Raw genomic sequence first — 57,123 nt, 5'->3', positions numbered from 1 at the left:
ACACGGTGTCGCGGACTGACGCGGAGTCGGACCGAGGCGCTGCCGGCCAAGTCCGGTTGCGCTTGGATAAATCTTCTTCCCTCCAAGGGCGTTCGGCGGAACGATGTAACCCCGTCCCTACATACCGTACGCGCACGAGCGGTGCCCCTGTGTGCCGCTTCATCCCCTCCCGTACGCAACCGCATCGGAGCGCCATGTCGTCCCCGCCGCCGCCGTCATCGTCGCGCTGCTCGCAGTGCGGTGCCGAATCCCCCGCCGAGGCACGCTTCTGCATGTCGTGCGGCGCCCCGGCGGCACCGGCGGCCCCGCCCCCTCCCGCGGCGCCGCCGACCCATGCACCCACCCAGGTCTCGCAGCCGGCACAGCCCACGCCGCCGCCCACGCAGCCTCCACAGCCCGCGTACGCGCCGCCTCCGCCGCCCGGCCAACTCACCGGGCCCGCCCGGCCCAGCCCGGTCGGCATGTTCCTGGCACGCACCGTCAAGGGCGACTGGCTCGGCGCGCTGCGTGTCGCCGGGTGGCCGCTGGCACTGGTGTTCGTCGCGGCCTGCGCCATCGGCATCTGGTCCAACGACGAGATCGACGACCTGGACATCGGCTGGGGCACCCGGATGCGGGTCGCGCTGGCCGCGCTGCTCCAGGGGGTCGGCGGCGGATTCGGCGTCTCGGCCGACGCCGGCACCCTCACCCAGGGCTCGCGTGTCGCCGGAGACGCGGAGCTCTCCGGGATGCCGCTGCTGGTGACCGCCGTCTGGATCGGCGCTCTCGTCGTCGCGGCCCGCCGCGAGCGGCGCCGGCTGGCAACGGCGCCGCCCTCGGCCGGCTTCGAGGCGGCGCTGCGGATCGGCGCAGTGTGCGGACTCGGGGGGCTCGCGCTGGGGCTGTACGCCTCTCCCTCGTACGAGGGGTTGGAGTTGGAGTCCGCGCCCGGACTCACCCTGCTGTGGAGCTTCCTGCTCTCCACGTTCGTCGCCGCGGTGGTGCTGGGCCGGGGAGCGACCGACGCCTGGTTGGCCGCGCGCCCCGGCCCCCGCGTGGTGGTGGGTGCGCTGCGGACGGCGGGGCTCGCGCTGGTGTGCGTGAGCGCGCTGGCCGCCGTCGTGATGTTCATCGTCCTGGTCTCCCAGGACGGCGCCGACACCGGCTCCGTGTGGGCACTGGTGGCGCTGCTGCCCAACGTCGGTGCCTTCGGCCTCGCCCTGGCCTGGGGCGCGCCGACCGACATCAAGTGGAACGTCAGCGAGTTGAGCTCGGGGCGCGAGTCGTTCGGCTACGGGGAGTTGAGCGACCTCGCCGACGGCTGGGCTGTGGTGGGCGCGCTGGCCGGGGGGCTGGCGTGCGCGCTGCTGCTGGGCACGTTGGTGGCCCGGCGCAGTGCCGACCGCCGCGAACAGCTGCTCGCGGCCGGGTTGTTCGTCCTCGGCCTGCTGGTGATCGCCGGTCTGGCCGGAGCGGGCTACACGGCCGACTTCCGCGAGTCGACCGCTGCCGTGCACGACGGAAGCAGCGGTCTCGGCAGCGACTACGACGGCAACTACGGTGAGGATTACGGCGACTTCGGGTCCGGCGACCGCCTCTACGCGAACGGAGAAGTCGCGATCGGCATCGCCGAGCTGCTGCTGTTCGCGCTGCTGTGGTCGTACGGCGGCACGCTGCTGGTTCCGTTCGTGCGGGCCCAGTTCGGCAAGGGCGGCCCGGGCGGGACGGGCCCGGGCGCGTACGGCGCCGGAGCGTACGGCGCCGGGGCGTACGGCGCCGGGACTTACGGAGCGGGGACGTACGGCGGCTACGGTGCCGGGAGTTATGGACCGGGCAGCTACGCCCCAACCGCCACGGGGGCACCGGCCGCGCCCGCCGGGCCGCCGCCCGCCCCGGCGCCGGCACCCGGTCAGGGGGACGAGCCGGGGGCCGCGTACCCGGCCACCGAGACCGGGGACGGCCCCGAAGTCCTTGGCCCGGGTGGGGGCGGCGGTCCCGTGCCGCCGCCGCAGCGCAGGCGGGGACTGATGTGGGCGGGGCTCGTCCTGGCCGTGTTCCTGGTGGGCGGCATCGCGGCCGGGGGTGCCTTCTACCTGGCGGGTGACGATGGCAAGAGTGACAGCAAGTCGGCCGCCGGGAAGCCCACGAAGGGAACCACCAAGGACTCCTCCAAGAAGCAGCAGCCCGCCGACGAGGAGCAGCAGGGGCCGAAGCCCGCACCGTCCGACAGCTTTGGTGCTCCTGTCCCCGACGACGACACCGGAACCGGCGAGGACGTCGGCGCGGGCGGCTCACCGGGCAGCCCGCAGACCACCGAGCTGCCCGAGGGCTTCGAGCGGATGGACGACCCCAAGGGGTTCTCCGTCGGCGTCATGGAGGGCTGGCAGCGCCGTACGAAGGGCACCCAGGTCGACTACGAGGCGCCCACCGGGGGCGACTACCTGCGGATCGGCATCATCGAGAACGCCGGCCAGTCCTCGTACGAGAACTTCCGCACCCTGGAGAACGGCGCGCGCAAGCGGGACGGGTACCGGCGGCTCGAACTGACGAAGAACACCTTCCGGGGGCGGCCCGGCGCCCGCTGGGAGTTCGTCTACACCTCGGACGACTCGGGCCGCACCATCCACGCCATCGACCAGGCGTATGTCAGCGAGGACGGCACCGAGTACAGCATCTATGTGGAGAACCGCTACGACGAGTGGGACCCGGACCGCGAACAGGTCTTCAGTACCGCGCTGAGCACCTGGGACGAGGACGGGAACTGACGGAGCCGAGGGCGTGAACCGTGCGGCCCCCGAGGGCGGGGGCCGCACAACGACGGGGTCCGCGCGCCCGCATAGACTGGCGCGGTCAGCCGAATCAGCCAGCACGCGGGAGTCCCAGTGGCCGATCCCCAGTCGAAGGCAACAGCTTCCGAGCGGACCGCCGATGTGATCGTCGTCGGTGCCGGGCCCGCGGGCTCCACGACCGCGTACCACCTGGCGCGCAGCGGTCTGGACGTGCTGCTGCTGGAGAAGACGGCGTTCCCGCGCGAGAAGGTGTGCGGCGACGGCCTCACCCCGCGCGCCACCAAGCAGCTCGTGGCGATGGGGATCGACATCTCCGAAGAGGCGGGCTGGCTGCGCAACAAGGGCCTGCGCATCATCGGCGGCGGGCACCGCCTCCAGCTCCCCTGGCCGGAGCTGGCCAGCTACCCGGACTACGGCCTGGTCCGCAAGCGCGACGACTTCGACGAGCAGCTCGCCCGCCAGGCGCAGAAGGCAGGCGCACGGCTGCACGAGCGCTGCAACGTCACCGAACCGGTCCTGGACGAGCGGACCGGCCGTGTCACCGGGGTGCACGCCAAGCTGGGCGAGGAGAAGACCCCGGTCACGTTCCATGCCCCGGTCGTCGTCGCGGCCGACGGCAACTCGACCCGGCTGTCGCTGAAGATGGGCCTGCACCGCCGCGAGGACCGGCCGATGGGCGTCGCGGTCCGTACGTACTTCACCTCGCCGCGGCACGACGACGACTACCTCGAGTCCTGGCTGGAGCTGTGGGACCGGCGGGGCCCCGAGGACCGGCTGCTGCCCGGCTACGGCTGGATCTTCGGCATGGGCGACGGCACCTCCAACGTCGGCCTCGGCGTCCTCAACACCTCCGCGGCCTTCAAGGAGCTCGACTGGCGCGAGGTGCTCAAGGCGTGGTGCGCCTCGATGCCCGAGGAGTGGGGTTACACCCCGGAGAACATGACGGGCCCCATCCGCGGTGCCGCGCTCCCCATGGCCTTCAACCGCCAGCCCCACTACACCAAGGGCCTGCTGCTGGTCGGTGACGCGGGCGGACTGGTGAACCCGTTCAACGGGGAGGGCATCGCCTACGCCATGGAGTCCGGTGCCATCGCCGCCGAGACCATCGTCCAGGCACACGCGCGGGCCACCCCGGCGCAGCGGGAGCTGGCCCTGCGCCGCTACCCGAAGCTCCTCAAGGACACCTACGGCGGTTACTACACGATGGGCCGCGCCTTTGTGAAGCTCATCGGCAACCCCAAGGTCATGAAGCTCGCCACCGAACGCGGCCTCACGCACCCGGTCCTGATGCGCTTCACCCTCAAGATGCTCGCCAACCTCACCGACCCCACCGGCGGCGACGCCATGGACCGCACCATCAACGGCCTCGCCAAGGTGACACCCAAAGCCTGACGGCGGGGCCCGACGCCCGTGACACCAGAAGGGCCCCGCCGGAGGCGGGGCCCTTCCTGTTGTACGGCTCGCGCTCAGAGCACTCGGGCTCAGAGCACCCGGACCGCGCCGGTGGGCTGGTCGTAGCTCAGCGGGCGCTCCACGATGCCGGTGGAGGAGTTCTGGGCGCCGATGAACTTGCCGCCGCCGACGTAGACGGCCACGTGGTAGGCGTTGCCCGCGCTGCCCCAGTAGAGGATGTCGCCCGGCTGGAGGTTGCTCAGGGAGACGGGGGTGCCGGCCGTGGACTGCGGCTGCGAGGTGCGCGGCAGGTTGACGCCGATCTGCTTGAAGGCCGCCTGGGTCAGCCCCGAGCAGTCGTAGGCCGAGGGGCCGGTGGCGCCCAGGACGTAGGACTTGCCGACCTGGGCCCGCAGGAAGCTGAGAAGGGTGGCCACATTGCCGCCCTGCGGCGCGGTGGCCTTGGTGGAGAGGGAGGCGCGGTCGGTGGAGCGGGAGGCGCGCTCCTTCGCCTGCTGAGCCGCCTCACGGGCGGCCGCCGCCTTGCGCTTGGCCTCGGCCTTGCGCTTGGCCTCGGCCTCGGCCTTCTGCTTGTTCTCCTTGGCCTGCTTCTTGGCTTCGGTGGCCGCGTGGTCCTGGGCCTGCTGGAGGCTGTACTGCTGGGCGGACTCGCGCAGGGACTCGGCCGCGAGCGTGGTGGTGTCGGCCGTGGAGAGGGTGGGCATCTCCACTGTCTCGGCCGGTGCGTTCTTGTCGGCCGCCTGGGCCGGCGCCGCCGCCGCGGTGAGGGCAATGGTGCCCATGACGCCGCCCGTCATACCCGCACGCAGCGCCGTATTCATCTTGCTGGAGCGGGGCTTTCGGTGGCTGGGAATCTGAGCTTTCGGGGACATGAAGGAATGCCTAGCAGGCTCCAATCCCTTGTCTCAACAATCGTGCGATGCGCCACAGTCGCCGCGATCACGGCCACTTGAGCCCTACGGGCGTTGCCCGGGGCGGCTTCCCCGACGTGATCATTGCCCAACTACGGGGCCGTGACCACGGAGTTGTCCGCATTGCCGGAATACCTGCTCCGCTTACCACGGAGAAAAGGTGAGCGCAAAGAAGGCAGCGGCTGCCGATAATGGGCGTGGCGCAGCTCACATTTCTCGCGGACCCGCGAACTCAACCCATCTCAACTCTTCGTGCAAAGCGGACGTTGGCCCCCTATCGCCCATCCTGCTCGGTAACGGGCCGGACTCGGCGGGGTCGCGCGGGGGTCTCGGTGCTTGTGCCGGGCTTCACGAGCGCACGATCTCCAGTGGTTCGCGCATAGCAGGTGAAACCGTCCATCGCGAATTTGCCTCTGCACCCCCGTGCTTGGTACAGCGACCCGTCTCCAACGGCTGTGAGCACGGTCGAATGTCACCTCAGGTGACCATTCGGGGGCTTTGCGTATGTAGATTGCCGCCCATCTGATCGGATGATTGGCCATCAGGTGGTGGAGATCACAAACTCGTTGTCGGCCCCCGTGTCGCAGATCACAGAGGGGCGGGCTTAAGATGCCTGCGAACAGGGCTTGTGAACTGCCTCACATAGGAGCGATCTTCGTGGGGGTGCGCAGCGGCCCAGCGGTCTGCCGGCAGTCAGAGTCGACGCCTGGAAGGAGACGGGAGCGGTGAACGTCTACACACCAATCCTCGTACTGGGAGCGATCGCGGCCGCGTTCACGGTCTTCTCCGTGGTCGTGGCCTCGATCGTCGGCCCCAAGCGCTACAACCGGGCAAAGCTGGAGGCGTACGAGTGCGGCATCGAGCCCACGCCGCAGCCGGCCGGAGGCGGCCGATTCCCGGTGAAGTACTACCTGACGGCGATGCTCTTCATCATCTTCGACATCGAAATCGTCTTCCTCTACCCGTGGGCCGTCCATTTCGACTCACTCGGGATGTTCGGGCTCGTCGAAATGCTGGTCTTCGTCGCCCTCATCGGTATCGCGTACGCCTACGACTGGCGGCGCGGCGGCCTGGAATGGGACTAGGGGCAGGATAAGCAATGGGACTTGAAGAGAAACTGCCGAGCGGTTTTCTGCTCACGACTGTTGAGAAGATGGCAGGCGCGGCGCGTAAATCATCCATGTTCCCGGCGACGTTCGGGCTCGCCTGCTGCGCCATCGAGATGATGACGACCGGCGCGGGCCGTTACGACCTCGCTCGGTTCGGCATGGAGGTCTTCCGCGGTTCACCGCGCCAGGCCGACCTGATGATCGTGGCGGGCCGGGTGAGCCAGAAGATGGCGCCGGTGCTGCGGCAGGTGTACGACCAGATGCCGAACCCCAAATGGGTCATCTCCATGGGTGTGTGTGCCTCTTCCGGCGGAATGTTCAACAACTACGCCATTGTGCAGGGCGTCGACCACGTCGTTCCGGTCGATATTTACCTGCCCGGCTGCCCGCCGCGGCCCGAGATGTTGCTGGACGCCATTCTCAAACTGCACGAGAAGATCCTGAATACGAAGCTCGGCGTCAATCAGAAGGAAGCGGCCCGCGAGGCGGAGGAGGCGGCCATGAAGGCCGTGCCGACGATCGAGATGAAGGGGCTGCTGCGATGAGTACATCGAATGGGAACGGTCCCAAGGACTCGCCGCGTCCCAAGGGCCCCAACGAGAACGACCCCACCCAGCGGGGTGAGGAGTCCCTGCCCGTACCGCAGGGGGACCCGGGTGAGGTCATCGACGTCCGGCGCGGCATGTTCGGCGCCCGCAACGGCGGCGACACCTCCGGCTACGGCGGCCTGGTGCGCACCGTACGGCTGCCCGGTGCGACGCCCCGCCCGTACGGCGGACCACGCGGCGGAGCCGCATATGGGCCCTTCGACGAGGTGGCCGACGAGCTCGAAGGCGCGCTGGAGGAGCAGGGCCTCGACCCCGACCAGGTCATCGAGCGCACGGTGGTCGACCGCGGTGAGCTGACCTTCCACATCGCCCGCGAGCAGCTGCCCACCGTGGCCCGCACCCTGCGCGACGACCCCGCGCTCCGCTTCGAGCTGTGCACCGGGGTGAGCGGCGTCCACTACCCGGGCGACAAGGGGCGCGAGCTGCACGCCGTCTACCACCTGCGCTCGATCACCCACAACCGGCTGATCCGCATGGAGGTCAGCGCGCCCGACGCGGACCCGCACGTGCCCTCGATCGTCGACATCTATCCGACGAACGACTGGCACGAGCGCGAGACATACGACTTCTTCGGGCTGATCTTCGACGGTCACCCGGCGCTGACGCGGATCATAATGCCGGACGACTGGCAGGGCTTTCCGCAGCGCAAGGACTATCCGCTCGGCGGTATTCCCGTCGAGTACAAGGGCGCCCAGATTCCCGCTCCTGACCAGCGGAGGTCGTACACCTAAATGTCCTCTACAACCCACGCACCCGCAGGCATTCGGGAGACAACCGAAGGCACCGTCTACGACGTCACCGGAGGGGACTGGGACGAGCTGGCCGCCCACGCCGCCAAGAGCGACGACGAGCGGATCATCGTCAACATGGGTCCCCAGCACCCCTCCACACACGGGGTGCTGAGGCTGATCCTGGAGATCGACGGCGAGACGGTCACCGAGGCCCGCTGCGGCATCGGCTACCTGCACACCGGCATCGAGAAGAACCTCGAGTACCGGACCTGGACCCAGGGCACCACGTTCGTCACCCGCATGGACTATCTGACGCCGTTCTTCAACGAGACGGCGTACTGCCTGGCGGTGGAGCGGATGCTGGGCATCGAGGACGAGGTGCCCGACCGCGCCAACGTCATCCGGGTGCTGCTGATGGAGCTCAACCGGCTCTCCTCGCACCTGGTGGCCATCGCCACCGGCGGTATGGAGCTGGGCGCCACCACGGTGATGATCTTCGGCTTCCGCGACCGCGAACTGATCCTCGACCTCTACGAGCTGATCACCGGGCTGCGGATGAACCACGCCTACATCCGGCCCGGCGGGCTCTCCCAGGACATTCCGCCGGGGACCGTGGACGCGCTGCGCGAGTTCCTCAAGAAGATGCGCAAGAACTTGCCCGAGTACGACGCGCTGGCCACCGGCAACCCCGTCTTCAAGGCCCGGCTGCAGGACATCGGCTACCTCGATCTGGCCGGCTGCATGGCGCTGGGCGCCACAGGGCCGATCCTTCGCTCCGCCGGGCTGCCGCACGACCTGCGCAAGGCCCAGCCCTACTGCGGCTACGAGACCTACGACTTCGAGGTCCCGACCGTGGACACCTGCGACTCCTACGGGCGGTTCCTGGTCCGTCTCGAGGAGATGCGCCAGTCGCTGCGGATCATCGAGCAGTGCGTGGACCGGCTGGAGCCCGGCCCCGTGATGGTCGCCGACAAGAAGATCGCCTGGCCGGCCCAGCTCGCCCTCGGCCCGGACGGGCTCGGTAACTCCCTCGACCACATCAAGAACATCATGGGCACCTCCATGGAGGCGCTGATCCACCACTTCAAGCTGGTGACCGAGGGCTTCCGGGTGCCGCCGGGCGAGACGTACGCGGCCGTCGAGTCGCCCAAGGGCGAGCTGGGCGTGCACGCCGTCAGCGACGGCGGCACCCGCCCCTACCGGGTGCACTTCCGCGACCCCTCCTTCACCAACCTGCAATCCATGGCGGCGATGTGCGAGGGCGGCCAGGTCGCCGACGTCATCGTCGCCGTCGCGTCCATCGACCCCGTGATGGGAGGCGTCGACCGGTGACGAACGTCGAGATGGGCATCCCCGAGATGCCCGCGCCCGACTACCCCGCCGAGGTACGCGAGCGGCTGGAGGCGGACGCGCGCGAGATCATCGCCCGCTACCCGGGCAGCCGGTCGGCGCTGCTGCCGCTGCTGCACCTGGTGCAGTCCGAGGAGGGCCACGTGACCCGCACCGGGCAGCGGTTCTGCGCGGAGATGCTGGAGCTGACCACGGCCGAGGTCAACGCCGTGGCCACCTTCTACTCCATGTACCGCCGCAAGGCTTCGGGCGACTACCAGGTGGGGGTGTGCACCAACACGCTGTGCGCGGTGATGGGTGGCGACGCCATCTACGCCTCGCTGCGCGAACACCTGGGCGTCGGCGACGGGGAGACCACCGAGGACGGCAAGATCACCCTCGAACACGTCGAGTGCAACGCGGCCTGCGACTTCGCACCGGTCGTGATGGTCAACTGGGAGTTCTTCGACAACCAGACCCCCGACAGCGCCCGCGCCCTCGTCGACGACCTGCGCGCGGGCCGCGAGGTCGCCCCCACCCGTGGTGCGCCGCTGTGCACCTTCAAGCAGACCGCGCGGTTGCTGGCGGGCTTCCCCGACGAGCGGCCCGACGCGGTGGACGCGTCCGGCAGCGCAGGTCCCGCCTCGCTGGCCGGGCTGCGACTGGCCAAGGGGGAGTCCACCCCCGGCGTCGTCGCCCCGCGCGGAGCGGCATCCGACGAGGAGGGGAAGTGACGACGGTGACACACGACGGCGGACAGGACGAGACCTCCCCGCACCCGGCGGGAGGCGCCACCGATCCGCAGAAGCTGCTGAGCCCCGTATTGTCCGCGCACTGGGACGAGCCCGACTCCTACACGCTGGCCGGCTACCGGCGGCACGGCGGCTACCGGGCGCTGGGCAAGGCGCTGGCCATGGACCCCGACGACCTGATCGCCTACGTCAAGGACGCGGGCCTGCGCGGCCGGGGCGGCGCCGGCTTCCCCACCGGGATGAAGTGGCAGTTCATCCCGCAGGGCGACGGCAAGCCGCACTATCTCGTCGTCAACGCCGACGAATCGGAGCCCGGCACCTGCAAGGACATCCCCCTCCTCTTCGCCAACCCGCACTCCCTCATCGAGGGCATCGTGATCGCCTGCCATGCGATCCGCTCCAGCCACGCCTTCATCTATCTGCGCGGCGAGGTCGTGCCCGTGCTGCGCCGCCTCCACCTGGCCGTGCGCGAGGCGTACGAGGCGGGCTACCTCGGGCCTGACGCGCTCGGGCCCGGCAAGGGCCTGGAGCTCACCGTGCACGCGGGCGCCGGCGCCTACATCTGCGGCGAGGAGACGGCGCTCCTCGACTCGCTCGAAGGACGCCGCGGCCAGCCCCGGCTGCGGCCGCCCTTCCCGGCCGTCGCCGGTCTGTACGCGTGCCCCACGGTGGTGAACAACGTCGAGTCCATCGCCTCGGTTCCCGCCCTCGTCGACAAGGGCAAGGACTGGTTCCGCTCGCTGGCCCTGGGCAGCGACAAGTCACCCGGCTTCACGCTCTACTCGCTCAGCGGCCACGTGGCACGCCCCGGCCAGTACGAGGCACCGCTGGGCATCACGCTGCGCCAGCTCCTCGACATGAGCGGCGGCATGCGGCCAGGACACCGGCTGAAGTTCTGGACCCCGGGGGGCTCCTCCACTCCGCTGCTCACCGACGAGCACCTGGACGTCCCCCTCGACTACGAAGGGGTCGGCAACGCCGGCTCCATGCTCGGCACCAAGGCTCTCCAGTGCTTCGACGAGACGACCTGTGTGGTGCGGGCCGTCACCCGCTGGACCGAGTTCTACGCGCACGAGTCCTGCGGCAAGTGCACCCCCTGCCGCGAGGGCACCTACTGGCTCGTCCAGCTGATGAGGGACATCGAGGCCGGGAAGGCGACCTCCGCCGACCTGGACAAGATCGCCGACATCGCCGACAACATCAACGGCAAGTCCTTCTGCGCACTCGGTGACGGCGCCGCGTCCCCGATCTTCTCCTCGCTCAAGTACTTCCGCGACGAGTACGAAGCCCATCTCGCGGGCCGCGGCTGTCCCTTCGACCCAGAGAAGTCCACCGCGTGGGCTGATGGACCCAACTCCGCTCACCTGGAGGTGAACGCGTGACCGTCACCACTGCTGGCACCTCCCAAGGAGGAGGGGAGGTTGCCCCGCCGCCCGAGGACCTGGTGTCGCTGACCATCGACGGCACCCAGATCTCCGTCCCCAAGGGCACGCTGGTCATCCGTGCGGCCGAGCAGCTCGGCATCGAGATCCCGCGCTTCTGCGACCACCCGCTGCTCGACCCGGCCGGTGCCTGCCGGCAGTGCATCGTCGAGGTGGAGGGCCAGCGCAAGCCGATGGCGTCCTGCACCATCCAGTGCACCGACGGCATGGTCGTCAAGACCCACCTCACCTCCCAGGTGGCGAGCAAGGCGCAGCGCGGCGTGATGGAGCTGCTGCTCATCAACCACCCGCTGGACTGCCCCGTCTGCGACAAGGGCGGCGAGTGCCCGCTGCAGAACCAGGCCATGTCGCACGGCGACGCCGAGTCCCGGTTCGAGGGCAGGAAGCGCACCTTCGCGAAGCCGGTCGCCGTCTCCACCCAGGTGCTGCTGGACCGGGAACGCTGTGTGCTGTGCGCGCGCTGCACCCGCTTCTCCAACCAGATCGCGGGCGACCCGATGATCGAGCTGCTGGAACGGGGTGCGCTGCAGCAGGTCGGCACCGGCGAGGACCAGCCCTTCCAGTCGTACTTCTCGGGCAACACCATCCAGATCTGCCCGGTCGGCGCGCTCACCTCGGCCGCCTACCGGTTCCGCTCCCGCCCCTTCGACCTGGTCTCCTCACCAGGCGTCTGCGAGCACTGCTCCGGTGGCTGCTCGCTCAGGCACGACCACCGGCGCGGCAAGGTGATGCGGCGGCTGGCCGAGAACGACCCCGAGGTCAACGAGGAGTGGCTGTGCGACAAGGGCCGCTTCGCGTTCCGCTACGCGCAGCGGCCCGACCGGCTGCACACCCCGCTGGTCCGCGGCGAGGACGGCGAGCTCGCCCCCGCGAGCTGGCCCGAGGCGCTGGAAGCCGCCGCGCGTGGCCTGGCCACGGCCCCCGGCCGGGCCGGGGTGCTGACCGGCGGCCGGGTCACCGTCGAGGACGCCTACGCGTACGCCAAGTTCGCACGGGTCGCGCTGCGCACCAACGACATCGACTTCCGTGCCCGGCAGCACTCGGCCGAGGAAGCCGACTTCCTCACCTCCCAGGTGGCGGGCCACGGCCGCGACCTGGACTCCACCGGAGTCACCTACGCGGCGGTGGAGGCCGCGCCCGCCGTACTGCTGGCCGGGCTCGAAGCCGAGGAGGAGGCGCCCGGCGTCTTCCTGCGGCTGCGCAAGGGCTGGCGCAACCACGGGCAGCGCACCTTCTCGTTGGCGAGCCACGCGACGCGCGGCCTGGAGAAGGCGGGCGGCACGCTGCTGCCCGCCGCGCCCGGCACCGAGACCGAGTGGCTGGACGCGCTCGCGGGCGGTGTCGGGCTGGACGAGACCGGTGCCGCGGCGGCCGAGGCGCTGCGCGGCGAGGGCTCGGTGATCCTGGTCGGCGAGCGGCTCGCCACCGTGCCGGGCGCGTTGACCGCTGCCGTACGGACCGCGACCGCGACCGGCGCCTCGCTGGTGTGGGTGCCGCGCCGCGCGGGCGAGCGGGGTGCCGTGGAGGCCGGCTGTCTGCCTGGGCTGCTGCCCGGGGCGCGGCCTGTGGCCAGTGCCGAGGCGCGTGCGGAGGTCGCCCGCGCCTGGGGCGTGGCCGAACTCCCGGCGCTGCCCGGGCGTGACACCTCCCAGATCATCGAGGCCGCCGCCGCGGGCGAGCTCGCCGCGCTGGTCGTCGGCGGGGTCGAGATCGACGACCTGCCGGACCCGGTCCGGGCGCGCGAGGCGCTGGCGGCCGTCGGCTTCCTGGTCAGCCTGGAGCTGAGGCCCGGCGCGGTGACCGAACTGGCCGATGTGGTCTTCCCCGTCTCGGCGGTGGCGGAGAAGTCCGGCACCTTCCTCAACTGGGAGGGCAGACTGCGGACGTTCGAGGCCGCGCTCAAGCCCGACCAGATGACACGCCGCCACGCCCAGCCCGACACCCGGGTGCTGCACATGCTGGCGGACGCGCTCGATGTGCACCTCGGGCTGCCCGACGTCCGTATGGTGCGCGGCGAGATCGACCGGCTGGGCCACGGCCGCGGCGGTTCCGGAACGGCCCCGGCCGTCCCGGCGGCGCGTACCGTGCCGCAGCCGGAGGCGGGCGAGGCGGTGCTGGCCGGGCACCGGCTGCTGCTCGACCTGGGCCGGCTCCAGGAGGGCGACGAGGCACTGGCCGGCACCCGGCACGCCGCGGTGGCGCGGCTGTCCGCCGCCACGGCGGGCGAGGCCGGCGTCAAGGACGGCGATGTGCTGGCCGTCGGCGGCCCCCGGGGCGAGGTGCGGCTGCCGCTCCAGGTGACCGAGATGCCCGACCGCGTCGTCTGGCTGCCTCTCCACTCGGTGGGCTCCGGCGTCCAGGCGGACACCGGCGCACTGCCCGGCGATGTGGTGCGGATCTCTCCCGCGACCGCGGCCGTCCAGGAAGACCCGCAGGAGGTGGGCGCATGAGCTCCGGAACGCTTGGCCTCGCCGCCGAGGACCTGTCGATGTTCGGCACGGACCCCTTCTGGCTGGTCGCGCTGAAGGCGGTCTTCTGCTTCGCGTTCCTGATGGTGACGGTGCTGATCTCCATCGTCTTCGAGCGGAAGATCGTCGGCTGGATGCAGCTGCGCGTCGGGCCCAACAGGCACGGCCCCTGGGGCATGCTCCAGTCGCTCGCCGACGGTGTGAAGCTGATGCTCAAGGAGGACATCACCGTCAAGGGCAGCGACAAGATCGTCTATCTGCTGGCCCCGGTGGTCGGCGCGGTGCCCGCCTTCATGGCGATCGCGGTCATCCCGTTCGGCCCCGCGGACAACGAGATCTCGATCTTCGGGCACCGTACGGCGATGCAGTTGACGGACATGCCCGTGGCCGTCCTCTACATCCTGGCCACGTCCTCCATCGCCGCCTACGGCGTGGTGCTGGCCGGCTGGTCGTCGGGTTCGACCTATCCGCTGCTGGGCGGGGTGCGGGCCACGGCGCAGATCGTCAGCTACGAGATCGCGATGGGCCTCAGCTTCGCCGCGGTCTTCCTCTACTCCGGCTCCATGTCCACCTCGACCATCGTCGGGGAACAGGCAGACGGCTGGTTCGCCTATCTGCTGCCGGTCTCCTTCCTGATCTACCTGGTCTCGATGGTCGGCGAGGCGCACCGGGCGCCCTTCGACATGCCGGAGTCCGAGGGCGATCTGGTCGCGGGCTTCCAGACCGAGTACAGCTCGATCAAGTTCGCGATGTTCATGCTGACCGAGTACATCCACGTGGTGACGGTCTCCGCGCTCGCGGTCACCCTCTTCCTGGGCGGCTGGCGCGCTCCGGCGCCGATCTCCACCTGGTGGGAGGGCGCCAACCACGGCTGGTGGCCGATGCTGTGGTTCGCCGCCAAGCTCGCAGTGATCATCTTCTTCTTCATCTGGATCCGCGGCACGCTGCCGCGTACCCGCTACGACCAGTTCATGAAGCTCGGCTGGAAGGTGCTCATCCCCATCGCGCTGGTGTGGCTGATGCTCGTGGCCACCGTCCGCGCCATGCGCAACGAGGGCTGGGACTACAGCGAGGTCGTCTACTGGGTCGCCGGGACCGCGCTGGTGCTGCTGCTGATCACCTTCGTCGTGGACTTCTTCCGCGGCGGCGAGGAGGAGGAAGAAGTACCGCCCGCGGAGCAGCAGTCGTTCGACCCGATGGCCGGCGGCTTCCCCGTACCGCCGCTGCCAGGGCAGACGCTGCCACCGGTGCCACGTCGGCCCTCGCGTGCCGACCGGGACCGGGAGCCGGTCGGCGCCCAGGCGGGCGGCGCGGCCACCGCTACTGACCCGACCACCGAGAGCAAGGGGGCTGACGGTGCCTGAGAACCCCGTGGCCGGCTTCGGCGTGACCTTCAAGGACATGTTCAAGAAGCGGCTGACCGAGCAGTACCCCGAGTACAAGAAGCCGACGGCCCCCCGCTTCCACGGCCGCCACCAGCTCAACCGCCATCCGGACGGGCTGGAGAAGTGTGTGGGCTGCGAGCTGTGCGCCTGGGCCTGTCCCGCCGACGCCATCTATGTGGAGGGCGCCGACAACACCGACGAGGAGCGCTACTCGCCCGGCGAGCGCTACGGCCGCGTCTACCAGATCAACTATCTGCGCTGCATCCTGTGCGGCCTGTGCGTCGAGGCGTGCCCCACCCGGGCGCTGACCATGACGAACGAGTACGAACTGGCCGACGACAGCCGCGAGTCCCTCATCTACACCAAGGAGGAACTGCTCGCGGGGCTGGAGGAGGGCATGGTCGACTCGCCGCACGCGATCTACCCCGGGATGACGGAGAAGGACTACTACCGGGGCCTGGTCACCGAGGCCGCACCCGGCACGGTGCGGCAGACGCCCACCGACACCGGGGCGCCGCAGAAGTCGGCCGACACCTTCGGCGCCGACGAACCGGCCGCCGCCGGGGACGCCACCTTCGAGGCGGCACCGCACGGCCGGATGACGCACGGCACCGTCACCGCCAGCGGGGAGGGTGAGCGATGAGCGGGCTCCCCGTACCGATGACCGAGCTGGCGGCAACGGCCACCTCCACCGGTGAGGCACTGCAGTTCTGGGTGCTGGGCACCATCGCGGTGCTGGGCGGGCTGGGCACCGTGCTGATGCGGCGAGCCGTGCACAGTGCGCTGTGCCTGGCCGGCACCATGATCATCCTGGCGCTGTTCTACCTCGCCAACGGCGCCTATTTCCTGGGCGTCGTCCAGATCGTCGTCTACACCGGCGCGGTCATGATGCTGTTCCTGTTCGTGCTGATGCTGGTCGGTGTCAGCGCGGCCGACTCCCTCAAGGAGACCCTCAAGGGCCAGCGCTGGCTGGCAGCCGGCTGCGGGCTCGGGCTCGGCATCCTGCTGATCGCCGGGATCGGCCAGGTCTCGGTGGGCAGCTTCAACGGCCTGGCGGCCGCCAATGCGCAGGGCAACGTTCCGGCGCTGGCCTCGCTGCTGTTCACCAAGTACGTGGTCGCCTTCGAGGTGGTCGGCGCGTTGCTGACCGTCGCCGCCGTCGGCGCCACACTGCTGACCCACCGCGAGCGCGTCGAGAAGAACAAGTCGCAGCGCGAGCAGGCCATCGAGCGGGTGCGCGGCGGCAAGCAGCTCCCGCCGCTGCCCGCGCCCGGCGTCTACGCCCGCCACAACGCGGTCGACCGTCCCGCGCTGCTGCCCGACGGCTCGCCCGCCGAGCTCAGCGTCAACCCCACGCTGCGCAGCCGCGGCCAGATCCGCGAGGTCAGCGCCGAACAGCTGGCCCGGCTGGCGGCCGTGGAGCAGCGCACGGCCGAGTACCACGGCCGGTCCGCCTATCCAGGACCCAAGGACCCCGGCGAACGCGCGCTGGAGCGGGCCGCGGCAGACCGTGCGGAAGAGCGTGACGACGACGCCACCGAGCGCGGGACCGAGCGCGAGGAGGAGGCCGCCAAGTGAGCCCGATCAACTACGTCTATCTGGCAGCGCTGCTGTTCACCATCGGCGCCGCCGGGGTGCTGATCCGGCGCAACGCCATCGTGGTGTTCATGTGCATCGAGCTGATGCTGAACGCCGCCAACCTCACGCTGGTCGCCTTCTCCCGGATGCACGGCAACCTCGACGGCCAGATCATGGCGTTCTTCGTCATGGTCGTCGCCGCCGCCGAGGTCGTGGTCGGTCTCGCGATCATCGTCATGCTCTACCGCGCCCGCCACTCGGCCTCGGTCGACGACGCCAGCCTGATGAAGCTGTAAGGGGTACGAACCAGTGGAGTCAATGATCGGACTGCTCGTCGGGGTGCCCCTGCTCGGTGCCGCCGTGCTGCTGTGCGGCGGCCGGCGCCTGGACCGTACGGGGCACTGGCTGGGCACGCTGCTGGCCGCGGTCTCCTTCGCGATCGGCGCGGCGCTGTTCGCCTCCATGCTGGGGGAGGACGCCGAGAGCCGGGCCATGCACAGCAAGCTGTTCTCCTGGGTGCCTGTGGAGGGCTTCCAGGCCGATGTCGCCTTCCAGCTCGACCAGTTGTCGATGACGTTCGTCCTGCTGATCACCGGCGTGGGCACGCTCATCCACCTCTACTCGGTCGGCTACATGGAGCACGACCCGGGCAGGCGGCGCTTCTTCGGCTATCTCAATCTGTTCCTCGCGGCGATGCTGCTGCTCGTCCTCGCCGACAACTACCTGCTTCTGTACGTCGGCTGGGAGGGCGTGGGTCTCGCCTCGTACCTGCTCATCGGCTTCTGGCAGCACAAGCCGACGGCGGCGACCGCGGCGAAGAAGGCGTTCATCGTCAACCGGGTCGGTGACGCGGGCCTGGCCATCGCCATCTTCCTGATGTTCACCACCTTCGGCACCTTCGCCTTCGCGCCCGTCCTCTCCTCGGCGGGCGACGCGAGCGAGGGCCAGCTGACGGCCATCGGGCTGATGCTGCTGCTGGCGGCCTGCGGCAAGTCGGCGCAGGTGCCGCTGCAGTCCTGGCTCGGCGACGCCATGGAGGGCCCGACCCCGGTCTCGGCCCTCATCCACGCGGCGACGATGGTGACAGCGGGCGTCTACCTGATCACCCGTTCCGGCGCCATCTTCAACGGGGCCCCGGACGCTCAGTTGGTCGTGGTGGTCGTCGGCGCAGTCACGCTGCTGTTCGGTGCGATCGTCGGTTGTGCCAAGGACGACATCAAGAAGGCCCTGGCGGGCTCGACCATGTCGCAGATCGGCTACATGATCCTGGCCGCCGGGCTCGGCCCGATCGGCTACGCCTTCGCGATCATGCACCTGGTCACCCACGGCTTCTTCAAGGCCGGGCTGTTCCTCGGTGCCGGCTCGGTGATGCACGGCATGAACGACGAGGTCGACATGCGCCGTTACGGCGGGCTGCGCAAGTACATGCCCGTCACCTTCGTCACGTTCGGACTCGGCTACCTGGCCATCATCGGCTTCCCCGGGCTGTCCGGATTCTTCTCCAAGGACCAGATCATCGAGGCGGCCTTCGCCAAGGGCGGAACCGAGGGCTGGATTCTGGGCGCTGTCACCCTGCTGGGCGCGGCGATCACCGCGTACTACATGACGCGGGTGATGCTGATGACCTTCTTCGGCGAGGAGCGCTGGCGCCAGGCGCCCACCCCCTCACCGGCCGAGCCGGACGTGGAGCCGGCCGCCGAGACGCGGGGCGAGCACGCTGAACCGCATCCGCACGAGTCCCCGAAGGTCATGACGATCCCGATGATCGTGCTGGCCTTCGGTTCCGTCTTCGCGGGCGGCATCTTCAAGGCGGGCGACTCCTTCGTCAACTGGCTGGAGCCGGTGACCGCCTTCGAGCACGGGCACTCCCCGGTCTCGGCCACCACCGTGACGGCCGCGACCGTCGTCTCGCTGGTCATCGGCGTGGGAGCCGCCTGGTTCCAGTACGGGCGCAAGCCGGTGCCCGTGGTCGCACCGCGCGGCAACCTGCTCACCAGGGCGGCCCGCCGCGACCTGCTCCAGGACGACTTCAACCACGTGGTGCTGGTCAGCGGCGGTACGCATCTGACCCGCAGCCTGGTCTACGTCGACCACAAGGTCGTCGACGGCGCCGTCAACGGAACCGCCGCCACCTTCGGTGGTCTGTCCGGGCGGCTGCGGCGGCTCCAGAACGGTTTCGCCCGCTCCTACGCGGTCTCGATGTTCGGCGGCGCGGCAGTGCTGATCGCCGCGACCCTGCTGATGAGGGCGGTCTGAGATATGTCTTTTCCTCTGCTGACGGTCACGGCAGCGCTGCCCGCCGTCGGGGCGGTGGCCACCGCCGCCGTGCCCGCGGCCAAGCGCACCGCCGCCAAGTGGCTGGCGCTGGTCTTCTCGCTGGCCACGCTGGTGCTGGCCGCCGTGGTGCTGGCCCGCTTCGACCCGGACGGCGCCCGCTACCAACTGACCGAGTCACACGCCTGGATCTCCGACTTCGGGGTCCGCTACGAACTGGGCGTCGACGGGATCGGCGCGGCGCTGATGGCGCTGACGGCGCTGCTGATCCCGTTCGTGATCGGCGCCGGCTGGCACGACGCCGATCAGGTCGAGGGCGAGCCCACCCACCGCAGGTGGCGGCCCACCCAGGGGTTCTTCGCGCTGATCCTCGCGGTCGAGGCGATGGTGCTGGTCTCCTTCGCCGCCACCGACGTCTTCCTCTTCTACATCTTCTTCGAGGCCATGCTCATCCCGATGTACTTCCTCATCGGCGGCTTCGGGGACCGGGCGCACGCGGCCGGTGAGGAAGAGGGCGCCAAGCAGCGGTCGTACGCGGCGGTGAAGTTCCTGCTCTACAACCTGGCCGGCGGGCTGATCATGCTGGCCGCCGTCATCGGGCTGTTCGTCGTCAGCTCCGACAGTCTGGGCGAGGGCACCTTCTCGCTGCCCGAGCTGCTCAGGGCCCGCGCCAACGGCGATCTGACGATGTCGACCAGCACCGAGCGGCTGCTGTTCCTCGGCTTCTTCGTCGCCTTCGCCATCAAGGCCCCGCTGTGGCCCCTGCACACCTGGCTGCCCAACGCCATGGGCGAGGCGACCGCGCCGGTCGCTGTGCTCATCACGGCGGTCGTCGACAAGGTCGGCACCTTCGCGATGCTCCGCTTCTGCCTGGGCCTCTTCCCGAACGCCAGCTCCTGGGCCACTCCGGTGGTCATCGGCCTGGCGCTGGTGAGCGTCTTGTACGGCGCGCTGCTGGCCGTGGGCCAGCGGGACATCAAGCGGCTGGTGGCGTACGCCTCGATCTCGCACTTCGGCTTCATCATCCTGGGCGTCTTCGCGATGACCAGCCAGGGCCAGAGCGGCGCCACGCTGTACATGGTCTTCCACGGCATCTCGACAGCGGCGCTGATGCTGGTGGCCGGCTTCCTGATCTCCCGCCGGGGCTCGCGTCTGATCGCGGACTACGGCGGGGTGCAGAAGGTCGCCCCCGTGCTGGCCGGCACCTTCCTGGTGGGCGGCCTGGCGACGCTCTCGCTGCCGGGGCTCGCACCGTTCGTCAGCGAGTTCCTGGTGCTGGTCGGTACGTACAGCCGCTACCCGGTCGCGGGGATCATCGCCACCGCGGGCATCATCCTGGCCGCGCTGTACGTGCTGGTGCTCTACCAGCGCACCATGACGGGCCCGGTGCGCAAGCCGGAGATCGAGGGGATGCCGGATCTGAAGGTGCGGGAGCTGGCCGTGGTGGCGCCGCTGGTGGCGCTGCTGCTCTTCCTCGGCGTCTTCCCCAAGCCGCTCAGCGAGATCGTGAACCCCGCGGTGGAGCACACCCTTTCGGACGTACAGAAGAAGGACCCCAAGCCGCAGCATCCCGTCGCCGACCACAACAAGTGGTTCGACTACAAGCCGGCTGGACACGGCGGAGGTGACCACGAGTGACCGGAGTGACCGGTATGACCCAGGTGGCGTCGGCAGGCGGCACGTCCGACGCTGTCCCCAGCCTGTGGACAATCGCGGCAGCGGGCGACAAGCTCCAGGCCCCCAGCATCGAGTACGGCAAGCTCTCCCCGGTGCTGATCGTCCTGGGCGCGGCCGCGGTCGGCGTCCTCATCGACGCGTTCGCACCGCGCAAGGCCCGCTACAGCGCCCAGCTGTTCGTCGCGCTGGCCGGGCTGGCCGCCGCTTTCGCCGCCGTGATCGGGCTGGCGGCCAGCGGCGCGGGCACCACCAAGGCGCAGATCGCCGGCATGGGAGCGCTCGCCGTCGACGGGCCGACGCTCTTCCTGCAGGGCACCCTGCTGCTGGTGGGCATCGTGGGCGTCTTCACCTTCGCGGAGCGCAGGCTGGAGCCGGCCGGGCGCGGCGGCCGCGTGGACTCCTTCGCCGCGCAGCCCGCAGCGGTGCCGGGCGGCGAGGGCGAGCAGCAGGCCGTCAAGGCGGGCTGGACGACCACCGAGGTCTTCCCGCTGCTGCTGTTCGCGGTCGGCGGCATGCTGCTCTTCCCCGCGGCCAACGACCTGCTGACCCTCTTCATCGCACTGGAGGTCTTCTCCCTCCCGCTGTATCTGCTGTGCGCGCTGGCCCGCCGCAGGCGGCTGCTCTCCCAGGAGGCGGCGGTCAAGTACTTCCTGCTGGGCGCCTTCTCCTCGGCGTTCCTGCTGTTCGGCACCGCGCTGCTGTACGGCTACGCGGGTACGGTCAACTACTCGGCCATCGCCCGGGTGATCTCGGGTGCCGACGCCGTCAGCGACCCGGTGCTGGCCGACACCACGGGCAACGACGCGCTGCTGCTGATCGGCGGCGCGCTGGTGGTGATGGGGCTGCTCTTCAAGGTCGGTGCCGTCCCCTTCCACATGTGGACCCCGGACGTGTACCAGGGCGCGCCAACGCCGGTGACCGGCTTCATGGCGGCGGCGACCAAGGTGGCGGCCTTCGGCGCGCTGCTGCGGCTGCTGTACGTGGTGCTGCCGGGACTGCGCTGGGACTGGCGGCCCGTGATGTGGGGCGTGGCGATCCTGACGATGCTCGGGGGCGCCATCGTGGCCATCACGCAGACGGACATCAAGCGGCTGCTGGCCTACTCCTCCATCGCGCACGCGGGCTTCCTGCTCGCGGGTGTCATCGCCACCTCCGAGGACGGCATCTCCTCCGTCCTGTTCTATCTGGCCGCCTACTCGTTCGTGACGCTGGGCGCCTTCGCGGTGGTCACGCTGGTGCGGGACGCGGGGGGCGAGGCGACGCATCTGTCCAAGTGGGCGGGGCTGGGGCGGCGTTCCCCGCTACTCGCCGCCGTATTCGCTGTCTTCTTGCTGGCGTTCGCGGGTATTCCTCTCACGTCCGGTTTCGCGGGGAAGTTCGCGGTGTTCAAGGCGGCGGCCGAGGGCGGAGCGGGCGCGCTGGTCGTGGTGGGTGTGATCGCCTCGGCCATCGCGGCCTTCTTCTACCTGCGGGTCATCGTCCTGATGTTCTTCAGCGAGCCGCAGGCCGACGGGCCGAGCGTGGCCGTGCCGAGCGTCATGACGACCTCGGCCATCGCGCTGGGCGTGGTGGTCACGGTCGTGCTCGGTGTGGCACCGCAGTACTTCCTGGATCTGGCGGGGCAAGCGGGGGTGTTCGTACGGTGACGAGGAGAGTGACCATGCAACGGCCCCGGCCGGCCCGCCGTTCCGCGTCGTAGGTGTCGGTCGTCATGACTCCGGGACGCCGCCAGAGGCCCCTGACCGGGCCTCTGGCGGCCTCTTGTGAGGTATCGGTGACAACAAGTGCGCTGAAACGGTAGGAATTTCTGGCATGGGTTGTGTGATTCTCCGCCGTGAGAACGGCGGTTACGAGGGGAAGCAGGGCGGGATCTTCACCGAGGGGGTCTCGGCCGAGTCGGTGGGTGCCAAGGGGCTGTGTCTGCACGTCCTGCACATCCCGGCGAACTCCCGTGGAGAGCCCCATCTGCACGCGGGCCACGAATCGGCGATATACGTCGTCAGTGGCGCGCACGAGATCTGGCACGGGGAGGACCTCTCGAACCGCGACACCCTCCATCCGGGCGACATGGTCTACGTACCGGCGAACATGCCGCACATGCCGGTCACCGGCGAGGAGCCCGTCACCGTCGTGGTGGCCCGCACCGACCCCCGCGAACAGGAGTCGGTGCACCTGCTCTCGCCGCGCGATCCCTGAAGAGAGCTCAGTTCGCCGGGTACTCGCGCACCTTGCCGGGTTCCTCGGTGATCTTCTTCAGCTTGTCCGGGAGGCCGGGCACGTCACCCAGTTCGCCGGGGTCCTTGGGCAGCTTCGCCGGGGCCTTGGCGACCTTGGCGTAGGTGTCGGTGGCGCCGCCGTTCCAGGAGACCTCGAGCGACTTGGCCGTCACTTTCTCGACGGTGCCGTTGGTGCGGTCCTCGCCGGCGCCGCCGGGGCACTTGATGACGAGTGACTTCTCGGCGCCGGAGCTCATGACCCGGCCGTTGCACATCTTCTTGTCCCGGAGCAGGGAGACGGCGTCCCCGACGACGGTCAGCGTCAGCTTGCCGCCGTCCGCCTGCGTGGACCACACGCCGGGCAGCTCCGCCTTGCCCGCGGGCTGCTCGCTCGGGGTCGGGGTGGGCTCGGCGGACTTCTCACTGTCCGCCTTGGGCTTGTCGTCCTTGCCGCCGTCGCCGCCGCTGCCGCAGCCGCCCACCAGGAACGTGATCGCCGCCGCCGCGGCCATTGCCCCCGAAATCCGCGCTGACGTGCGCACTTCCCCTCCTCGATCGTCGAACCCTGGCCGTTTGAGCAGGGTCACGACAACCTAGCAGGGGAGTGTGGCGAGCCGGTCCCAGGCAGGTGCCGGGACGGTCAGAAGGGGTCCTTCGCGGTGGGCCAGTCCGAGGGGGAGTCCGGCTTCTTCCGCTCGGGCAGCCCGTCGTACTTGTGCAGCTGTGTGGTCCGGCCGTTGCTCCAGGAGACGGACATGTTCTCGCCGGACGCGCTCTCCACCGTTCCGTGGCTGTAGCTCTTCTTGCCTTCGGTGCAGGTCAGGTCGATGGTCTTGCCGTGCAGGCTGCCTTCGCAGCGACCCGGGATGAACATGTCGACGCTCTTGTCCGAGCTGATCCGGAAGGCGACCGAGTCCCCTTCGGCATCGGGCGCCGTGGCCCAGGAGCCTGTCATCGAGGAGGGGCCAACGGGGCCGCCCCCGCCGGAGCCGCTTCCGTCGGAGCCGCCGCTGTCCTTGCCGGTGGGCGGCCCGTCGCCGCCGGGCTCGTCGTCCAGGTCGGGCCGCTTGTCCCCCGGGTCGGGGACCTCGACGCCGCTCCCGCCGCCGTCCCCGCCGCCGTCACTGCCGCAGCCGCCCACCAGCAGCGCGATTGCCGCTGCTGTGGCGACCGCCCCCGGAATCCGCGCTGACGTGCGCACGTACATCCCCCTCCGTCGCTCTCCCGGCCCCTGCCGTACGGACCAGCAGGGCCACGTCAAGCTAGCAAGGAGGGGGCAGGTCATACGGGGCGTACAGGGGCGAACCGGGCGCAGGTTGGCGCTGGGTGCGAAGTGCCGTCGGGGCTGTCCACAGGCCCGGCCACCGATGTCGGCGGAGCAGCCTAGGGTGGCGGGCATGCTTCAGGAGAGCGCCGAGGGATCCGGCGGGGCGTCCGAGTCGGCGACGCTGCGTGTACTGCGCAGGGTCTTCGGCTACGACGCGTTCCGCGGACAGCAGGAAGCCGCCATCGAACACGTCACGCGCGGCGGCGACGCGGTCGTGCTGATGCCGACCGGCGGCGGAAAGTCGCTGTGCTACCAGATCCCGGCGCTGGTCAGACCGGGTACCGGCGTGGTGATCTCGCCACTCATCGCACTGATGCAGGACCAGGTGGACGCGCTGCGGGCGCTCGGCGTACGCGCGGGGTTCATCAACTCCACCCTCGACTTCGACCAGCGCCGCGTGGCGGAGGCCGAGTTCCTGGCCGGCGAGCTCGATCTGCTCTACATCGCCCCCGAGCGGCTGCGCCTGGAGGCGACGACGGCCCTGCTGGAGCGCGGCAAGGTGTCGGTCTTCGCCATCGACGAGGCGCACTGCGTCGCCCAATGGGGTCACGACTTCCGGCCCGACTACCTGAATCTGTCGATGCTCGGCGAGCGCTGGCCCGAAGTGCCGCGTATCGCGCTGACGGCCACCGCCACCCGCGCGACCCATCGGGAGATCGTCCAGCGGCTCGGCCTGACGGGGGCGCGCGACTTCGTCGCCAGCTTCGACCGGCCCAACATCCAGTACCGCATCGTCCCCAAACGCGACCCGAGGAAACAGCTGCTGCGCTTTCTCAAGGAGGAGCACCAGGGCGACGCCGGCATCGTCTACTGCCTGTCGCGGAACGCGGTCGAGCGCACCGCCGAGTTCCTGTGCGCCAACGGCATCGAAGCGGTGCCCTACCACGCAGGGCTGGACGCCGGTACCCGTGCCGCGCACCAGTCGCGCTTTCTGCGTGAGGAGGGCCTGGTCGTGGTGGCCACCATCGCCTTCGGCATGGGCATCGACAAGCCGGACGTACGCTTCGTCGCCCACCTGGACCTGCCCAAGTCCGTCGAGGGCTACTACCAGGAGACCGGCCGCGCCGGACGGGACGGTCTGCCCTCGACGGCCTGGCTCGCCTACGGCCTCCAGGACGTGGTCCAGCAGCGCAAGCTGATCGAGAACGGCGAGGGCGACCCGGCCTTCCAGCGCCGGGCCCGGATGCACCTGGACGCCATGCTCTCGCTGTGCGAGACCGTCCGCTGCCGGCGCGGCCAGCTGCTCGCCTACTTCGGCCAGGAGCCGGCGGAGGGAGCCGCCGGGACCTCGTGCGGCAACTGCGACACCTGCCTCACCCCGCCTCAGGCGTGGGACGGCACGGTCCCCGCGCAGAAGGTGCTCTCCACCGTCGTGCGGCTCAAGCGGGAGCGCGGCCAGAAGTTCGGCTCGGGCCAGATCGTGGACATCCTGCTGGGCCGCAAGACGGCCAAGGTCATCCAGTTCGACCACGACGCGCTGTCCGTCTTCGGCATCGGCACCGAGCTGGGCGAGGCCGAATGGCGCAGCGTCATTCGCCAGTTGATCGCCCAAGGGCTGCTGGAGATCGAGGGCGAGCACGGCACGCTCGTCCTCACCGACACCAGCGCCACGGTGCTGCGCGGCGAGCGGGAGGTGCCACTGCGCAAGGACCCGGCTCCGGTGAAGGCGCCCCGCCAGACCGCTGCCGCGGGCTCCCGCGGCGCGAAGAGCGCGGCCCCGGTGGACCTGCCGGCGGAGGCCCAGCCGCTCTTCGAGGCGCTGCGGACGTGGCGCACCGAGCAGGCCCGCGAACAGGGTGTGCCGCCGTACTTCGTCTTCCACGATGCGACCCTCCGCGAGATTGCGCTTCAGCGCCCCGCCACCTTGGAAGAGCTGAGCGCCATCCCAGGCGTCGGCGAGAAGAAGCTCTCCAATTACGGGGAGGGAGTGCTGGCCGCTCTCGCGGGGTGAACCCTCGGGAGGGACGCGCCCCGTCAGGGGCGCGGGGAACTGCGCGAGCAACCACAAGCCGGGCAGCAGTCCGCGATGCGCAGCAAGGGGCACCCCCTCCCCGGAGGGCACTTACGCGCTCGGTTCCACCCGGCCCCGTACCTCGCCCATCCCGATCCGGCCCCCGCCAGGCCCCGGCGCCCAAGCGCTGAGGACGACTTCGTCACCGTCTTCGAGGAAGGCACGCTCCCCCTCGGGGAGCGCCAGCGGTTCGCGCCCACCCCAGGTGAGCTCCAGCAGCGAGCCGCGCTGCTTGTGCTCGGGGCCGCTCACGGTCCCGGACGCGTACAGATCACCCGTACGCAGCGAAGCGCCGTTCACCGTCATATGGGCGAGCTGCTGCGCCGCCGTCCAGTACATGGTGGCGAACGGGGGCTCGGCGATGACGTGCCCGTTCAGCTCCACGGTGATGCGCAGATCGAGCCCGCCGGGTTCGACCTGCTCGGCCGAGTCGTCCAGATACGGCAGCAGCGGGAAGTCGCGCTCCGGCGGCGCCACCCGCGCGGCGTCCAATGCATCCAGCGGGGTGATCCACGGCGATACGGAAGTGGCGAACGACTTGCCCAGGAAGGGGCCGAGCGGGACGTACTCCCACGCCTGGAGGTCACGCGCCGACCAGTCGTTCAGCAGCGTCACCCCGAACACATGGTCGCGGAATCCGTCCAGCCCCACCGGGCGGCCCAGCTCGCTCGGGGCGCCGACGACGAAGCCGACCTCGGCCTCGATGTCGAGCCGCCGGGAGGGACCGAAGACGGGCAGCGGCTCGTTCGGGGGCTTGCGCTGACCCTGGGGGCGCACCACGGGTGTGCCGGAGACGACGACGGTGCCCGCGCGCCCGTGGTAACCGATCGGCAGATGTTTCCAGTTGGGGGTCAGCGCGTCCCCGTCGGGGCGGAAGATCCGGCCGACGTTGGTTGCGTGGTGCTCGCTTGCGTAGAAGTCGACGTAGTCGGCGACCTCGAAGGGAAGGTGCAGTTGGACGCCGGACAGCGGCAGCAGATGGCGTGCCGCGGTCTCGCGGTGCGCTTCGTCGGTGAGCCAGTCGCGCACCTCGCCGCGCACCGCCTGCCAGACGGCGCGTCCGGCGGCCAGCAGCGGGTTGAGCGAGGGCGCTCCCAGCACATCGGCGTGGGCTGAGCCGAAGGCGGCGGCGGCCGCGCCCAGGTCGAGCACGTCGTCACCGAACCGGACGCCGAGCCGGCGGTGGCCGGGCCGGTCCGGCGTGCTGAAGAGGCCGTACGGAAGGTTGTCCGGGCCGAAAAGGGCACTGTCACTCATGAGGGTCAGGTTATGTGCCGTGAGCCTGTCGTGGGCCTGCCACGGCTGCTCATTTGCGCCTTTGGAGCCGCCCGCGTTCCCGCGCTCGGTTCCGCTTCCGTTTCCGCGCTCGGAGCCGCTGGTGGAGCCGTACGCGGACGGCACAGGGGACGGCAGTGCGCGACCTGTCCGCTATCCGGAAAATACCGGCATGGTGCGCCAAGCGTGGTCTGCTGGGCAGGCGCCGACCGTGATCGTTATGTGACCGGTTACGCTGCCACAGGAAGGTGCACCCGGGAGACGGGTGACATCCGGCCAGAACGAACCGAAGCAGACACCAGCAGCAGTACCAGCAGCAGTCCGGTACGAACACCAGCGGACCGCAGCAGACAGCAGCAGACGCAAGCGCAGACGCCGAGAAGACCCGTTACCCGTTCGTTCCACGTACGCAGACAGGAGTACCCCTCGTGACCGTCGTCGGGCCCTTCGGGCTGAGCGTGCGGGACAAGGCCGTCGAAGCCGATGTCCTGGCCGGGTTGGCGGCCGTCGAGGAGGGCCTCATCGAGGCCACCAAGAGCGACGTGCCCTTCATAACGGAGGCGGCGCAGCACCTGGTGCGGGCCGGTGGTAAACGGTTCCGGCCGCTGTTGGCGATGCTCGGCGCCCAGTTCGGCGACCCGCACGCGCCCGGGGTCGTGCCCTCCGCGGTGGTCGTCGAACTGACACACCTCGCCACGCTCTACCACGACGACGTGATGGACGAGGCGGATGTGCGCCGCGGGGTGCCCAGCGCCAACGCCAACTGGGACAACTCCGTCGCCGTCCTCACCGGTGACTTCCTCTTCTCGCGTGCCTCGCACATACTGGCCGACCTCGGCCCGGAGGCCGTCCGTATCCAGGCGCAGGCATTCGAACGGCTCGTGACCGGACAGATCTTGGAGACGGCCGGGCCCGCCGAGGGCCACGACGCCATCGACCACTACCTCGAGGTGATCGCGGGCAAGACCGGCTCGCTGATCGCCGTCGCCGGCCGCTTCGGAGCCATGATGTCCGGCGCCGACGAGCGGACCGTCTCGGTGCTCACCCAGTACGGCGAGCGCATCGGTGTCGCCTTCCAGCTCGCCGACGACGTTCTCGACATCGCCAGCGACGAACACGAGTCCGGCAAGACGCCCGGTACCGACCTGCGGGAGGGCATCGCGACCCTGCCCGTGCTCTACCTGCGCGCCCGTGCGGCGAGCCGGGACGCGACCCCCGAGGACCGCGAACTGTGTGCGCTGCTCGACGGGGACCTGGGCGACGACGGGCGGCTCACCGAGGCGCTGGCCGCGCTGCGGGTCCACCCAGCGCTGGAGCAGGCCCGCCGCGCGACCGTGCGGTACGCCGACGAGGCCCGCGAGATGCTCGCGCCGCTGCCCGACAACGCCGCCAAGGCCGCGCTGGCCGGGCTGTGCACCGCCGTGGTGGACCGGGCGGGCTGACCGCGACCGCCTTCCGCGGTCCTCCGCGGCCTTTCGTGGTCTTCCGCCGGTCTTTGCCAGCCTTCCGCTGCCTCTCCCGCGGCCCTCTGCTGCTTTGCGCCGCCTTCCGCAACCGTTGGCTGCCTTCCGTGGTCCTCCGCTCTCTTCCGCTGTCTTCGGCTGCCGAACTGCGGCGGCATCGCGGTGAGATGAACCCTGACCTTTCTCGCTCCGTGCCAACCCGCAGGCGGAGGCCCTGTCATCCCGCGGGAGTAGCCGAATGTGCCTCCGTCGGCTGACGCGCCACAGCGCGGGATTTGGTGCCATTGGAAGCACCCACCCCGCACCGATTCGGGTGAGAATGGCGGCAAGGGGTGGACGAGTGCGACCCATGGAGCCGCCGCCGAGCACGGAGGTAGGACAGACAGATGGCACAGATCCAACCGAGGAACCCCCGGCGCAAGGCGGTCCGCTACGGCGTACCGGTCGCTGTGGCCGGGGTCGCCGCCGCGACCGTCGGCCTGGTGCCCGCGCTCGCCAGTTCCGGCGATCCCGACCTGCCCAAGGTCAGCGCCGAAGAGCTGGTGGCCAAGGTGGCCAAGTCCGATGTCGACCACATGTCGGGCACCGTCAAGGTGAGCACCGACCTCGGCCTGCCCTCCCTCCCCGGAGGCGGTGGGGGCGGCGGCTTCGGGGGCGGTCCGCACGACTCGGGCGAGGGCGCGGGCAAGGACGGCAAGGACGGCAAGGGCAGCGGGGGCGACGCCGCACCGAGCAAGAAGCTGTCCGAGCTGGCCTCCGGAGAGCACACCCTCCGCTTCGCCGCGGACGGCCCCGACAAGCAGCGCGTCTCGGTCATGGAGGACGCGGCCGAGTACAGCCTCATCCACAACGGCCGCGATCTGTGGGCGTACGACAGCGGCAGCAACGCGGCGTGGCACGCGAAGGCGCCCGAGGACGCCAAGGGCGCGCACGGCGGGTCCGCCAAGCGGTGGCAGGGCGGCGAGCCCGACGCGGTGACGCCGCAGAAGGCGGCGAAGCAGGCGCTGAAGGCCCTCGACAAGTCCACTTCCGTGACCGTGGACGGCACTGCGAAGATCGCCGGGCGCGATGCCTACCAGCTGGTCATCAAGCCCAAGGGTGCGCCGGACTCCACCATCGAGTCGGTCCGCATAGGCGTGGACGCCGACAACGGGGTGCCGCTCAGGTTCACCCTCACGCCGAAGGACGGCGACAAGCCCGCCGTCGATGTGGCGTACACAAAGGTGGACTTCGGCAAGCCCGCCGCGAGCAGCTTCGACTTCACCCCGCCCAAGGGCACCGAGGTCACCGAGGCGAAACCGCACAAGTCGGCCGGCGGCGAGCTGCGCGGCCCGCAGGGCCTCGACGGGCTCACCCGCTCCGGCCTGGAGATCGTCAACAAGTCGGCGAACGACTGGGGCAAGGTCGCCAAGCTCGACACCGGGATGCCCGGCGGACTCGGCGGCCCGGAGTCCGGCGGCAAGGGCGACGCGGACGCCGGGAAGCTGCTGGACAACTTCACCGACGAGGTCAAGGGCGACTTCGGCACCGGCCGCGTCTTCAGCACCCGCCTGGTGAACGCCCTGATGACCGACGACGGCAAGGTCTACGTCGGTGCCGTCACCAAGGACGGCCTGGTCAAGGCGGCGAACCAGGACCACTCGGCCAAGTAGGACGGCCGGGCCGCGAAGAACCAGCAAGAGCCGGTAAGAACCAGCAACAACGAGCAACAACGAGAAGTGACGAGAAAGAACAAGGAAGGGGGCATATGACCGAGCCGACCGCCGTGGCGGGGGAAGACAGCGCGGTGATCTCGACCCAGGGGCTCACCAAGCGCTACCGCGGTGGTCAGCTCGCGGTCGAAGCCCTCGACCTCTCCGTGCCCCGGGGCAGCGTCTTCGGCTTCCTCGGGCCGAACGGCTCCGGCAAGACGACCACCATCCGGATGCTGCTCGGCCTGATCGAGCCAACCGGCGGCACCGCGCGACTGCTGGGCGAGCCGATGCCCGAAGCGGTGCGGCGGGTGCTGCCCCGGGTGGGCGCCCTCATCGAGGGACCCGCGCTCTACGGTTTCCTCTCCGGACGGGAGAACCTGCTGCGCTACGACGCGGCCGACCCCACAGCCGATCCGCGGACCCGCGCTGCCAGGGTGGACCGGGCGCTGGAGCGGGTGGGGCTCTCGGCCGCGGCGCGGAAGAAGGCGCGGGCCTACTCGCTGGGCATGAAGCAGCGGCTGGGCCTGGCGGCGGCGCTGCTCCAGCCGCGCGAGCTGCTCGTCCTGGACGAGCCGACCAACGGGCTCGACCCGCAGGGCATGCGGGAGATCCGCTCGCTGGTACGGGAGTTGGCGGGCGACGGCATCACCGTCTTCCTCTCCTCGCACCTGCTGGACGAGATCGAACAGGTCTGCACCCATACGGCCGTCATGCACCGCGGTCGCCTCGTCGTCCAGGGAACCGTTGCCGAGATGGCGGCGGGCGCCCGGGGCAGGCTGGCCGTGACCACCCCCGACCCGGTCGAGGCGGCGCGGGTTCTGAAGGAGCAAGGGGTGTCCGACCTGGTCACCGACGGGGAGGAGCTGAGCGGCGATCCACCGCCCGGCGACCTCGCCGAACTCAACGCGGCCCTCGTACGGGCCGACGTCCGGGTCCGCGCCTTCGGACTGCGGCGGGCTTCGCTTGAGGACGTGTTCGTCTCGCTCACCGGGGAGGGCTTCGATGTCGCAGGCTGAGGCAGCCGGGCCGGTGCACGGCGAACGAGCGCGGACGGCGCCCCGTGCCGTCAGCCCCCTCTGGTCGCTGGGGCTGTTCCGCAGCGAGCTGCTGATCACCTTCCGGCGCTGGCGCACCCTGGCGCTGCTGGCCGTACTGGCGGCCGTACCGGTCCTCGTCGGCATCGCCGTGAAGATCGAGACCAGCGACGGCGGCACCGTCGGGGGCGGCGGGGGAGAGGGTCCGGCCTTCATCTCCCAGATCACCAACAACGGGCTGTTCCTGGTCTTCACCTCGCTGGCCGCCACCCTGCCGTTCTTCCTGCCGATGGCGGTCGGCGTGGTGGCCGGGGACTCCGTGGCGGGCGAGGCCGGCGCGGGCACCCTGCGCTATCTGCTGGTGGCCCCGGCCGGCCGGACCCGGCTGCTGCTGGCGAAGCTGACCGCGGTGCTGACCTTCTGCCTGGCGGCGACCCTGACGGTGGCCATGGCAGCGCTGGTGACCGGAGCACTGCTCTTCCCCACCGGGGAGGTCACCCTGCTCTCGGGCACCACCGTCTCCTTCGGCGAGGGGCTGCTCCGCGCCCTGGCCATCGCCGCGGCGGTCGCGCTCAGCCTGCTCGGTCTCGCGGCGCTGGGCGTGTTCGTCTCCACCCTCACCAACAGCGGTATCGCCGCCATGGCCGCCACGGTCGGGCTGCTGATCACGGTGCAGATCGTCAACTCGATCCCGCAGCTGGACGGTGTGCATCCGTTTCTGTTCCCCAACTACTGGCTGAGCTTCGCCGACCTGCTGCGGGACCCGGTCTACTGGGACGACCTCCTGAAGAACCTGGGCCTGCAGGCCCTCTACACCGCGGTCTTCGGCTCCGCAGCCTGGGCCCGCTTCAACAACCGGGACGTGACGGCGTAGGGGGCGTGCCCCAGCAGGGGCACCCCCTCACCGGTCGGCTGCCCCCGCGACGGGGGACTCCGTGGTGGCGGCCTCAGCGGTGGCGGCCTCATCGGCGGCCTCCGCAACAGCGGCCGCCGCAGCCGCAGCCCGCAATTCCGCGCGCCCGCGCCTCGCGTTCCGCAACGCGTCCCACGTCAGAATCGTCAGCGCCACCCACACCAGCCCGAACCCGGCGAAGCGCTCCGGCGGCATCGCCTCGTGGAAGACGGTCAGGCCCAGGACGAACATGAAGGCAGGGGCCAGATACTGCAGCAACCCGATGGTGGACAGCGGCAGCCGCACCGCCGCGCTGCCGAAAAAGATCAGCGGCAGCGCGGTCGCCACCCCGGCGCAGGCGAGCAGCAGCGCGTTGCCCACCCCGTCGGAGGTGAACGAGGACTCGCCCTGTGAGCCGAGGTAGATCAGGAAGCCGAGCGCGGGCAGGAACTGCACCGCGGTCTCCGCGCTGAAGCCCTCGACACCGTCCAGCTTGACGTGCTTCTTGATCAGCCCGTACGACGCGAAGCTGAACGCCAGGCAGAGGGAGAGCCAGGGCAGCTTGCCGTAGGCGACGGTCATCACCACCACGGCGGCCGCGCCGATGGCGACGGCGGTCCACTGGGCGACGCGCAGCCGCTCGCGCAGCAGCAGGACGCCGAAGGCTATGGAGACCAGCGGGTTGATGAAGTAGCCGAGGGAGGATTCGAGGACCCGGTCGGAGCTGACGGCCCAGATGAACAGCCCCCAGTTGAGGGAGATCACGGCCGAGGCGAGTACCACCAGGCCCAGCTTCTTCGGCTGGCGCACCAGCGCGCTCACCCAGGACCAGCGGCGCAGCAGCGCGACGATCACCAGTGCGGTCGGCAGTGACCAGACCATGCGGTGGGCGAGCACCTCGGTGGCGCCGATGTCGGCGAGAGCGTGCCAGTACAGGGGCAGCAGCCCCCACATTCCGTACGCCGCGAAGCCGAACAGCAGCCCCGTGCGCTGTGAACTCGGTGTCTGCATGACCCTCCCTGCCCTCTGCCCCGGCTGCCCGGTGTCCGGCGTGCCGACTTCTCGGAATGTAACGGGAGGCGCCCCCTCTTGTCATTCCCGTTCCGCTCTATGGTCCTGTCGCGCCCGGCACACAACCCCGGCCCTCCAAAGGCCCCGGCACCCGACAGGGCCCGGCACCCCAAGGTGCCGGGCCCTGTCGCAGGCGGGGAATCAGCGTCAGCCGACGACCGTCCAGGTGTCGTTGCCGTGCAGCAGCGCGGACAGGTCGCCCTTGCCGTTCTGCTCGACGGCGCGTTCGAGCTGGTTCGCCATCTCCGTGTCGTAGACCGGACGCCGTACATCACGCAGCACACCGATGGGGGTGTGGTGCAGCGTGTCCGGGTCGGCGAGCCGGGAGAGGGCGAACGCGGTGGTCGGCGAGGCGGTGTGGGCGTCGTGCACCAGCACCTCGGCGGTGCCCTCCTCGCGGACGTCCACGATCCGCAGGTCGCCGGTCGCCCGGTCGCGGACGACGCCCTGGGAGCCCAGACCGTCCTCGGCCGGGGCGCCGAAGCGGATCGGCTCCCCGTGCTCCAGCCGGATGACGGCCTCCTGCGCCTGTTCCTTGTCCTTCAGGACCTCGAAGGCGCCGTCGTTGAAGATGTTGCAGTTCTGGTAGATCTCCACCAGCGCCGAGCCCGGGTGGTCGGCGGCGGCCCGCAGCACGCTGGTGAGGTGCTTGCGGTCCGAGTCGACCGTACGGGCCACGAACGACGCCTCGGCGCCCAGCGCCAGCGACACCGGGTTGAACGGCGCGTCCAGCGAGCCCATCGGTGTGGACTTGGTGATCTTCCCGGCCTCCGACGTCGGGCTGTACTGGCCCTTGGTCAGTCCGTAGATCCGGTTGTTGAACAGCAGGATCTTCAGGTTCACATTGCGCCGGAGCGCGTGGATCAGATGGTTGCCGCCGATGGAGAGCGCGTCGCCGTCACCGGTGACCACCCACACGCTCAGGTCGCGGCGCGAGGCCGCCAGCCCGGTGGCGATGGCCGGGGCGCGGCCGTGGATGGAGTGCATCCCGTAGGTGTTCATGTAGTACGGGAAGCGGGACGAGCAGCCGATACCGGAGACGAAGACGATGTTCTCCTTCGCCAGTCCGAGCTCCGGCATGAAGCCCTGGACAGCCGCGAGCACGGCGTAGTCACCGCAGCCGGGGCACCAGCGCACCTCTTGGTCGGACTTGAAGTCCTTCATCGACTGCTTGCCGTCGGCCTTCGGCACCAGCGACAGCGCCTCGGAAGCGGGAGCCGAAGGTGCGGGTGCGGACGTCTCAGCCATGTGCGATGGCCTCCTTGAGTGCGGTCGCGAGCTGCTCGGCCTTGAAGGGCAGACCGCGGACCTGCGTATACGACTGTGCGTCGACCAGGTACTCGGCGCGGATCAGGGTGGCGAGCTGGCCGAGGTTCATCTCGGGGATGACGACCTTCTCGTAGCGCCGCAGCACCTCACCGAGATTCCGCGGGAACGGGTTGAGGTGGCGCAGATGGGCCTGCGCGATCTCGCCCCCGGCGCCTCGGACCCGGCGCACCGCTGCGGTGATCGGGCCGTACGTCGAGCCCCAGCCGAGCACGAGCAGCCGGGCGTTTCCGTCCGGGTCGCTGACCTCCACGTCCGGTACCTCGATGCCGTCCACCTTGGCCTGGCGGGTGCGGACCATGAAGTCGTGGTTGGCCGGGTCGTAGGAGATGTTGCCGGTGCCGTCCTGCTTCTCGATACCGCCGATGCGGTGTTCGAGCCCCGGTGTGCCCGGCACCGCCCAGGGGCGGGCCAGGGTGTGCGGGTCGCGCTTGTACGGCCAGAAGACCTCGGTGCCGTCGTCCAGCTCGTGGTTGGGCCCGGAGGCGAACTGGGTCCGCAGGTCGGGCAGCTCGTCCACATCGGGGACCCGCCACGGCTCGGAGCCGTTGGCCAGATAGCCGTCCGACAAGAGGAATACCGGCGTCCGGTATGTGAGAGCGATTCGGGCCGCGTCCAGCGCTGCCGTGAAGCAGTCGGCCGGGGTGGCCGGCGCCACGATCGGCACCGGCGCCTCGCCGTTGCGCCCGTACATCGCCTGGAGCAGGTCGGCCTGCTCGGTCTTGGTCGGCAGACCGGTCGAGGGGCCACCGCGCTGGATGTCGATGATCAGCAGCGGCAGCTCCAGCGAGACCGCGAGACCGATGGTCTCCGACTTCAGCGCCACACCGGGCCCCGAGGTCGTGGTGACCGCCAGCGAGCCGCCGAACGCCGCGCCCAGGGCCGCACCGATGCCCGCGATCTCGTCCTCCGCCTGGAAGGAGCGCACCCCGAAGTTCTTGTGCTTGCTCAGCTCGTGCAGCACGTCGGAGGCCGGGGTGATCGGGTACGAGCCGAGGAAGAGCGGCAGGTCCGCCTGCTGAGACGCGGCGATCAACCCGTAGGACAAGGCCAGGTTGCCGGAAATGTTCCGGTACGTCCCCGGCGGGAAGGCGCTGGAAGCGGGCGCGACCTCGTAGGAGATCGCGAAGTCCTCCGTCGTCTCGCCGAAGTTCCACCCGGCACGGAACGCCGCGATGTTCGCCTCGGCGACCGTCGGCTTCTTCGCGAACTTCGACCGCAGGAACGCCTCGGTCTGCTCGGTCGGCCTGTTGTACATCCACGACAGCAGGCCCAGCGCGAACATGTTCTTCGACCGCCCGGCCTCTTTGCGGCCCAGGTCGTACTCCTTGAGCGCCTCGACCGTCAGCGTGGTCAGCGGCACGGGGTGGACGTGGTAGCCGTCCAGCGAGCCGTCCTCCAGCGGGCTGGCGTCGTAGCCGACCTTGGCCATCGCCCGCTTGGTGAACTCGTCCGTGTTCACGATGATCTCGGCGCCACGCGGCAGATCCGCCATGTTCGCCTTCAGCGCCGCCGGATTCATCGCGACCAGCACATTGGGTGCGTCACCCGGAGTGAGGATGTCGTGATCGGCGAAGTGGAGCTGGAAGCTGGAAACTCCCGGCAGGGTGCCCGCGGGGGCACGGATCTCGGCCGGGAAGTTCGGCAGCGTCGACAGATCGTTGCCGAACGAAGCCGTCTCGGATGTGAAGCGGTCTCCGGTGAGCTGCATACCGTCGCCGGAGTCCCCCGCGAACCGGATGATCACCCGGTCCAGGCGCCGGACCTCCTTGTTGCCGGCGTCCCGTCCGCTGTCCTGGCCCTGTGCGGGGCCGGACTGCCCGGCTGGGCTACTGACCTGACTGGTCACGTTGGATCGGACCTCCCTCAAGGCGGCGGCTCGCTTGCCATCGTACGTTGCTAAGGGTTGCCTTCCCGTGGCTGTTCCCATAGTGGACAGATTTTTGAGACATCTGGGGCGCTGCTTCCGCCACGGTGCACGCCGTCCCTGCTACGTTCCGCCCCCCTGCTGGAGGGCTCCTCGAAGGGGGTTGGGCCCGTCGAGCCCTCTTCAGGAGTCCAGATACCTGAGCACTGCGAGCACCCTGCGGTGATCAGCATCACTCTGGGACAGCCCCAGCTTCACGAAGATGCTGCTGACGTGCTTCTCCACAGCCCCCGGACCGATCACCAGCCGTCCGGCGATCGCAGAATTGGTGCGCCCCTCCGCCATCAGGGCCAATACCTCCCGCTCCCGTGGGGTGAGGCCCGACAGCACATCCTGCTTCCGGCTGCGCCCCAGCAGCTGAGTCACCACCTCCGGATCCAGCGCCGTGCCGCCCGCCGCCACCCGGGCCACCGCCTCCACGAACTCCCGTACTTCCGCCACGCGGTCCTTGAGCAGATAGCCCACTCCTCGGCTCGACCCGGCCAGCAGCTCCGTCGCGTACTGCTCCTCCACGTACTGCGACAGCACCAGAACCCCTACCGCCGGGTGCTCCGCGCGCAGCCGTACCGCAGCCCGCACTCCCTCGTCGGTGTGCGTCGGGGGCATCCGGACATCCGCCACCACCACATCCGGGGCCTCGCCCCGGGCGGCCAGCTCCCCCACGGCCCGCACGAGCGCTTCCCCGTCCCCGACCCCGGCGACCACCTCGTACCCCCGGTCAGCCAGCAGCCGGGTCAGTCCCTCGCGCAACAGAACGGAGTCCTCAGCGATCACCACCCGTACCCCGGGCTCCCCGCGCTTCACGTTCTCCCCCACTTGCTCCCCCACCTGTACCGCCCTTCGTCCGAGCCGTCAGCATCCCAGAGCGGTCACCACTTGGAGCACTCACCGCCAGGGCAGCTCCCCCGTCACTGTCGTCGGGCCCCCCACCGGGGAGTACACGGCCAGCAGTCCGTCGACCGCCCGCAGCCGGTCGGCGAGCCCGGCAAGTCCGGAGCCCTCCTCGACCTGGGCCCCTCCCTTGCCGTCGTCCGTCACCTGTATGAGCAGTCGCTGCTCGCTGCGCCATATGTCGATCGATCCGCGCCGCGCCGCACTGTGCTTGCTGATGTTCTGCAGCAGCTCGGAGACGGTGAAATAGGCGATTCCCTCGATAGCGGCGACCGGCCGCTCCTCCAATTCGACCGTGACCGAGACCGGTACGGTGCAGCGGGCGGCGAGCGCGGAGAGCGCCGGCCCCAGACCCCGGTCGGTCAGTATCGCCGGGTGGATGCCCCGGGCCAGATCCCGCAGCTCCTGGAGGGCGAGCTTCACCTCGCCGTGCGCTCCGTCGATCAACGCCGCCACGGCCTGGGGGTCCGGCTCCGGATCGTCCAGCAGCTTCTCCTTCGCCAGCCCCAGTTCCATGGCCAGCGAGACCAGGCGCGCCTGCGCGCCGTCGTGCAGATTCCGCTCGATCCGGCGCAGGTCGGCTGCTGCCGTGTCCACGACCACCCCGCGGTCCGTCTCCAGCTGAGACACCCGCGTCGCCAGCCATGACGGCCCCAGCAACCCACTGACCAGCAGCTTGTCCACTTGCACCAGCCCGCGTATCAGCCACGGTGTCAGCAGGACGATCAATACGCCCAGTGCCGAGACGAACGCCAGCGCGAACCCGCCTTCCAGCACCGTGCTGCTCTGCTGCGGGGTCGAGGCGGAGGTGAGGCCGTCGCGACCGATCCGGATCGGGGGAGTGCCCACGGAGTCGGGGGACAGCCACTCCCACAGCGGATAGGCGATCATCGACCAGCCGGCACACCAGGCCAGCAGCCCCACGCCGCAGCTGAAAAATGACCAAGGCAGGTGCAACAGCGCGTAGAACAGGTGTCGCCAGGTGGCCCCGCTGCGTAGCAGCGCCCATATCCAGGACATCAGCCCACTCGACCGTCGCAGTGTCCGCACCGGGTCGGGCTCGCCCACCGCCAGCCCCAGCAGCGCCCGCGCGCGGCCCCGCTCCAGGTGCCCCAGCGCCCGGCACCCGGCCAGCCCTGCCGCCAGCACCGGGAGCCCGACAAAAGTGATCAGTAGCGTGGTGCCGAGCAGGAGCCCGCCGAACGCGTAACAGAAGGCGATGACCGCCAGCGGCAGCCCTGTCACGACATACGCCAGCTCACGCATCGAGCGCCTGTCCACCGGAGCCCGCAGCATGACGAGCCACCGAGGGCGCCACGGGGCAGGAGCCGGACACATAGCGGGAGTAGGGGAGAACCCTTCGCCAGTCATGAATCAAGCATCGCCCGCCCAATCGCCGCCGGTAATCGTGCGAGCTGGAGTCTTCATACGGGGGTTATCCCCAGCACCGGCCCTCCCCGGCGCCACGGTGACGTGAGAGACGTCACTTGCGCCCGCTGAGGACTCCGCTCGCGAAGCCCGCGAGTGTGACGCGACTGTCCTCAGCGAGTCCGCCAGGGCCTACACTCCGTGCGTACAGATCGTCGAACGTACACACCGACACAGGACGGGGCAGGCGTGCCGGACTACTTCCACGGCTATGCAGTCGTCGGGCTGGTAGCCGTCGTCGGTGTGCTCTTCGTCTGCGTGGCCTTCGCGGCGGGTCGCCTGCTGCGGCCGGTGGTTCCCACGCCCGAGAAGATGCTGACCTACGAGTGCGGGGTCGACCCCGTCGGCGAGGGCTGGGCGCACACGCAGATCCGCTACTACGTCTACGCGTTCCTGTACGTCATCTTCGCCGTTGACGCGGTGTTCCTCTTCCCCTGGTCGACCGTGTTCGCCGCGCCCGGCTACGGCGCCACCACGCTCGCGGAGATGTTCGTCTTCATCGGCTTCCTGGCCGTCGGCCTGCTGTACGCGTACAAGAAGGGCGTCCTGGAATGGACGTAACGAACACCCCGACTCCCGCTTCTGACGGAACTGCGCGAGCCGAGGGACGCCCCCAGCTCGGCCTGCTCTCGCGGCTGGCGCCCGAACCGATGAAGGTGGTCCTCAACTGGGGACGCCGCTACAGCCTCTGGGTCTTCAACTTCGGGCTGGCCTGCTGCGCCATCGAGTTCATCGCCGCCTCCATGGCCCGGCACGACTTCATCCGGCTCGGCGTCATCCCCTTCGCACCGGGGCCGCGGCAGGCAGATCTGATGGTCGTCTCCGGGACGGTCACCGACAAGATGGCCCCCGCCGTCAAACGGCTGTACGAGCAGATGCCCGAGCCCAAGTACGTCATCTCCTTCGGCGCCTGCTCCAACTGCGGCGGGCCCTACTGGGACTCCTACGCCGTCACCAAGGGCGTCGACCAGATCATCCCCGTCGACGTCTATGTGCCCGGCTGCCCGCCCCGTCCCGAGGCGCTGCTGCAAGGCGTACTGAAGCTCCAGGAGAAGATCGCCGCCGAGTCCACAGCGGACCGCTACACCGGGCGCGGCGCCTACACCGGGCGCGGCGCGAACGGCGCCGCCTCCGCCGGCGCTCTCACCAGTGGCCTGGTCGCACCGCCGAAGGCGCCGTCCGCGCCCGAGGCGGCTCCGGACGGTGAAACCGAGGAGGACGGACGGTGACCGAGCCGCCCCAGCACCCCGGCTGGCTGCCACGCCCGGCCGGTGAACTGTTCGGCCAGGGCGCGACGGCCGAGGACGCCTACGGCCTGCTGACCGTCGACGTACCCGCCGACTCCTGGATTCCCGCGCTGACCGCGGCCCGCGACGAGCTGGGCTGCACCTACTTCGACTGGCTCAGCGCCGTCGACGAGCCGGGCACCGGCATCCGGATCTGCGCACACCTGGCGGCACTGCCAGCTGCGGGCTCCCCCGGCGTGCGCCGCTTCGTCCTGCGTACGACCGTCCCGCACGAGGCTCCTGCGCTGCCGACCGCCACCGGTGTCTACGCCGGTGCCGCCTGGCACGAGCGCGAGACCCACGAGATGTTCGGCGTCGACTTCCCCGGACATCCGCACCTGGTGACGCTGCTGCTGCCCGACACCTTCGAGGGACATCCGCTCCGTAAGGATTTCGTGCTGGCGGCCCGCGTCGTCAAGGCGTGGCCCGGCGCGAAGGAGCCCGGCGAGTCGGGGCACGGCGGCCCCAAGCGCCGCCAGATGCTGCCCCCCGGCGTTCCCGACCCCAACGAGTGGGGTCCGCTCAAGGGCCAGCTCCCGCCGGCACCCACCCGCGAGCGCTCCCGCCGCGCCGCCGGTGAGGCGCCGCGCCGCAGCCGCAGTGCGAGCGCCGGCTCGGCTTCTCAGCAGGACGCCGGTGCAGCGGAGCGGGCTGCGGACACCGCACCGCGCAGGCCGCGCCGTGCGCGCAGCGCCGCCGCCGGTTCGGCCTCGCAGCGCGCGGCGGAGACGGGCGAGACCGCACCCGCTGAGCAGCAAACGCCCCGCTCCACCGACGCTCCCTGGCACCACGCCCAGGAGGAGGAGCGGAACGGCGGGCAGGGCCAGGACGGCGACGAGCGGCACGAGAACGGGCAGCCCGGCGACGAGCGGCAGCGCGGCGACGACGGGCCACGGACCGGCGACGAGCAGACCAGCGACGAGCAGACCGGCGAGCCGGGGGAGGGAGCCTGATGGACGCCCTCGATGTCACCGTCCGCATCCTCGCCGTACTGCTCGCCTTCCTCCTGCTGCCCCTCCTGGTGGGCCAGACCGAGCACAAGGTCATGGCCCATATGCAAGGACGCGTCGGCCCGATGTACGCGGGCGGCTTCCACGGGTGGGCCCAGCTCGTGGCCGACGGGGTGAAGTTCGCCCAGAAGGAGGACGTCGTCCCTGACGGCGCCGACCGCCGGGTCTTCCAGCTCGCACCCGCGCTCGCGCTGATCCCGTACCTGCTCGTCCTGGTCGCGATCCCGGTCGCACCCGGTGGGGGCGTCGCGCAGGTGCTGGACGCCGGGATCTTCTTCGTGCTGGCCGTGCTGGGCGTCGGGATTCTGGGCTCCCTGATGGGCGGCTGGGCGTCGGCCAACAAGTTCTCCCTCCTGGGCGGGCTGCGCACCGCCGCTCAGCTGATGGCCTATGAGCTGCCGATGCTGCTCGCCGCCGCCTCCGTCGCGATGGCGGCCGGCACTCTCTCGCTGCCCGGCATCCTCGGGGTGTGGGAGTGGTGGTGGCTGCCCTGGCAGCTGGTGGGGGCCGTCGTCTTCTTCACAGCGGGCCTCGCCGAGCTGCAGCGTCCGCCCTTCGACGCGCCGATCGCCGACTCGGAGATCATCTTCGGCGCGTACACCGAGTACACCGGGCTGCGCTTCGCGCTCTTCCTGCTCGCCGAGTACGCGGGCATCGTCGTCCTCTCCGCGCTCACCGCCGTGCTCTTCCTCGGCGGCTGGCACGGGCCCTTCGCCGACGGCCTGGGCTGGCTGTGGATGCTGCTCAAGACCGGCGTGCTGGCCTTCGGGGTGATCTGGCTGCGGGTCAGCTACCCCCGGTTGCGCGAGGACCAGATCCAGCGGCTGGCCTGGACGGCTCTCGTCCCGCTCGCCCTCTTCCAGATCGCCCTCACCGGCGTCGTCAAGGTGGTGATGTAGCCGTGTCCCACGCCCACTCCGAGGGCGCTCGTTCCGAGGGCACGCCGACCGGGGCCACGCGGTCCGGCGCCAAGCGCGGAATGTTCGGCTCCGGACTGGCCAAGGGCCTGGCCGTCACCCTCCGGACGATGACCCGTCGCTCGGTCACCGAGCACTACCCGGACGTGCAGCCCGAACTGCCGCCCCGCAGCCGGGGCGTCATCGGCCTGTTCGAGGAGAACTGCACAGTCTGCATGCTCTGCGCCCGCGAGTGCCCGGACTGGTGCATCTACATCGACTCCCACAAGGAGACGGTGCCTCCCGCCGCGCCTGGTGGCCGTGAGCGCAGCCGCAACGTCCTCGACCGGTTCGCCATCGACTTCGCCCTGTGCATGTACTGCGGTATCTGCATCGAGGTCTGTCCTTTCGACGCCCTGTTCTGGTCGCCCGAGTTCGAATACGCGGAGACCGATATCCACGAGCTGACCCACGAGCGGGACAAGCTCCGCGAGTGGATGTGGACCGTGCCCGAACCGCCGCCGCTGGACGAGGCGGCCGAGGAGGCCAAGGAGCTGGCGGCGGCCCGCAAGGCCGCCGACAAGGCAGCCCAGGCCGCCGAGGCCGACCGGCTCGCCGCCCACCGGGAGCACCCGCCCCAGGCGACCGCCGAGCCCTCCGGCGAGGACTCGCAGGGAGGTGCCCAGTGATCACCCTCTCCGCACTGTCCGCCCCCACGGCGTCGCTCCCCACCGCACCGCTGGCCGCAGGCCACCCCGGCTTCCTCTCACCCACCGGGGTCGAGATCGTCTTCCTCCTCGTCGGGCTCGTCACCCTCGGCGCGGCGCTGATCACCGTGGTCACCAGGCAGCTCGTGCACGCCGCACTGTGGCTGGTGGTGGCGCTCGGCGGGGTCGCCGTCGAATACCTCCTGCTGACCGCCGAGTTCATCGCCTGGGTGCAGGTGTTGATCTACGTCGGTTCCGTCGTCGTCCTCATCCTCTTCGGCCTGATGCTCACCAAGGCGCCGATCGGGCGCTCGCCCGACGCCGACTCCGGCAATCGCTGGATCGCGCTCACCGTCTCCCTCGCGGCCGCGGCCACCCTCGTCACCGTGGTCGTCGACGCCTTCCGCGCCACCTGGATCGATCTGGACGCGGTCGCCGGAGCGGGCCGTGGCTCCTCCGAGGTGACCGGAGCTGCCCTCTTCCGGCACTGGGTGCTGCCCTTCGAAGCGCTCTCCGTCCTCCTCCTGGCCGCGCTCGTCGGCGCCATCGTCCTCTCCCGGCGGGAGAACGCCTCCGAACGCGCCACCCGGCGGACCACCGAACAGCCCTCCCCACAGTCCCCACAGTCCGCCCAGCAGTCCGGGCCCAAGGCCCCCCGGGCCGGTGAGCGCTGATGCACCTCGCCTATCCCGCCGTCCTCGCCGTCCTCCTCTTCTGCGTCGGCCTCTACGGCGTCCTCGCGCGCAGGAACGCCATCCTCGTCCTGATGGCCGTCGAGCTGATGCTCAACGCCGTCAACCTCAACCTCGTCGCCTTCGACGTCTGGCTCCGCGACACCCTGCACGCGGGCCAGGCGCTCACCCTCTTCACCATCGCGATCGCCGCGGCCGAGATCGGCATCGGTCTGGCGATCGTCCTGCTGGTCTACCGCAACCGCGGCAGCTCCGACATCGACAGACTTCGGGACCTCCGCGAGAGCGGCGGCCCATCAGGGGGCGAGCCCAGCGGCGGATCACGCGATGAGAAGAGTGTGGCACCGGCCACTGACAACGACGCCGAGAACGGCTCCGACCAGCGGGTTCAGGGGCCGGCCGCAGGGAGGCGGCACGCGTGAGCACCACGACACTCGCAGCGCTCGTCCCCGTTCTCCCGGCACTCGGAGCCCTCGCCGGGCTGCTGCTGGGCCGTCGCGCCCCCGGCTTCGTCCGCCCGCTCGCCGTGCTGCCCACCCTCGCCGCCGCGGCCCTCGCGGTCGTGGTCGCGGCCCGGCAGGGCGGAGGCACCCCGGTCCGGGCGGCCACCGAGCTGGCGCCAACCGGCAACGAAGCGCTCCCGATCCAGCTCGCGCTCAACCTCGACGGCTTCGCCGTCCTGGTCGCCGTCCTCATCGGCGTCGTCGCCACCTGCGTGCAGCTCTACTCCACCGGCTATCTGCACGACGACCCGCGCTACTCCTCGTACGCCGCGCTGGTCTCGCTCTTCACAGCCGCGATGTTCCTCGTCGTCTACAGCGACGATCTGATCGTGCTGCTCGTCGGCTGGGAGGTCATGGGCATCTGCTCGTACTTCCTGGTCGGGCACTACTGGGAGACCCCGGCCGCGCGGGCCGCCTCCCTCAAGGCGTTCCTCGTCACCAAACTGGGTGACGTTCCCTTCCTCATCGGCATTCTGGCGCTGGCCTCCGAGATGGGCAGCTTCCGCATCAGCACGGTCGTCACCCGTCTCACCTCCAGCCTCTCCGGCTTCGAGCTGACACACCCCACGCTGATCGCGCTGCTGCTGCTGGCCGGCGTCGCGGGCAAGTCGGCGCAGCTGCCACTGCACTCCTGGCTGCCGGACGCGATGGCGGGCCCGACACCGGTCTCGGCGCTGATCCACGCGGCCACCATGGTCGCGGCGGGTATCTACTTCGTGGCCAGGCTGCTGCCCGTCTTCACCTCCTCCACAGCGGCGCTGGTCGTCCTCGCGGTGCTGGCGGCGCTCACCATGACCGGCTCGGCACTGGCCGCGCTCGCCCAGGACGACATCAAACGCGTACTCGCCTACTCGACCATCAGCCAGCTCGCCTACATGGCAGCCGCGCTGGCCGTCGCCGACCGGGGTGCCGCCGTCTTCCACCTGCTCACCCACGGTGCGTTCAAGGCGCTGCTCTTCCTCGCGGCCGGAGTCGTCATCCACGCCGCGGGCACCAACTCGCTGACCGTGATGGCCCGTACCAGCGGCCTCGCCAAGCGGGCGCCGGACGCCTTCTGGACGATGACCATCGCGCTGCTGGCGCTGGCGGCCGTCCCGCCGTTCTCCGGCTTCTTCTCCAAGGAGGCCGTACTGGCCGCGGCCGAGCACGCTGCCTTCGGCGAGGCTCACCCGCCATTCGGGGGAGCGCACGCGATCCCGGCGAGCGCGGGCTGGATCGTCCTCGTCGCGGGTCTGGTCACCGCCTTGCTCACCGCCGCCTACGCGGCGCGGCTGTGGCTGCTGGCCTTCCGGGGCGCGTCCGCCGTGGCCCCGCTCGCCGTCAAGAGCGAGAAGGCAGCCGAACACGTCCCCGAAGAGGTGCCGCAGCAGGCGCCCGAGACCGAGCTCGCCACCCCGGGACCGGCGCACGGACCCGCCGAGCGCGACGGGCACGCCCACCGGCCCGCACCCGCCGTCATGACCGCCGTCCTATGGGTGCTGGCGCTGCCTTCCCTCGTCCTCGGGCTGGCTTTTCTCGTACTGCCCGACTGGTTCGACGACGCGTCCCTCAAGCCCACGTTGACCACCTCCGTGCTCGCCACCGGAGTGGCACTGGTGGGCGGCCTCCTCACCTACGCGACCTGGCGGCACAGCAGCGCGCTGGCCGCACTCCATCCGGAACACGACGCCGACCCCGGGGTACTGCTCCTCGGACCGCTCCACAGGCACGCGGCGGCCGGCTTCCACCTGGACGCGCTCTACAGCGCCGCAGTCGTACGCCCCGTCCAGGGCGCCGCACGACTGGTGCGCTTCTTGGACCGCGAGGTGGTCGACACCTATGTGGCCGGTGCCGGGCGCGGTTCGCAACTGCTCGGGGCCGCCGTCCGGCGCGCCCAGACGGGCAATGTGCAGACCTACCTCGGAGCGCTGCTGACGGGTTCCCTGGTGCTCGCCGTCATCACCGTGCTGGCCATGACCGGAAACGGAGGGGCGTGACGTGATCCCGCTCGACGACACCGCCCTGCGGGGGCTCCTGATCGCCGTCGTCGTCCTGCCGCTGCTCGGTGCGCTCGCCGCACTGCTGCCGGCGCCGCCCGGCCTGCGCGGCCGCGGCCCGGACCAGGCGGTACTGCGGCACGGGGTGACCGTCACCGGCGCCGTACTCGTTCTCACCGTCCTGCTGGCTGTCGGCTTCGACCACGACCGGCCGGGCACCATGCAGGCCGAGTCGGACGTCAGCTGGATTCCCGCCCTGGGCGTGCGGCTGCACCTGGGCACCGACGGCGTGTCGCTGCCGCTGCTCGTCCTCACCGCACTGCTGACGTTCCTGTGCGCGCTCTACAGTTACGCCAAAATGCCGCAGGGGCCGAGCCCCAAGGCGTTCGTCGCACTGCTGCTCCTGCTGGAGTGCGGAACGCTCGCCACGTTCGCCGTGCTCGACCTGATGCTCTTCTTCCTGGCGTTCGAGACGGTGCTCGTCCCGATGTACTTCCTCATCGCCCGATGGGGCGGCGAGGGAAGGGGCCCGGCGGCGTGGAAGTTCGTCCTGTACACGCTCCTCGGCTCCGTGGTGATGCTGCTCGGGCTGCTGGTTCTCGGCCTGAACGCCGGTACGTTCGACATGGTGCGACTCGCCGAAGCGCACGGGTCGGGCCTGGGCCACACCACCCAGGTGATCGCAGCCCTGGCCATCGGCCTCGGCCTGGCCGTCAAGGCGCCCATGTGGCCCCTGCACAGCTGGCTCCCCGACGCGCACACGGCGGCGCCCACCGTGGGCTCCGTCCTGCTGGCGGGCGTGCTGCTGAAAATGGGCACCTACGGGTTCGTACGGATCGTGCTGCCGGGCGTGCCGGACGGTGCGCACACGTTCGCTCCCTACCTGGCCGCGTTCGCCGTCGCGGGCATCATCTACGGGTCGCTCGCCTGCCTCGCTCTTGCGAGAAAGGGCGCCAAGGGCGACCTCAAGCGGCTGATCGCGTACTCCTCCGTCGGCCACATGGGCTTCGTCCTGCTGGGCATCGCCACGCTCACCCACACGGGTGTGAACGGCGCCCTCTACGCGAACCTCGCGCACGGCCTCGTCACCGGCCTGCTGTTCTTCCTCGTCGGCGCGCTCAAGGACCGCACGGGCACCAGCGACCTCGACACCCTGGCCGGCATCACCGGGGGCGCTCTCTACGGGAGGGCGCCACGCCTCGGCGGGCTGCTCGCCTTCGGTGCGGTGGCCTCCCTGGGGCTGCCCGGGCTGGCCGGCTTCTGGGGCGAGTTGCTGGCACTGCTGGGCGCCTATCACCCGGCGGCGGGACTCAGCAGGCCCGCCTTCCTGGTGTTCCTGGCCCTCGGCGCCCTGGGCACCCTGCTGACCGCCGCGTACCTGCTCCTCGTGGTGCGCCGCGTATGCATGGGAGACCCTGCCGAGGCGCGCGCGGAGGGCCTGGCCACCGTGCCGGATGTGCGTGGTTACGAGTACGCAGCCTGGACGCCCCTGGTCGTCCTCACCGTCGTCGCCGGCCTGTGGCCCGGGGCCCTCCTCGGGCTGATGGACCCGGCCGTCCAGAGCCTGCTGCCAGGAGTGACCCGATGACAGCGCTCACCGCACCACAGGACGCCCACGCGCACGGTGTCGATCTCGCCGCCGGCGGTCACCTCGTGCAGAGCATCGACTGGGCGGCCGTCGCACCGCCCGTCATCGTCGCGCTCGCCGCGCTGGTCGTCCTCGTGGCCGATCTGTTCCTGGCCGAGCGCCACAAGGGGCTGCTCGGATGGCTGTCGGCCCTCGCGCTGGGCAGTGCCGGGCTGACGCTGCTGCCGTTGATCGGTGACGACCGCACCACCTTCTGCCTCACCTCGGCGAGCCGTGACTGCAGCTACGTCGCGGACACCTTCGCCCTCACCGTGCAGCTTCTCGTCCTGGGCGGCGCCTTTGTGACCGCGCTGCTGTCCATCACAGCCGTACGCCAGGAACAGCTGCCCGCGGGGGAGTTCTGGTTCCTGCTGCTCTCCTCGGCGTCCGGCGCCGCGCTGCTGCCCGCCTCACGCGACCTGGCGACCCTCGTCGTCGCCCTGGAGGTCGCCTCGCTCCCGGCGTTCGCCCTGGTCGGCCTCCGGCGCGGCGAGCGGCTCTCGTCCGAGGCGGCGCTGAAGTTCTTCCTGTCCTCCGTCACGGCCACAGCCGTGATGCTGCTCGGCGTCAGCTTCGTCTACGCCGCCACCGGCAGCATGCATCTGGGCACCGTCGCGCAGGCGCTGCCCGAGGTCGACAGCCGGCTGAGCACCCTCGCGGCGACCGGTGTGGCACTCACACTGGTGGGCTTCGCCTTCAAGACCGCCGCCGCACCGTTCCACTTCTGGGTGCCGGACACCTATGTGGGCGCCCCGGTGCCGGTTGCCGCCTATCTGTCGGTCATCGGCAAGGCGGCGGGGTTCTCCGGGCTGATCCTGGTCGCCGTACGAGCCTTCCCCTCGTACGCGGACGCCTGGGGGCCCGTGCTTGCGGTGCTCGCCGCACTGACGATGAGCGTCGGCAACCTGGGCGCACTGCGTCAGCGCGCCGACCGCGCCCATGGAGCCGTCCGGCTGCTCGCCTGGTCGTCGGTCGGACAGGCGGGCTATCTGCTCGTCCCGATCGCCGCCGCAGGGTACGCGGACGAGCCGGACCGCGCGGTGGGCGCGACGCTCGCCTATGCGCTGATGTACGCCGTCGTGAACCTGGGCGCCTTCGCCGTCGTCGCCGCCGTCCAGCCGTACGGTTCAAACGGCCGTCTGGCGGACTACCGCGGCCTGGCCAGGACGCACCCGCTCGCCGCCGCGGCGCTGGCCTTCTTCCTGCTGTGCCTGGCCGGACTGCCGCCGGGTGTCGTCGGGCTGTTCGCGAAGGTCACCGTCTTCCAGGCGGCCGTGGACGCGGGCCTGGGCTGGCTCGCCGTCGTGATGGCCCTCAACGTGGTCATCGCCCTTGTGTACTACCTCACATGGACGGCGCTGCTCTTCCGCCCCGTCGCCGCCGAGCCGGCTGCTGAGGCCCCCGGCGGGGTGGCCGGAGAGGTGGTCGGCGGGGCGGCCGCCGGGCCGGCAGCGGCAGCGGTCCCCGCTCTCCCACGCCTTTCCGTGCCCCTCGCGGTGACTGTCGCGCTGACCGGGGCGCTCGCCCTGGCCGCCTCGGGGGCGCCGCAGCTGGTGCTCAGGTTCGCCGGTACCGCGCTGTTCTGAGCGCTCGCGCCGGCAGGGCACAGCGGAACCACACCGGAAGCACACCGGGGGAACTGAGAACGCCCACTCTCCGTTGACGAAAACGGGAGGGTCCACTGGACGGGGCTGCTGAGGGCGGAAGGTCTGCCCGGCTCAGGGCTCCGCGGCACCATCTGGAGGGCGTACCGTGCACCGCCGGCACAACGGGCTGAGGACAGCTCTGCTCCTCGGAGGGCTGTCCGCTCTCATCGTCGTCATCGGGAGCTTCTTCGGCACCACCGGCCTGGTGATCGCACTGCTGGTCGCGCTTGGCACCAACGCCTACGCGTACTGGAACAGCGACAAGCTCGCACTGCGCGCCATGCGGGCCCGCCCGGTCAGCGAGTTCGAGGCCCCGCAGTTGTACCGCATGGTCCGGGAGCTGTCCACGGCCGCGCGGCAGCCCATGCCGCGGCTCTACATCTCGCCCACCCAGGCACCCAACGCCTTCGCCACCGGCCGCAATCCGCGCAACGCCGCGGTGTGCTGTACGGACGGCATCCTGCGCCTGCTGGACGAGCGCGAGCTGCGCGGCGTCCTGGGCCATGAGCTCAGCCACGTCTACAACCGCGACATCCTCATCTCCTCCATCGCGGGCGCCCTGGCCTCCGTGGTGCTGTTCCTGGTCAACTTCGCCTGGCTGATCCCCTTCGGGCGCTCCGACGACGACGAGGGGCCGGGCCTGTTCGGCATGCTGCTGATCATGCTGCTGGGCCCGCTCGCCGCCTCCCTCATCCAGCTCGCCGTCTCCCGCTCCCGCGAGTACGAGGCGGACGCCTCCGGCGCACAGCTCACCGGCGATCCCTTGGCGCTCGCCTCCGCGCTGCGCAAGCTGGAGGCGGGCACGGCGCAGCTGCCCCTGCCGCCGGAGCCCCGGCTGGAGACCGCGAGCCATATGATGATCGCCAACCCCTTCCGCAGGGGCGAGGGCGGGATGACGAAACTTTTCTCCACCCACCCGCCGATGGCGGAGCGTGTCGCCCGGCTGGAGAAGATGGCAGGCTGGCGAGAGTGAGAACTCTCCTCAACCTCATCTGGCTGATCCTGTCCGGGCTGTGGATGGCCCTCGGCTACGTCCTGGCGGGAGTCGTCTGCTGCATTCTGATCATCACGATCCCCTGGGGCCTGGCGTGCTTCCGTATCGCCGCCTACGCGCTGTGGCCGTTCGGCAGGACGGTCGTGCAGCGCCCGGACGCGGGGGCCGCGTCCGGTGCGGGGAACATCGTCTGGCTCGTCTTCGCGGGCATCTGGCTCGCGATCGGCCACATCACCATGGGCGCGGCGCTCTGCGTGACCATCATCGGCATCCCCTTCGGGCTGGCCCACTTCAAGATGATCCCGGTCTCACTGATGCCCCTGGGCCGCGAGATCGTCCCCAGCGGCGCCCAGGCGGCCTACCCGGGATACCGCTGGTAGGGCTCACACCCCCCCGCTCGGCCGCGGCGCAGGCCGTAGCCGAGCGGGCCGGTGACGCTCTGGGCACCCGGTGACGCTCCACACCCCCGGTGAGGGCTCACGCGCCCGATCGACGACGCGTACGCCCGCCGATGGCGGGCCCGCGCGCTCCACCGAGGCCGCACCGAGGTGCACGGAGACGCCCTGAAGTGCAAAAGGACGCACCGGGTGCACCGAGACGCACCGGGTGCACCGAGACGCCCCGGGGAGCACCGAGACGCCTCGAGGGGCACCGAGGCGCACCGAGACACACCAAGTGGTGCGCGAACCTCAGCGGAAGTTCACGTACTGCAGGGCGAAGTCGAAGTCCTTGCCCTTGAGCAGGGCGATGACTTCCTGAAGGCTGTCCCGGCTCTTGGACGTCACCCGCAGTTCGTCGCCCTGCACCTGGGCCTTGACGCCCTTGGGCCCCTCGTCCCGGATCACCTTCGCGACCTTTTTCGCGTTCTCCTGGGAGATGCCCTCCTGGAGCGACGCGGAGATGCGGTACTCCTTCCCGGATGCCTGCGGTTCCCCGGTGTCCAGCGCCTTCAGCGAGATGCCGCGCTTGATCAGCTTGGACTGGAAGATGTCGAGCACGGCCTTCACTCGCTCCTCCGAGTTCGCCCGCATCTCGATCCGCTCGCCCGACCACGCGATGGAGGCGTCCACACCCTTGAAGTCGTAGCGCTGGGAGATCTCCTTCGCGGCCTGGTTCAGCGCGTTGTCGACCTCCTGCCGCTCGACCTTCGAGACGATGTCGAAACTGGAGTCGGCCATGGTGAGTTGGCTCCTCGTACATAGATCCGGCAGAAAACGGCCCACGAGGGCCGTGCGCAAAGCCTAGCCACCCGCATCGGCGGCCCGGCTCCGGCTGGCGAGGGGCGTCGCGAGCAGCACCCGAGGGGCCGTTGGGCGGACGCGTCCAGCGGCTCTCCCCCGACTGATCAACCGGGTGGCGAACCACCCCCGGCCATCGGGTATGGTTTACACCGTTGCCAAGGCGCACCGCCCCGAGCGGGGTGTCGGGCAGCAATCCCAGGCGGTGTGCCCGAGCGGCCAAAGGGAGCAGACTGTAAATCTGCCGGCTCAGCCTTCCTAGGTTCGAATCCTAGCGCCGCCACAGCAGGGAGCGGCCCCCTCGCGTCAGCGCGAGGGGGCCGCTTTTCGTTGGTGGCTGTGTCGGTCGGGTGGGGGTCTCGGCTGGGTCAGCCGGCTTCTACTCCGGCGATTTCGTCGATCGCCTCAGGGATCGGCATGCGGCCGCCCACCAGTTCCAGGGTCAGGCCGGCGGTGCGGGGTTCGTCGAGGAGCGCCATGAGGACGGCTGCGACGTCGTCCCTGGTCACCTCGGAGCGGCCGGTCTCGGGGGCGAGGTGGACACGGCCGGTGCCCGGGTCGTCGGTCAGGCGGCCGGGGCGCAGGACGGTCCAGTCGAGGCGGTCGCGGGCCCGCAGGTCGTCGTCGGCGGCGCCCTTGGCGCGCAGGTAGTCGGCGAAGACGGGGTCCATGCCCTCGGGGGTGCCGCGCAGTGCGGCGTCGGCGCGCATCGCGGAGACCATGAGATAGCGCCGTACGCCGGCTGCCTCGGCGGCGTCCGCGAACAGTACGGCTGCCTTGTGGTCGACCGTCTCCTTGCGTGCGCTGCCGCTGCCGGGTCCGGCTCCGGCTGCGAAGACGGCCGCGTCGGCGCCCTCCAGGTGCCGGGCGACCTCTTCGACGCTCGCCGTCTCGAGGTCGCACACGACGGGTTCGGCGCCCGCTGCCAAGAGGGCGCTCGCCTGTTCCGGGCGGCGTACGATGCCCGCCACTCCGTCCCCGCGCCCGGCGAGCAGCCGCTCCAGCCGCAGTGCGATCTGACCGTGTCCACCAGCGATGACTGTGCGCATGTCTCGACCGTACGCCTCTCGTGGGAGCCATCGGCGCACCCGGTGGGTCAGCCCTGCGATTGACGGGGGAGTCCCAATTCGCGTGCCCCCACCAGGTCGCAGTACTCGCGTACGGCGCTGGTGCGTGCCACCACGCGCCCCCGGTGGACGACGATCCGGCTGTAGGCGAGCGACAGTGCTCCGGTCAGTTCGGTGCCGCGGACCGCGAGCAGTTCGGCGGGGAAGCCGGCTTCGACACGTACCTCGGGCAGCCCCATCGCGGCGCGTGCGCGGGTGCTGACGGCCTCGTAGGCGCCGTGCGGGCGTGCCTCGCCGTGGGAGGCGAGCAGGTAGGCGGCCTCCAACGGGTCGCCCCTCGCGACCTGGTTGGCGGCGTCCCGCAGGGCACCGCTGCCCGCGGCGACCGTGACTCCGGCCGCCGTCAGCACCCGTACGGGGGCCGTCCGGTAGGGCACGGTGGGGGTGGGGCGCTCCAGGACGCCGCAGTTGCCCTGCGGAAGGCAGACCACGGTCACTCCGGCGGCGGCCAGTTGGCCCGCGGAGCGCTGCGCCACCTGGTGCGGCAGCCGGGCGAGTCCGCCGCACGGGCCGATGGTGACGCCGGGCCGCAGTCCGCCGACCGCCGCCGCCAGTCGGGCGAGGCGCGCCGGGTCGCTGCCGTCGGTGTGCAGGTCCACCGGGCAGCCGTGCTCGGCGGCGACCTCCAGCACCGCTTCCACGTAGCCGCCGGGGTCCGGGTCCAGGTCGGGACAGCCGCCGACCGCAGCAGCGCCCATCTTGACCGCGTCCCGCAGCATCGAGAGTCCCTCGGCGCCCGCCGCACCGGTCAGCAGCCGGGGCACGGCGACGGCGCTCAGGTCCACCAGGCCGCGCAGCGCTCTGCGGGCCTGCAGCACCGCGGCCAGGGAGCGGAGTCCGGCGACGTCCCCGATGTGCACATGGGTGCGCAGCGCGGTCGCGCCCTGGCTGAGCTGGAGGAGGGCGGCTTCGGTGGTGCGCCGCTGTACGTCCTCGGCGGCGAGCTCCGTGGGGGGTGCGGGGGGTTCGGCGGTCAGTGCGGTGTCGTAGTGCGCGTGGGGTTCGGCGGGGGCGGGGAGCAGCAGGTAGCCCGACAGATCGATACGGGTGGCGCTGTCCTGCCCGGTTCCGAGGCTGCCGGCTGTGCCGACGGCTTCGATGCGTTCGCCGACGAGCCGTACGTCGACGGTGCGGCCGTCCGCGAGCCGTGCGCCGCACAGCACGAGGGAGCGTGCCGGGCGGGCGGAATGCCGGGCGGCGGCGTCGCGGAAATCCCGGCCCGCCTTTTCCGGCTCCTGCGGCTCGCTGTCGGTCATCTGGCTCCCACGTCGCATCTGGAGATGAGCGTATGACGCGCCGTGAGCGGCGGCGGGGAGGAGACGAATAGTCGTACCGGTGTGGTGCCGGAGCCGGTCGGGGCGGGTGGTGAGGGGCGCGGGCGGGAGGCGGTACCGGGTGCTGAGGGAGTGCGGTATCGGCGCCTGAGGGGGCTGAAACCGGCCGCCTGAGGCAGCCGGTACCGGGTACACGGGAGGGAGCACGTACCGGCACGATCCGGGACAAGATCGTGGCGCGGCGGCGGCGCGAATACCGATTTCACGTTTGGCGGCGGGACGTGTAATGTCTTCACCGCTCGCCCCAATAGCTCAGTCGGCAGAGCGTCTCCATGGTAAGGAGAAGGTCAACGGTTCGATTCCGTTTTGGGGCTCTGATGTGAGAGATCTTCCGTCGGGAGGTCGCCGCATCGTGGCGGTGTAGCTCAGTCGGTAGAGCAAGCGGCTCATAATCGCTGTGTCACCGGTTCAAGTCCGGTCACCGCTACTTCACCGACAGTAGCCGATTGTGGGGTCGGTCCTCCGATCGGCTACTCTTTCTGCGTTAAAACCCGTCCGTTCGTCAAGGAGCACTCAACGTGGCTGCCACAGACGTCCGCCCGAAGATCACGCTGGCCTGCGTGGAGTGCAAGGAGCGGAACTACATCACGAAGAAGAACCGGCGCAACAACCCGGACAGGCTTGAGATGAAGAAGTTCTGCCCGCGCGACAACCGGCACACGGTGCACCGCGAGACGCGCTGATTCCTCTCATGCTCTGAGGCCGTCCCCGCTCGTCGGGGTCGGCCTCGTGCTGTGTCCGGATGCCGCCTCGTGCCTGCGTCCGGACCCCTGGCCACGGCTCCGGGCTCCGGACACCGCTCCGGTACGGGACGCCGCTCCGGTACGGGACCGCCCCGGGCGCCCGACGTCCGCGAACCCGTGCCCGCCGTGTAGAAGAAGCCGCATCCGCTGTGTAACCGCCACACTGCCGCAGGAGGCGCCGCCGATGGCACTCGATCAGTCTTTCGTCGGGCGGACGTACCCGCCCAGCAGGCCGTACGAGGTCGCCCGGGAGAAGATCCGCGAGTTCGCCGAGGCCATCGGTGACGACAATCCCGCCTACACGGACGCCGAGGCGGCCAAGGCGCTCGGTCACCCGGACGTGATCGCCCCTCCCACTTTTGTGTTCACCGTCACCTTCCAGGAGGCGGCGAATGTGATCCGCGACCCGAAGCTGGGCCTGGACTACGACCGAGTGGTGCACGGGGACCAGCGGTTCGCCTACCACCGTCCCGTCCGCGCCGGGGACCGGCTCTCCGTCACCTCCACCATCGAGGGGATCAAGTCCCTGGCCGGCAACGAGATCCTCGACATCCGGGGCGAGGTCTCGGACGCGGCGGGCGAACCGGTGGTGACCGTCTTCACCAAGCTGGTGGCACGTGCGGCGGAAGCCGCCGAGGGGGAGTGACCGGGATGACCGCGAAGATCGCCTACGCCGACGTCGAGGTGGGCACCGAACTGCCTTCCCGCACCTTCCCGGTTGACCGCGCCCGGCTGGTCAGATACGCCGGTGCCTCCGGGGACTTCAACCCCATCCACTGGAATGAACGGTTCGCCAAGGACGTCGGCCTGCCCGATGTCATCGCGCACGGCATGTTCACCATGGCCGAGGCCGCGCGGGTGGTGACCGACTGGACGGGCGACCCCGGCGCGCTGGTGGAGTACGGCGCGCGCTTCACCAAGCCGGTCGTCGTACCGGACGACGACGCGGGTGCGGCCATCGAGGTGACCGCCAAGGTGGCCAAGAAGCTGGACGACGAGGCCCGTACGGTGCGGGTGGACCTGACGGTCACCAGCGCCGGCGCCAAGGTGCTGGGCATGTCCCGCGCTGTCGTCCGGCTCGCCTGAGGCACCCGACCCCGCCCCAACCCCCCAGGTCGCCTGAGACCCGTACCCACCTCGCACCGGCCGCCCCTCGGCGGCGGCCGGTGCGCCGTGGCGCGTACGCCCCCGTACTCTGGAGCGCGTGCAGGAACTCTACGTTGACTCCGGTGTCCCTCTGGTCTCGCTCGCCCCGCTGACGACGCTGCGCCTGGGTGGGCCGGCCCAGCGGCTGGTCACGGCGACCACCGACGACGAGGTGATCGCGGCGGTCCGCGAGGCCGACGACAGCGGCACACCGCTGTTGATCATCGCGGGCGGCAGCAACCTCGTCATCGCCGACGAGGGCTTCCCCGGCACCGTTCTGCACATCGCGACCAGCGGCTTCTCGCTCTCCGGCACGAGCCTGGAGCTGGCGGCGGGCGAGAACTGGTCGGACGCCGTGGCGCGTACGGTCGAGGCGGGGCTGGCCGGTGTCGAGTGCCTGGCCGGTATTCCGGGCTCCGCAGGCGCCACGCCCATCCAGAACGTGGGAGCGTACGGCCAGGAGGTCTCCAGCACGCTCACCGAGGTCGTCGCCTACGACCGGCTGACCCGCGAGACGGTCACGCTCACCAACGCCGAGTGCGGCTTCTCCTACCGGCACAGCCGGTTCAAGGCCGACCACTCGCGCCATGTTGTGCTGCGGGTCCGCTTCGCCCTGGAGGACGCGGAAGGGCTGTCCGCGCCCATCAAGTACGCGGAGACGGCACGCCTCCTCGGCGTCGAGCCGGGCGACCGCGTACCGGCCGACGCCGCGCGGAAGGCCGTGCTGCGGCTGCGCGCGGGGAAGGGCATGGTGCTCGACCCGGAGGACCACGACACCTGGTCGGCCGGCTCCTTCTTCACCAATCCGATCCTGGACGACGCCGACTTCGCCGTCTTCGTCGAACGGGTGCGCGACCGGCTCGGACCCGAGGTGGCGCCGCCCGCGTTCCCTGCCGGGGAGGGGCGCACCAAGACCTCGGCGGCCTGGCTCATCGACAAGGCGGGCTTCACCAAGGGGTACGGCCAGGGACCGGCCCGGATCTCCACCAAGCACACCCTGGCGCTCACCAACCGCGGCTCGGCCACCACGGCCGACCTGCTCGCGCTGGCCCGCGAGGTGCGCGAGGGGGTTCAGGCCGCATTCGGTGTCACCCTCACCAACGAGCCGGTGATGGTCGGCTGCGCGCTGTAGACGGCGCCGCGCATACCGGGGCTCAGTTGGCCACCCCGATGACCTTCCGCTCGGTGTCCGGGTTGT

Annotated in this window: 51 protein-coding genes, 3 tRNA genes and 1 pseudogene (1 of these 55 only partly in view); 42 read left to right on the top strand and 13 right to left on the bottom strand. The window is 70.5% G+C overall.

Annotation, left to right across the window (positions count from 1 at the left end):
* Positions 1 to 194 precede the first annotated feature (194 nt).
* From JW592_RS33715 to JW592_RS22715, 3 genes and pseudogenes are all read left to right on the top strand, one after another.
* Positions 195 to 287 (top strand): annotated as a pseudogene (locus JW592_RS33715) (zinc-ribbon domain-containing protein); the annotation flags it as partial.
* Positions 288 to 461: 174 nt separating this feature from the next.
* Positions 462 to 2,744, top strand: a complete 2,283-nt coding sequence (locus JW592_RS22720) for a serine/threonine kinase C-terminal domain-containing protein (RefSeq protein WP_209267042.1) — start codon at positions 462 to 464, stop codon at positions 2,742 to 2,744.
* Positions 2,745 to 2,861: 117 nt separating this feature from the next.
* Positions 2,862 to 4,160, top strand: a complete 1,299-nt coding sequence (locus JW592_RS22715; RefSeq protein WP_209267041.1) for a geranylgeranyl reductase family protein — start codon at positions 2,862 to 2,864, stop codon at positions 4,158 to 4,160.
* Between the two features lie 89 nt (positions 4,161 to 4,249).
* Here the strand turns inward: JW592_RS22715 and JW592_RS22710 are convergent, their stop codons facing one another.
* Positions 4,250 to 5,053 carry a C40 family peptidase gene (locus JW592_RS22710; RefSeq protein ID WP_209267040.1) on the bottom strand — a complete coding sequence of 268 codons (804 nt, stop codon included), beginning with the start codon at positions 5,051 to 5,053 and terminating at the stop codon, positions 4,250 to 4,252.
* Between the two features lie 764 nt (positions 5,054 to 5,817).
* Between JW592_RS22710 and JW592_RS22705 the strand changes: the two genes are divergently transcribed.
* The 15 genes from JW592_RS22705 (at position 5,818) to JW592_RS22635 (ending at position 22,641) form a co-directional block, all read left to right on the top strand.
* Positions 5,818 to 6,177, top strand: a complete 360-nt coding sequence (locus tag JW592_RS22705) for an NADH-quinone oxidoreductase subunit A (protein WP_019354165.1) — start codon at positions 5,818 to 5,820, stop codon at positions 6,175 to 6,177.
* 14 nt (positions 6,178 to 6,191) lie between these two features.
* A complete protein-coding gene (locus tag JW592_RS22700; protein ID WP_209267039.1) occupies positions 6,192 to 6,746 on the top strand; it encodes a NuoB/complex I 20 kDa subunit family protein in 555 nt (184 codons plus the stop codon).
* A complete protein-coding gene (locus JW592_RS22695) occupies positions 6,743 to 7,540 on the top strand; it encodes an NADH-quinone oxidoreductase subunit C (RefSeq protein ID WP_209267038.1) in 798 nt (265 codons plus the stop codon). The genes JW592_RS22700 and JW592_RS22695 overlap by 4 nt, the downstream gene beginning before the upstream one ends.
* Complete coding sequence (locus JW592_RS22690; protein ID WP_209267037.1) at positions 7,541 to 8,872, top strand: NADH-quinone oxidoreductase subunit D; 1,332 nt, start codon at positions 7,541 to 7,543, stop codon at positions 8,870 to 8,872. It abuts the gene before it with no gap.
* Positions 8,869 to 9,603, top strand: coding sequence for an NADH-quinone oxidoreductase subunit NuoE (nuoE, locus tag JW592_RS22685; RefSeq protein ID WP_209267036.1), 735 nt, complete (start codon positions 8,869 to 8,871; stop codon positions 9,601 to 9,603). Before JW592_RS22690 ends, nuoE begins: the two co-directional genes overlap by 4 nt.
* Positions 9,604 to 9,608: 5 nt before the next feature.
* Complete coding sequence (gene nuoF, locus JW592_RS22680; protein ID WP_209267075.1) at positions 9,609 to 11,003, top strand: NADH-quinone oxidoreductase subunit NuoF; 1,395 nt, start codon at positions 9,609 to 9,611, stop codon at positions 11,001 to 11,003.
* Positions 11,000 to 13,513, top strand: coding sequence for an NADH-quinone oxidoreductase subunit G (locus JW592_RS22675; protein WP_209267035.1), 2,514 nt, complete (start codon positions 11,000 to 11,002; stop codon positions 13,511 to 13,513). Before nuoF ends, JW592_RS22675 begins: the two co-directional genes overlap by 4 nt.
* On the top strand, positions 13,510 to 14,895 hold the full coding sequence (nuoH, locus tag JW592_RS22670) for an NADH-quinone oxidoreductase subunit NuoH (RefSeq protein ID WP_209267034.1): 1,386 nt from the start codon (positions 13,510 to 13,512) through the stop codon (positions 14,893 to 14,895). Before JW592_RS22675 ends, nuoH begins: the two co-directional genes overlap by 4 nt.
* Before the next feature lie 37 nt (positions 14,896 to 14,932).
* Positions 14,933 to 15,559 (top strand): NADH-quinone oxidoreductase subunit NuoI, encoded by a 627-nt coding sequence (nuoI, locus tag JW592_RS22665; protein WP_229376625.1) that lies wholly within the window; start codon positions 14,933 to 14,935, stop codon positions 15,557 to 15,559.
* A gap of 17 nt (positions 15,560 to 15,576) precedes the next feature.
* On the top strand, positions 15,577 to 16,494 hold the full coding sequence (locus tag JW592_RS22660; RefSeq protein WP_209267074.1) for an NADH-quinone oxidoreductase subunit J: 918 nt from the start codon (positions 15,577 to 15,579) through the stop codon (positions 16,492 to 16,494).
* Complete coding sequence (gene nuoK, locus JW592_RS22655) at positions 16,491 to 16,790, top strand: NADH-quinone oxidoreductase subunit NuoK (protein WP_019354175.1); 300 nt, start codon at positions 16,491 to 16,493, stop codon at positions 16,788 to 16,790. The genes JW592_RS22660 and nuoK (JW592_RS22655) overlap by 4 nt, the downstream gene beginning before the upstream one ends.
* A 13-nt stretch (positions 16,791 to 16,803) precedes the next feature.
* Positions 16,804 to 18,750: an NADH-quinone oxidoreductase subunit L gene (gene nuoL, locus JW592_RS22650; RefSeq protein WP_209267032.1), complete on the top strand. Its 1,947-nt coding sequence runs from the start codon at positions 16,804 to 16,806 to the stop codon at positions 18,748 to 18,750.
* Positions 18,751 to 18,753: 3 nt separating this feature from the next.
* Positions 18,754 to 20,406, top strand: coding sequence for an NADH-quinone oxidoreductase subunit M (locus JW592_RS22645; RefSeq protein WP_209267031.1), 1,653 nt, complete (start codon positions 18,754 to 18,756; stop codon positions 20,404 to 20,406).
* A 14-nt stretch (positions 20,407 to 20,420) separates the two neighbouring features.
* Complete coding sequence (gene nuoN, locus JW592_RS22640; RefSeq protein WP_209267073.1) at positions 20,421 to 22,091, top strand: NADH-quinone oxidoreductase subunit NuoN; 1,671 nt, start codon at positions 20,421 to 20,423, stop codon at positions 22,089 to 22,091.
* Positions 22,092 to 22,257: 166 nt separating this feature from the next.
* The gene (locus JW592_RS22635) at positions 22,258 to 22,641 is read left to right on the top strand and encodes a cupin domain-containing protein (protein WP_099883419.1); all 384 of its coding nucleotides are present in this window, start codon (positions 22,258 to 22,260) and stop codon (positions 22,639 to 22,641) included.
* A gap of 7 nt (positions 22,642 to 22,648) precedes the next feature.
* Here JW592_RS22635 and JW592_RS22630 read toward each other — a convergent pair whose 3' ends face one another.
* Both JW592_RS22630 and JW592_RS22625 read right to left on the bottom strand, forming a co-directional pair.
* Positions 22,649 to 23,203, bottom strand: coding sequence for a hypothetical protein (locus JW592_RS22630; RefSeq protein ID WP_209267030.1), 555 nt, complete (start codon positions 23,201 to 23,203; stop codon positions 22,649 to 22,651).
* 98 nt (positions 23,204 to 23,301) lie between these two features.
* Positions 23,302 to 23,862, bottom strand: coding sequence for a hypothetical protein (locus tag JW592_RS22625; protein WP_209267029.1), 561 nt, complete (start codon positions 23,860 to 23,862; stop codon positions 23,302 to 23,304).
* A 196-nt stretch (positions 23,863 to 24,058) separates the two neighbouring features.
* On the opposite strand from JW592_RS22625, the gene recQ reads away from it, so the two are divergent.
* Positions 24,059 to 25,939 carry a DNA helicase RecQ gene (gene recQ / locus JW592_RS22620; RefSeq protein WP_209267028.1) on the top strand — a complete coding sequence of 627 codons (1,881 nt, stop codon included), beginning with the start codon at positions 24,059 to 24,061 and terminating at the stop codon, positions 25,937 to 25,939.
* Between the two features lie 111 nt (positions 25,940 to 26,050).
* Here the strand turns inward: recQ and fahA are convergent, their stop codons facing one another.
* Positions 26,051 to 27,256 (bottom strand): fumarylacetoacetase, encoded by a 1,206-nt coding sequence (gene fahA / locus JW592_RS22615; protein ID WP_209267027.1) that lies wholly within the window; start codon positions 27,254 to 27,256, stop codon positions 26,051 to 26,053.
* Between the two features lie 446 nt (positions 27,257 to 27,702).
* Here fahA and JW592_RS22610 point away from each other — a divergent pair, with 446 nt between their 5' ends.
* From JW592_RS22610 to JW592_RS22595, 4 genes are all read left to right on the top strand, one after another.
* The gene (locus JW592_RS22610; RefSeq protein WP_209267026.1) at positions 27,703 to 28,716 is read left to right on the top strand and encodes a polyprenyl synthetase family protein; all 1,014 of its coding nucleotides are present in this window, start codon (positions 27,703 to 27,705) and stop codon (positions 28,714 to 28,716) included.
* Between the two features lie 407 nt (positions 28,717 to 29,123).
* Positions 29,124 to 30,389 carry a LolA family protein gene (locus JW592_RS22605; RefSeq protein ID WP_209267025.1) on the top strand — a complete coding sequence of 422 codons (1,266 nt, stop codon included), beginning with the start codon at positions 29,124 to 29,126 and terminating at the stop codon, positions 30,387 to 30,389.
* Between the two features lie 95 nt (positions 30,390 to 30,484).
* A complete protein-coding gene (locus JW592_RS22600; RefSeq protein WP_209267024.1) occupies positions 30,485 to 31,447 on the top strand; it encodes an ABC transporter ATP-binding protein in 963 nt (320 codons plus the stop codon).
* The gene (locus JW592_RS22595) at positions 31,434 to 32,339 is read left to right on the top strand and encodes an ABC transporter permease (RefSeq protein ID WP_209267023.1); all 906 of its coding nucleotides are present in this window, start codon (positions 31,434 to 31,436) and stop codon (positions 32,337 to 32,339) included. The genes JW592_RS22600 and JW592_RS22595 overlap by 14 nt, the downstream gene beginning before the upstream one ends.
* Positions 32,340 to 32,366: 27 nt before the next feature.
* On the opposite strand, the gene rarD is transcribed toward JW592_RS22595, so the two are convergent.
* The 5 genes from rarD to JW592_RS22570 all read right to left on the bottom strand — a co-directional run bounded on the left by rarD (position 32,367) and on the right by JW592_RS22570 (position 38,910).
* Positions 32,367 to 33,368 (bottom strand): EamA family transporter RarD, encoded by a 1,002-nt coding sequence (gene rarD / locus JW592_RS22590; RefSeq protein ID WP_209267022.1) that lies wholly within the window; start codon positions 33,366 to 33,368, stop codon positions 32,367 to 32,369.
* 207 nt (positions 33,369 to 33,575) lie between these two features.
* Complete coding sequence (locus tag JW592_RS22585; protein ID WP_209267021.1) at positions 33,576 to 34,676, bottom strand: 2-oxoacid:ferredoxin oxidoreductase subunit beta; 1,101 nt, start codon at positions 34,674 to 34,676, stop codon at positions 33,576 to 33,578.
* Entirely contained in the window at positions 34,669 to 36,603 is a 1,935-nt protein-coding gene (locus JW592_RS22580; RefSeq protein ID WP_209267020.1) for a 2-oxoacid:acceptor oxidoreductase subunit alpha, read from the bottom strand. The genes JW592_RS22585 and JW592_RS22580 overlap by 8 nt, the downstream gene beginning before the upstream one ends.
* A gap of 201 nt (positions 36,604 to 36,804) precedes the next feature.
* A complete protein-coding gene (locus JW592_RS22575; protein ID WP_307805510.1) occupies positions 36,805 to 37,458 on the bottom strand; it encodes a response regulator transcription factor in 654 nt (217 codons plus the stop codon).
* 108 nt (positions 37,459 to 37,566) lie between these two features.
* Entirely contained in the window at positions 37,567 to 38,910 is a 1,344-nt protein-coding gene (locus JW592_RS22570) for a sensor histidine kinase (RefSeq protein ID WP_209267072.1), read from the bottom strand.
* Positions 38,911 to 39,189: 279 nt separating this feature from the next.
* Here JW592_RS22570 and JW592_RS22565 point away from each other — a divergent pair, with 279 nt between their 5' ends.
* The 12 genes from JW592_RS22565 (at position 39,190) to JW592_RS22510 (ending at position 50,717) form a co-directional block, all read left to right on the top strand.
* Entirely contained in the window at positions 39,190 to 39,561 is a 372-nt protein-coding gene (locus JW592_RS22565) for an NADH-quinone oxidoreductase subunit A (protein ID WP_243084099.1), read from the top strand.
* The gene (locus tag JW592_RS22560) at positions 39,552 to 40,229 is read left to right on the top strand and encodes an NADH-quinone oxidoreductase subunit B (RefSeq protein WP_209267017.1); all 678 of its coding nucleotides are present in this window, start codon (positions 39,552 to 39,554) and stop codon (positions 40,227 to 40,229) included. Before JW592_RS22565 ends, JW592_RS22560 begins: the two co-directional genes overlap by 10 nt.
* On the top strand, positions 40,226 to 41,239 hold the full coding sequence (locus tag JW592_RS22555; RefSeq protein WP_209267016.1) for an NADH-quinone oxidoreductase subunit C: 1,014 nt from the start codon (positions 40,226 to 40,228) through the stop codon (positions 41,237 to 41,239). The genes JW592_RS22560 and JW592_RS22555 overlap by 4 nt, the downstream gene beginning before the upstream one ends.
* A complete protein-coding gene (locus tag JW592_RS22550; RefSeq protein WP_372446557.1) occupies positions 41,239 to 42,195 on the top strand; it encodes a complex I subunit 1/NuoH family protein in 957 nt (318 codons plus the stop codon). Before JW592_RS22555 ends, JW592_RS22550 begins: the two co-directional genes overlap by 1 nt.
* A gap of 80 nt (positions 42,196 to 42,275) precedes the next feature.
* Positions 42,276 to 42,881: a NuoI/complex I 23 kDa subunit family protein gene (locus JW592_RS22545; RefSeq protein WP_209267070.1), complete on the top strand. Its 606-nt coding sequence runs from the start codon at positions 42,276 to 42,278 to the stop codon at positions 42,879 to 42,881.
* Positions 42,878 to 43,573, top strand: a complete 696-nt coding sequence (locus JW592_RS22540) for an NADH-quinone oxidoreductase subunit J family protein (protein WP_372446556.1) — start codon at positions 42,878 to 42,880, stop codon at positions 43,571 to 43,573. Before JW592_RS22545 ends, JW592_RS22540 begins: the two co-directional genes overlap by 4 nt.
* Positions 43,573 to 44,013, top strand: coding sequence for an NADH-quinone oxidoreductase subunit NuoK (gene nuoK, locus JW592_RS22535; protein WP_209267015.1), 441 nt, complete (start codon positions 43,573 to 43,575; stop codon positions 44,011 to 44,013). The genes JW592_RS22540 and nuoK (JW592_RS22535) overlap by 1 nt, the downstream gene beginning before the upstream one ends.
* Positions 44,010 to 46,070, top strand: coding sequence for an NADH-quinone oxidoreductase subunit 5 family protein (locus JW592_RS22530; RefSeq protein WP_209267014.1), 2,061 nt, complete (start codon positions 44,010 to 44,012; stop codon positions 46,068 to 46,070). Before nuoK (JW592_RS22535) ends, JW592_RS22530 begins: the two co-directional genes overlap by 4 nt.
* A gap of 1 nt (position 46,071) precedes the next feature.
* Positions 46,072 to 47,658 carry a complex I subunit 4 family protein gene (locus tag JW592_RS22525; RefSeq protein WP_209267013.1) on the top strand — a complete coding sequence of 529 codons (1,587 nt, stop codon included), beginning with the start codon at positions 46,072 to 46,074 and terminating at the stop codon, positions 47,656 to 47,658.
* A complete protein-coding gene (locus JW592_RS22520) occupies positions 47,655 to 49,283 on the top strand; it encodes an NADH-quinone oxidoreductase subunit N (RefSeq protein WP_209267012.1) in 1,629 nt (542 codons plus the stop codon). The genes JW592_RS22525 and JW592_RS22520 overlap by 4 nt, the downstream gene beginning before the upstream one ends.
* A 166-nt stretch (positions 49,284 to 49,449) precedes the next feature.
* A complete protein-coding gene (gene htpX / locus JW592_RS22515) occupies positions 49,450 to 50,316 on the top strand; it encodes a zinc metalloprotease HtpX (protein WP_209267011.1) in 867 nt (288 codons plus the stop codon).
* On the top strand, positions 50,313 to 50,717 hold the full coding sequence (locus JW592_RS22510; RefSeq protein ID WP_209267010.1) for a YccF domain-containing protein: 405 nt from the start codon (positions 50,313 to 50,315) through the stop codon (positions 50,715 to 50,717). Before htpX ends, JW592_RS22510 begins: the two co-directional genes overlap by 4 nt.
* Positions 50,718 to 51,026: 309 nt before the next feature.
* On the opposite strand, the gene JW592_RS22505 is transcribed toward JW592_RS22510, so the two are convergent.
* The gene (locus tag JW592_RS22505) at positions 51,027 to 51,515 is read right to left on the bottom strand and encodes a YajQ family cyclic di-GMP-binding protein (protein ID WP_209267009.1); all 489 of its coding nucleotides are present in this window, start codon (positions 51,513 to 51,515) and stop codon (positions 51,027 to 51,029) included.
* A 261-nt stretch (positions 51,516 to 51,776) separates the two neighbouring features.
* Between JW592_RS22505 and JW592_RS22500 the strand changes: the two genes are divergently transcribed.
* A tRNA-Tyr gene (locus JW592_RS22500) sits at positions 51,777 to 51,858 on the top strand.
* An 85-nt stretch (positions 51,859 to 51,943) separates the two neighbouring features.
* Here JW592_RS22500 and JW592_RS22495 read toward each other — a convergent pair.
* Together JW592_RS22495 and JW592_RS22490 are read right to left on the bottom strand one after the other, a co-directional pair.
* Entirely contained in the window at positions 51,944 to 52,624 is a 681-nt protein-coding gene (locus JW592_RS22495; RefSeq protein WP_209267008.1) for an NAD(P)H-binding protein, read from the bottom strand.
* A 47-nt stretch (positions 52,625 to 52,671) separates the two neighbouring features.
* Positions 52,672 to 53,958, bottom strand: a complete 1,287-nt coding sequence (locus tag JW592_RS22490) for an amidohydrolase family protein (RefSeq protein WP_209267007.1) — start codon at positions 53,956 to 53,958, stop codon at positions 52,672 to 52,674.
* 319 nt (positions 53,959 to 54,277) lie between these two features.
* Here JW592_RS22490 and JW592_RS22485 point away from each other — a divergent pair.
* The 6 genes from JW592_RS22485 (at position 54,278) to JW592_RS22460 (ending at position 57,057) form a co-directional block, all read left to right on the top strand.
* Positions 54,278 to 54,350 (top strand) — tRNA-Thr (locus JW592_RS22485).
* 40 nt (positions 54,351 to 54,390) lie between these two features.
* A tRNA-Met gene (locus JW592_RS22480) sits at positions 54,391 to 54,463 on the top strand.
* A 91-nt stretch (positions 54,464 to 54,554) separates the two neighbouring features.
* Positions 54,555 to 54,719: a 50S ribosomal protein L33 gene (gene rpmG / locus JW592_RS22475; RefSeq protein ID WP_019354206.1), complete on the top strand. Its 165-nt coding sequence runs from the start codon at positions 54,555 to 54,557 to the stop codon at positions 54,717 to 54,719.
* Positions 54,720 to 54,963: 244 nt separating this feature from the next.
* Positions 54,964 to 55,425 (top strand): MaoC family dehydratase N-terminal domain-containing protein, encoded by a 462-nt coding sequence (locus tag JW592_RS22470; protein ID WP_209267006.1) that lies wholly within the window; start codon positions 54,964 to 54,966, stop codon positions 55,423 to 55,425.
* Positions 55,426 to 55,430: 5 nt separating this feature from the next.
* Positions 55,431 to 55,865 (top strand): MaoC family dehydratase, encoded by a 435-nt coding sequence (locus tag JW592_RS22465; RefSeq protein ID WP_209267005.1) that lies wholly within the window; start codon positions 55,431 to 55,433, stop codon positions 55,863 to 55,865.
* Between the two features lie 118 nt (positions 55,866 to 55,983).
* A complete protein-coding gene (locus JW592_RS22460) occupies positions 55,984 to 57,057 on the top strand; it encodes a UDP-N-acetylmuramate dehydrogenase (protein ID WP_209267004.1) in 1,074 nt (357 codons plus the stop codon).
* 22 nt (positions 57,058 to 57,079) lie between these two features.
* Here JW592_RS22460 and JW592_RS22455 read toward each other — a convergent pair whose 3' ends face one another.
* Positions 57,080 to 57,123, bottom strand: the 3' end of a protein-coding gene (locus tag JW592_RS22455) for an NAD(P)-dependent oxidoreductase (RefSeq protein ID WP_209267003.1). The gene runs 592 nt beyond the window's last position; only the last 44 of its 636 coding nucleotides appear in the window; its start codon lies beyond the right edge, outside the window — the gene reads right to left on this strand; its stop codon occupies positions 57,080 to 57,082.

The organism is Streptomyces spirodelae (assembly GCF_017676385.1).
In the GTDB taxonomy this organism is placed as follows: domain Bacteria; phylum Actinomycetota; class Actinomycetes; order Streptomycetales; family Streptomycetaceae; genus Streptomyces; species Streptomyces spirodelae.
The sequence above is the reverse complement of the archived record's forward strand: the minus strand, read 5'-3'. Positions and strand labels throughout refer to the sequence as shown.

What these genes read in the sequence shown, in the direction of transcription:
- nuoN (WP_209267073.1), top strand. Translation starts at nt 20,421, where the DNA reads ATGACCCAGGTGGCGTCGGCAGGCGGCACGTCCGACGCTGTCCCCAGC.
- JW592_RS22505 (WP_209267009.1), bottom strand. Translation starts at nt 51,515, where the DNA reads ATGGCCGACTCCAGTTTCGACATCGTCTCGAAGGTCGAGCGGCAGGAG.
- nuoK (WP_209267015.1), top strand. Translation starts at nt 43,573, where the DNA reads ATGCACCTCGCCTATCCCGCCGTCCTCGCCGTCCTCCTCTTCTGCGTC.
- JW592_RS22470 (WP_209267006.1), top strand. Translation starts at nt 54,964, where the DNA reads ATGGCACTCGATCAGTCTTTCGTCGGGCGGACGTACCCGCCCAGCAGG.
- JW592_RS22690 (WP_209267037.1), top strand. Translation starts at nt 7,541, where the DNA reads ATGTCCTCTACAACCCACGCACCCGCAGGCATTCGGGAGACAACCGAA.
- fahA (WP_209267027.1), bottom strand. Translation starts at nt 27,256, where the DNA reads ATGAGTGACAGTGCCCTTTTCGGCCCGGACAACCTTCCGTACGGCCTC.
- JW592_RS22560 (WP_209267017.1), top strand. Translation starts at nt 39,552, where the DNA reads ATGGACGTAACGAACACCCCGACTCCCGCTTCTGACGGAACTGCGCGA.
- JW592_RS22545 (WP_209267070.1), top strand. Translation starts at nt 42,276, where the DNA reads ATGTTCGGCTCCGGACTGGCCAAGGGCCTGGCCGTCACCCTCCGGACG.
- JW592_RS22495 (WP_209267008.1), bottom strand. Translation starts at nt 52,624, where the DNA reads ATGCGCACAGTCATCGCTGGTGGACACGGTCAGATCGCACTGCGGCTG.
- JW592_RS22520 (WP_209267012.1), top strand. Translation starts at nt 47,655, where the DNA reads ATGACAGCGCTCACCGCACCACAGGACGCCCACGCGCACGGTGTCGAT.
- JW592_RS22720 (WP_209267042.1), top strand. Translation starts at nt 462, where the DNA reads ATGTTCCTGGCACGCACCGTCAAGGGCGACTGGCTCGGCGCGCTGCGT.
- rarD (WP_209267022.1), bottom strand. Translation starts at nt 33,368, where the DNA reads ATGCAGACACCGAGTTCACAGCGCACGGGGCTGCTGTTCGGCTTCGCG.
- JW592_RS22550 (WP_372446557.1), top strand. Translation starts at nt 41,239, where the DNA reads ATGGACGCCCTCGATGTCACCGTCCGCATCCTCGCCGTACTGCTCGCC.
- JW592_RS22600 (WP_209267024.1), top strand. Translation starts at nt 30,485, where the DNA reads ATGACCGAGCCGACCGCCGTGGCGGGGGAAGACAGCGCGGTGATCTCG.
- JW592_RS22700 (WP_209267039.1), top strand. Translation starts at nt 6,192, where the DNA reads ATGGGACTTGAAGAGAAACTGCCGAGCGGTTTTCTGCTCACGACTGTT.
- recQ (WP_209267028.1), top strand. Translation starts at nt 24,059, where the DNA reads ATGCTTCAGGAGAGCGCCGAGGGATCCGGCGGGGCGTCCGAGTCGGCG.
- JW592_RS22490 (WP_209267007.1), bottom strand. Translation starts at nt 53,958, where the DNA reads ATGACCGACAGCGAGCCGCAGGAGCCGGAAAAGGCGGGCCGGGATTTC.
- JW592_RS22635 (WP_099883419.1), top strand. Translation starts at nt 22,258, where the DNA reads ATGGGTTGTGTGATTCTCCGCCGTGAGAACGGCGGTTACGAGGGGAAG.
- JW592_RS22645 (WP_209267031.1), top strand. Translation starts at nt 18,754, where the DNA reads ATGTCTTTTCCTCTGCTGACGGTCACGGCAGCGCTGCCCGCCGTCGGG.
- JW592_RS22595 (WP_209267023.1), top strand. Translation starts at nt 31,434, where the DNA reads ATGTCGCAGGCTGAGGCAGCCGGGCCGGTGCACGGCGAACGAGCGCGG.
- JW592_RS22585 (WP_209267021.1), bottom strand. Translation starts at nt 34,676, where the DNA reads ATGGCTGAGACGTCCGCACCCGCACCTTCGGCTCCCGCTTCCGAGGCG.
- nuoH (WP_209267034.1), top strand. Translation starts at nt 13,510, where the DNA reads ATGAGCTCCGGAACGCTTGGCCTCGCCGCCGAGGACCTGTCGATGTTC.
- JW592_RS22605 (WP_209267025.1), top strand. Translation starts at nt 29,124, where the DNA reads ATGGCACAGATCCAACCGAGGAACCCCCGGCGCAAGGCGGTCCGCTAC.
- JW592_RS22570 (WP_209267072.1), bottom strand. Translation starts at nt 38,910, where the DNA reads ATGTGTCCGGCTCCTGCCCCGTGGCGCCCTCGGTGGCTCGTCATGCTG.
- JW592_RS22660 (WP_209267074.1), top strand. Translation starts at nt 15,577, where the DNA reads ATGACCGAGCTGGCGGCAACGGCCACCTCCACCGGTGAGGCACTGCAG.
- JW592_RS22465 (WP_209267005.1), top strand. Translation starts at nt 55,431, where the DNA reads ATGACCGCGAAGATCGCCTACGCCGACGTCGAGGTGGGCACCGAACTG.
- JW592_RS22710 (WP_209267040.1), bottom strand. Translation starts at nt 5,053, where the DNA reads ATGTCCCCGAAAGCTCAGATTCCCAGCCACCGAAAGCCCCGCTCCAGC.
- nuoI (WP_229376625.1), top strand. Translation starts at nt 14,933, where the DNA reads ATGTTCAAGAAGCGGCTGACCGAGCAGTACCCCGAGTACAAGAAGCCG.
- JW592_RS22695 (WP_209267038.1), top strand. Translation starts at nt 6,743, where the DNA reads ATGAGTACATCGAATGGGAACGGTCCCAAGGACTCGCCGCGTCCCAAG.